Source organism: Xaviernesmea rhizosphaerae, from assembly GCF_001938945.1.
GTDB lineage: Bacteria > Pseudomonadota > Alphaproteobacteria > Rhizobiales > Rhizobiaceae > Xaviernesmea > Xaviernesmea rhizosphaerae.
This window is the reverse complement of sequence record NZ_MKIO01000026.1, coordinates 1-56495: the sequence shown is the minus strand read 5'-3', so window position 1 is coordinate 56495 and position 56495 is coordinate 1. Positions and strand designations below refer to the sequence as shown.

General features: G+C 61.8%; 53 protein-coding genes and 5 pseudogenes (1 of these 58 running past the window's edge). 26 read left to right on the top strand and 32 right to left on the bottom strand.

The window, feature by feature from the left end:
• The 3 genes from BJF92_RS09610 to BJF92_RS09600 form a co-directional block, all read left to right on the top strand.
• Positions 1–649 carry the 3' portion of an ABC transporter permease gene (locus BJF92_RS09610; RefSeq protein WP_075634537.1) on the top strand. 527 nt of this gene lie to the left of the window's left edge, so the window shows 649 of its 1176 coding nt (coding positions 528–1176); its start codon lies beyond the left edge, outside the window; its stop codon occupies positions 647–649.
• Entirely contained in the window at positions 646–1461 is an 816-nt protein-coding gene (locus tag BJF92_RS09605) for an ABC transporter permease (protein WP_075634536.1), read from the top strand. Before BJF92_RS09610 ends, BJF92_RS09605 begins: the two co-directional genes overlap by 4 nt.
• A 139-nt stretch (positions 1462–1600) precedes the next feature.
• A complete protein-coding gene (locus BJF92_RS09600) occupies positions 1601–3049 on the top strand; it encodes an amidase (RefSeq protein ID WP_075634535.1) in 1449 nt (482 codons plus the stop codon).
• 297 nt (positions 3050–3346) lie between these two features.
• Here BJF92_RS09600 and BJF92_RS09595 read toward each other — a convergent pair.
• The 14 genes and pseudogenes from BJF92_RS09595 to BJF92_RS09525 all read right to left on the bottom strand — a co-directional run.
• Positions 3347–3781: pseudogene (locus BJF92_RS09595) on the bottom strand (IS630 family transposase); the annotation flags it as partial.
• Between the two features lie 146 nt (positions 3782–3927).
• Positions 3928–4668: a GntR family transcriptional regulator gene (locus tag BJF92_RS09590; protein WP_075634534.1), complete on the bottom strand. Its 741-nt coding sequence runs from the start codon at positions 4666–4668 to the stop codon at positions 3928–3930.
• Position 4669: 1 nt separating this feature from the next.
• Positions 4670–7093, bottom strand: coding sequence for a type IV secretory system conjugative DNA transfer family protein (locus BJF92_RS09585; RefSeq protein WP_075634533.1), 2424 nt, complete (start codon positions 7091–7093; stop codon positions 4670–4672).
• Positions 7090–8163, bottom strand: coding sequence for a P-type DNA transfer ATPase VirB11 (virB11, locus tag BJF92_RS09580; protein ID WP_245294709.1), 1074 nt, complete (start codon positions 8161–8163; stop codon positions 7090–7092). Before virB11 ends, BJF92_RS09585 begins: the two co-directional genes overlap by 4 nt.
• Positions 8126–9370 (bottom strand): type IV secretion system protein VirB10, encoded by a 1245-nt coding sequence (gene virB10 / locus BJF92_RS09575; RefSeq protein ID WP_075634531.1) that lies wholly within the window; start codon positions 9368–9370, stop codon positions 8126–8128. The genes virB11 and virB10 overlap by 38 nt, the downstream gene beginning before the upstream one ends.
• Positions 9360–10169, bottom strand: a complete 810-nt coding sequence (locus BJF92_RS09570) for a TrbG/VirB9 family P-type conjugative transfer protein (protein ID WP_075634530.1) — start codon at positions 10167–10169, stop codon at positions 9360–9362. The genes virB10 and BJF92_RS09570 overlap by 11 nt, the downstream gene beginning before the upstream one ends.
• Positions 10166–10909: a VirB8 family type IV secretion system protein gene (locus tag BJF92_RS09565; RefSeq protein WP_075634529.1), complete on the bottom strand. Its 744-nt coding sequence runs from the start codon at positions 10907–10909 to the stop codon at positions 10166–10168. The genes BJF92_RS09570 and BJF92_RS09565 overlap by 4 nt, the downstream gene beginning before the upstream one ends.
• Positions 10910–10928: 19 nt before the next feature.
• Positions 10929–11927 (bottom strand): TrbL/VirB6 family protein, encoded by a 999-nt coding sequence (locus BJF92_RS09560; protein WP_245294708.1) that lies wholly within the window; start codon positions 11925–11927, stop codon positions 10929–10931.
• 206 nt (positions 11928–12133) lie between these two features.
• Entirely contained in the window at positions 12134–12877 is a 744-nt protein-coding gene (locus BJF92_RS09550; RefSeq protein ID WP_245294707.1) for a type IV secretion system protein, read from the bottom strand.
• Between the two features lies 1 nt (position 12878).
• Entirely contained in the window at positions 12879–13607 is a 729-nt protein-coding gene (locus BJF92_RS09545; protein ID WP_245294706.1) for a hypothetical protein, read from the bottom strand.
• Positions 13529–15937 carry a VirB4 family type IV secretion/conjugal transfer ATPase gene (locus BJF92_RS09540; RefSeq protein WP_075634526.1) on the bottom strand — a complete coding sequence of 803 codons (2409 nt, stop codon included), beginning with the start codon at positions 15935–15937 and terminating at the stop codon, positions 13529–13531. The genes BJF92_RS09545 and BJF92_RS09540 overlap by 79 nt, the downstream gene beginning before the upstream one ends.
• A gap of 11 nt (positions 15938–15948) precedes the next feature.
• Positions 15949–16242: a VirB3 family type IV secretion system protein gene (locus BJF92_RS09535; protein ID WP_075634525.1), complete on the bottom strand. Its 294-nt coding sequence runs from the start codon at positions 16240–16242 to the stop codon at positions 15949–15951.
• Complete coding sequence (locus BJF92_RS09530; RefSeq protein ID WP_075634524.1) at positions 16242–16586, bottom strand: TrbC/VirB2 family protein; 345 nt, start codon at positions 16584–16586, stop codon at positions 16242–16244. The genes BJF92_RS09535 and BJF92_RS09530 overlap by 1 nt, the downstream gene beginning before the upstream one ends.
• 14 nt (positions 16587–16600) lie before the next feature.
• Positions 16601–17239 (bottom strand): lytic transglycosylase domain-containing protein, encoded by a 639-nt coding sequence (locus BJF92_RS09525; RefSeq protein ID WP_245294705.1) that lies wholly within the window; start codon positions 17237–17239, stop codon positions 16601–16603.
• 124 nt (positions 17240–17363) lie between these two features.
• Here BJF92_RS09525 and BJF92_RS09520 point away from each other — a divergent pair, with 124 nt between their 5' ends.
• The 6 genes from BJF92_RS09520 to BJF92_RS09495 all read left to right on the top strand — a co-directional run bounded on the left by BJF92_RS09520 (position 17364) and on the right by BJF92_RS09495 (position 20781).
• Entirely contained in the window at positions 17364–17864 is a 501-nt protein-coding gene (locus BJF92_RS09520) for a hypothetical protein (RefSeq protein ID WP_342585784.1), read from the top strand.
• A 43-nt stretch (positions 17865–17907) separates the two neighbouring features.
• A complete protein-coding gene (locus tag BJF92_RS09515) occupies positions 17908–18276 on the top strand; it encodes a hypothetical protein (RefSeq protein ID WP_143523985.1) in 369 nt (122 codons plus the stop codon).
• Entirely contained in the window at positions 18273–18722 is a 450-nt protein-coding gene (locus tag BJF92_RS09510) for a hypothetical protein (RefSeq protein WP_075634521.1), read from the top strand. Before BJF92_RS09515 ends, BJF92_RS09510 begins: the two co-directional genes overlap by 4 nt.
• The gene (locus BJF92_RS09505) at positions 18719–19381 is read left to right on the top strand and encodes an acyltransferase (protein ID WP_075634520.1); all 663 of its coding nucleotides are present in this window, start codon (positions 18719–18721) and stop codon (positions 19379–19381) included. The genes BJF92_RS09510 and BJF92_RS09505 overlap by 4 nt, the downstream gene beginning before the upstream one ends.
• A 4-nt stretch (positions 19382–19385) precedes the next feature.
• On the top strand, positions 19386–19934 hold the full coding sequence (locus tag BJF92_RS09500) for a thermonuclease family protein (RefSeq protein ID WP_075634519.1): 549 nt from the start codon (positions 19386–19388) through the stop codon (positions 19932–19934).
• Between the two features lie 355 nt (positions 19935–20289).
• Complete coding sequence (locus BJF92_RS09495) at positions 20290–20781, top strand: hypothetical protein (RefSeq protein WP_143523984.1); 492 nt, start codon at positions 20290–20292, stop codon at positions 20779–20781.
• On the opposite strand, the gene BJF92_RS09490 is transcribed toward BJF92_RS09495, so the two are convergent.
• The 3 genes from BJF92_RS09490 to BJF92_RS09480 form a co-directional block, all read right to left on the bottom strand.
• A complete protein-coding gene (locus BJF92_RS09490; RefSeq protein ID WP_075634517.1) occupies positions 20778–21059 on the bottom strand; it encodes a hypothetical protein in 282 nt (93 codons plus the stop codon). The genes BJF92_RS09495 and BJF92_RS09490 overlap by 4 nt on opposite strands.
• A 109-nt stretch (positions 21060–21168) precedes the next feature.
• Positions 21169–21807 carry an acyl-homoserine-lactone synthase gene (locus tag BJF92_RS09485; protein WP_075634516.1) on the bottom strand — a complete coding sequence of 213 codons (639 nt, stop codon included), beginning with the start codon at positions 21805–21807 and terminating at the stop codon, positions 21169–21171.
• 88 nt (positions 21808–21895) lie between these two features.
• The gene (locus BJF92_RS09480; protein ID WP_075634515.1) at positions 21896–22633 is read right to left on the bottom strand and encodes a helix-turn-helix transcriptional regulator; all 738 of its coding nucleotides are present in this window, start codon (positions 22631–22633) and stop codon (positions 21896–21898) included.
• A gap of 248 nt (positions 22634–22881) precedes the next feature.
• Here BJF92_RS09480 and BJF92_RS26465 point away from each other — a divergent pair.
• A pseudogene (locus BJF92_RS26465) lies at positions 22882–23081 on the top strand (hypothetical protein); the annotation flags it as partial.
• 330 nt (positions 23082–23411) lie between these two features.
• Here the strand turns inward: BJF92_RS26465 and BJF92_RS09470 are convergent.
• From BJF92_RS09470 to BJF92_RS09425, 10 genes are all read right to left on the bottom strand, one after another.
• A complete protein-coding gene (locus tag BJF92_RS09470) occupies positions 23412–24167 on the bottom strand; it encodes an SDR family NAD(P)-dependent oxidoreductase (RefSeq protein WP_078057953.1) in 756 nt (251 codons plus the stop codon).
• 17 nt (positions 24168–24184) lie between these two features.
• Positions 24185–24952 (bottom strand): SDR family NAD(P)-dependent oxidoreductase, encoded by a 768-nt coding sequence (locus BJF92_RS09465; RefSeq protein WP_075634513.1) that lies wholly within the window; start codon positions 24950–24952, stop codon positions 24185–24187.
• A complete protein-coding gene (locus BJF92_RS09460; protein ID WP_075634512.1) occupies positions 24949–26457 on the bottom strand; it encodes an FGGY-family carbohydrate kinase in 1509 nt (502 codons plus the stop codon). The genes BJF92_RS09465 and BJF92_RS09460 overlap by 4 nt, the downstream gene beginning before the upstream one ends.
• A gap of 206 nt (positions 26458–26663) precedes the next feature.
• Entirely contained in the window at positions 26664–26999 is a 336-nt protein-coding gene (locus BJF92_RS09455; protein ID WP_075634511.1) for a carboxymuconolactone decarboxylase family protein, read from the bottom strand.
• Positions 26996–28627, bottom strand: a complete 1632-nt coding sequence (locus BJF92_RS09450) for an acetoin dehydrogenase dihydrolipoyllysine-residue acetyltransferase subunit (protein WP_143523983.1) — start codon at positions 28625–28627, stop codon at positions 26996–26998. Before BJF92_RS09450 ends, BJF92_RS09455 begins: the two co-directional genes overlap by 4 nt.
• Entirely contained in the window at positions 28624–29598 is a 975-nt protein-coding gene (locus tag BJF92_RS09445) for an alpha-ketoacid dehydrogenase subunit beta (RefSeq protein ID WP_075634510.1), read from the bottom strand. Before BJF92_RS09445 ends, BJF92_RS09450 begins: the two co-directional genes overlap by 4 nt.
• Complete coding sequence (locus BJF92_RS09440; RefSeq protein WP_075634509.1) at positions 29598–30626, bottom strand: thiamine pyrophosphate-dependent dehydrogenase E1 component subunit alpha; 1029 nt, start codon at positions 30624–30626, stop codon at positions 29598–29600. Before BJF92_RS09440 ends, BJF92_RS09445 begins: the two co-directional genes overlap by 1 nt.
• A 31-nt stretch (positions 30627–30657) precedes the next feature.
• Positions 30658–31650, bottom strand: coding sequence for an ABC transporter permease (locus tag BJF92_RS09435; protein WP_075634508.1), 993 nt, complete (start codon positions 31648–31650; stop codon positions 30658–30660).
• The gene (locus tag BJF92_RS09430; RefSeq protein ID WP_075634507.1) at positions 31647–33158 is read right to left on the bottom strand and encodes a sugar ABC transporter ATP-binding protein; all 1512 of its coding nucleotides are present in this window, start codon (positions 33156–33158) and stop codon (positions 31647–31649) included. Before BJF92_RS09430 ends, BJF92_RS09435 begins: the two co-directional genes overlap by 4 nt.
• Before the next feature lie 93 nt (positions 33159–33251).
• A complete protein-coding gene (locus tag BJF92_RS09425) occupies positions 33252–34199 on the bottom strand; it encodes a sugar ABC transporter substrate-binding protein (RefSeq protein WP_075634506.1) in 948 nt (315 codons plus the stop codon).
• 132 nt (positions 34200–34331) lie between these two features.
• Here BJF92_RS09425 and BJF92_RS09420 point away from each other — a divergent pair, with 132 nt between their 5' ends.
• From BJF92_RS09420 to BJF92_RS09405, 3 genes are all read left to right on the top strand, one after another.
• Positions 34332–35306 (top strand): sugar-binding transcriptional regulator, encoded by a 975-nt coding sequence (locus BJF92_RS09420; RefSeq protein WP_075634505.1) that lies wholly within the window; start codon positions 34332–34334, stop codon positions 35304–35306.
• 463 nt (positions 35307–35769) lie between these two features.
• Complete coding sequence (locus BJF92_RS09410) at positions 35770–37764, top strand: putative bifunctional diguanylate cyclase/phosphodiesterase (RefSeq protein ID WP_158032216.1); 1995 nt, start codon at positions 35770–35772, stop codon at positions 37762–37764.
• Between the two features lie 566 nt (positions 37765–38330).
• Positions 38331–39443 carry a Fic family protein gene (locus tag BJF92_RS09405; protein WP_075634503.1) on the top strand — a complete coding sequence of 371 codons (1113 nt, stop codon included), beginning with the start codon at positions 38331–38333 and terminating at the stop codon, positions 39441–39443.
• A gap of 166 nt (positions 39444–39609) precedes the next feature.
• Here BJF92_RS09405 and BJF92_RS09400 read toward each other — a convergent pair.
• A pseudogene (locus BJF92_RS09400) lies at positions 39610–40401 on the bottom strand (IS6 family transposase).
• 358 nt (positions 40402–40759) lie between these two features.
• Between BJF92_RS09400 and BJF92_RS09390 the strand changes: the two are divergent.
• The 3 genes from BJF92_RS09390 (at position 40760) to BJF92_RS09380 (ending at position 47959) form a co-directional block, all read left to right on the top strand.
• Entirely contained in the window at positions 40760–41800 is a 1041-nt protein-coding gene (locus BJF92_RS09390) for a DUF3991 and toprim domain-containing protein (protein ID WP_342585782.1), read from the top strand.
• Positions 41801–41941: 141 nt separating this feature from the next.
• Positions 41942–42544 carry a DUF1419 domain-containing protein gene (locus BJF92_RS09385; RefSeq protein WP_075634501.1) on the top strand — a complete coding sequence of 201 codons (603 nt, stop codon included), beginning with the start codon at positions 41942–41944 and terminating at the stop codon, positions 42542–42544.
• 318 nt (positions 42545–42862) lie between these two features.
• Positions 42863–47959, top strand: coding sequence for a DEAD/DEAH box helicase family protein (locus BJF92_RS09380; RefSeq protein ID WP_075634500.1), 5097 nt, complete (start codon positions 42863–42865; stop codon positions 47957–47959).
• 70 nt (positions 47960–48029) lie between these two features.
• Here BJF92_RS09380 and BJF92_RS09375 read toward each other — a convergent pair.
• From BJF92_RS09375 to BJF92_RS09360, 4 genes and pseudogenes are all read right to left on the bottom strand, one after another.
• Positions 48030–48529, bottom strand: a pseudogene (locus BJF92_RS09375) (RES family NAD+ phosphorylase).
• A gap of 4 nt (positions 48530–48533) precedes the next feature.
• A complete protein-coding gene (locus BJF92_RS09370; RefSeq protein WP_075634499.1) occupies positions 48534–48884 on the bottom strand; it encodes an antitoxin Xre/MbcA/ParS toxin-binding domain-containing protein in 351 nt (116 codons plus the stop codon).
• 253 nt (positions 48885–49137) lie between these two features.
• On the bottom strand, positions 49138–49581 hold the full coding sequence (locus BJF92_RS09365) for a type II toxin-antitoxin system VapC family toxin (RefSeq protein ID WP_075634498.1): 444 nt from the start codon (positions 49579–49581) through the stop codon (positions 49138–49140).
• Positions 49578–49817: a FitA-like ribbon-helix-helix domain-containing protein gene (locus tag BJF92_RS09360; RefSeq protein WP_075634545.1), complete on the bottom strand. Its 240-nt coding sequence runs from the start codon at positions 49815–49817 to the stop codon at positions 49578–49580. The genes BJF92_RS09365 and BJF92_RS09360 overlap by 4 nt, the downstream gene beginning before the upstream one ends.
• A gap of 356 nt (positions 49818–50173) precedes the next feature.
• Here BJF92_RS09360 and BJF92_RS09355 point away from each other — a divergent pair, with 356 nt between their 5' ends.
• From BJF92_RS09355 to BJF92_RS26455, 10 genes and pseudogenes are all read left to right on the top strand, one after another.
• Positions 50174–51946 (top strand): ParB N-terminal domain-containing protein, encoded by a 1773-nt coding sequence (locus tag BJF92_RS09355; protein WP_075634497.1) that lies wholly within the window; start codon positions 50174–50176, stop codon positions 51944–51946.
• 97 nt (positions 51947–52043) lie between these two features.
• Positions 52044–52513, top strand: a pseudogene (locus BJF92_RS26460) (hypothetical protein).
• 92 nt (positions 52514–52605) lie between these two features.
• Positions 52606–53019 (top strand): hypothetical protein, encoded by a 414-nt coding sequence (locus tag BJF92_RS09345; protein ID WP_078057951.1) that lies wholly within the window; start codon positions 52606–52608, stop codon positions 53017–53019.
• Between the two features lie 92 nt (positions 53020–53111).
• Complete coding sequence (locus BJF92_RS26305; protein WP_075634496.1) at positions 53112–53294, top strand: hypothetical protein; 183 nt, start codon at positions 53112–53114, stop codon at positions 53292–53294.
• Complete coding sequence (locus tag BJF92_RS26300; protein ID WP_342585780.1) at positions 53291–53686, top strand: hypothetical protein; 396 nt, start codon at positions 53291–53293, stop codon at positions 53684–53686. The genes BJF92_RS26305 and BJF92_RS26300 overlap by 4 nt, the downstream gene beginning before the upstream one ends.
• 301 nt (positions 53687–53987) lie before the next feature.
• Complete coding sequence (locus BJF92_RS25540; RefSeq protein WP_158032215.1) at positions 53988–54155, top strand: hypothetical protein; 168 nt, start codon at positions 53988–53990, stop codon at positions 54153–54155.
• Positions 54156–54470: 315 nt separating this feature from the next.
• The gene (locus BJF92_RS09330; RefSeq protein WP_075634494.1) at positions 54471–55070 is read left to right on the top strand and encodes a hypothetical protein; all 600 of its coding nucleotides are present in this window, start codon (positions 54471–54473) and stop codon (positions 55068–55070) included.
• Between the two features lie 115 nt (positions 55071–55185).
• The gene (locus tag BJF92_RS09325) at positions 55186–55431 is read left to right on the top strand and encodes a type II toxin-antitoxin system VapB family antitoxin (RefSeq protein ID WP_075634493.1); all 246 of its coding nucleotides are present in this window, start codon (positions 55186–55188) and stop codon (positions 55429–55431) included.
• A complete protein-coding gene (locus BJF92_RS09320) occupies positions 55431–55835 on the top strand; it encodes a type II toxin-antitoxin system VapC family toxin (RefSeq protein WP_075634492.1) in 405 nt (134 codons plus the stop codon). Before BJF92_RS09325 ends, BJF92_RS09320 begins: the two co-directional genes overlap by 1 nt.
• 36 nt (positions 55836–55871) lie before the next feature.
• Positions 55872–56165 carry a RidA family protein gene (locus BJF92_RS26455; protein WP_158032214.1) on the top strand — a complete coding sequence of 98 codons (294 nt, stop codon included), beginning with the start codon at positions 55872–55874 and terminating at the stop codon, positions 56163–56165.
• Positions 56166–56495: the final 330 nt, after the last annotated feature.

Sequence of the window (56495 nt, the reverse complement as noted above, 5' to 3'; positions counted from 1 at the left end):
CCTGGTCGCCGCGATTGTCACCTGCATCTGCGTTGTGCTCGGTTATCCCTTCGCCCATATCCTCGCCGCCGCAAAAGGGAAACGTCGAACAGTCCTGCTCTTCGTCGTCCTATTGCCTTTCTGGACATCGCTTCTGGTTAGAACGACCGCCTGGATTGTCCTGTTGCAGAGGCAGGGCGTGATCAACGAACTGCTGGTGTCAGCGGGCATTATCGCAGACCGCCATCGCTTTGCCCTGATCTATAATTTCTCCGGGACGATCATCACCATGGTTTATGTCCTTCTGCCGTTCTTTGTGCTGCCACTTCAGGCGGTCATGCGCGGCATCCCTGGCCAGTACGTAAAGGCAGCTGCGAGTCTCGGCGGCAGCCCTATCCGTGTGTTTCAGCGGATCTACCTGCCGATGACCATGCCGGGCGTGGCCGCGGGTGCATCGCTCGTCTTCATTCTCTCACTTGGCTACTACGTGACCCCAGCACTGGTAGGCGGCAGAACCGGACAGCTCATCAGCAATCAGATCGCTTTCCACATCCAGAGCAGCCTCAACTGGGGTTTGGCGGCAGCGCTTGGTACCATTCTCCTGGCCCTTGTCGCCGCGATGTGTCTCCTTCTGTCGCGCTTCGCAGGACAAGGGAGGATTACGCCATGAGAAGCCACCCCGATCGCGTTTTCGGCCTCATCGCTGTCCTGGTTGCAGTCTTTCTTCTCCTCCCGATTTTCGTCATCATTCCCCTCTCCTTCAATCCCGAGCCATATTTTTCGTTTACCCGTAAGATGATCCTGCTTGATCCCCAAGGATGGTCTTTGCGCTGGTACAGGGAAGTCGCGGAGAGCGCGCAGTGGCGGATGGCTCTTCGCAACAGTGTGACCATCGCGGCAATCGTCACCCCTGCCGCGACGGTCTTAGGCACCTGCGCAGCAATGGGTCTGCGGCGTCTTTCGGGGCGTCAGCGCACTGCTGTTGCGTTGGTCATAAGCTCCCCTCTGATCATCCCAGTGATCATCGTTGCGACCGGCACCTATCTTTTCTTCGCTGAGCTCGGGCTTACACAATCGCTGGTCGGGATTGTGCTCGCGCATATCGTGCTCGCATCGCCCTTCGTCGTCGTCACGGTGAGCAGCACTCTGAAGGCCTTCGATGCGCGACTCCTTCAGGCCGCCGCGACACTCGGGGCATGTCCGATCCGCGCCTTCATTCGCGTGACGCTCCCCCTGATGTCACAGGGCATTCTCGCCGGCGCGCTCTTTGCTTTCGCGACATCCTTCGATGAGGCCGTCGTGACATTGTTCCTCGCGGGATACGACCAGCGCACGATTCCCCTGCAGATGTGGTCAGGGGTCCGTGACCAACTCAGCCCCGCCGTTCTGGTCGTGGCCAGCCTTCTCGTTCTCACAATGTCGGGCGTCGTCGCCCTGGCCAAAATTGTCGAACGCCTCCTGTTTCAACAAAGGAAAGCATGAATGACTAAGGGTCTGCATTGCGATTACCTGGCAGACATCGTTGCCGGTCTCGCCAGTTTTCCATGGTCGCTTCGCTATCTCGATACCGTCGGCTCATCGGATGGAAGTGGAGCCGTTACCGGAGCAGCGGAGCATTTCGATGCGTTACGAAAGCTCGGGCATCGTGACCTCGGCGACATTCCGCCCCCGCCCCGTTTCTGTATTCCGAGCGGACTCGATGACTAAGAGCGAGTTTGCCTCCATCCGCGCACTTCGTGCCACCTCCAGCACGGCGACAGCGAAAACCATCGGCCGGTGTCGCGCTCGGGCGCGCGACCTTAACGACACGACAAGGGCCTACATTACGATCCTAGAAAAGGAAGCGGACAGCATACCCGCAGATGAGAGCACGACCCGCAACCTGCCGCTTGCAGGTGTCCCCTATTCCTGCAAGGACGTGTTCAAGACCAAAGGCATTCTGACCACAGGAGGCTCACGGTCTCTCGCAGCTCACGTGCCCGATCAAGACGCGACAGTGGTCGCCATGCTTCGGAAAGCGGGCGCAATCCTGGTTGGCAAAACCAACCTGCACGAATTCTGCTATGGTATTACCGGCGTCAACGAGACCTACGGCACGCCACCCAACCCGTATGATGGGAGTCGGATTGCAGGCGGATCGAGCAGCGGATCGGCAGTCAGCGTCGCTACCGGTTCGGCCGCTTTCTCGATTGGCTCGGATACCGGCGGATCAATCCGGGTTCCAGCCGCGCTCTGCGGCCTCGTCGGCTTCAAACCAACCTACGAACTGATAAAGACAGAGGGAATGATCCCGTTTTGCTGGACCCTCGATCATATCGGCATCATCACGCGCAGCTGTGTTGATGCCGCGCCAATTCTTGAAGTTCTTGCAGCCTGGGTCGATACGGATCAGGGCTATCCGGTTTCGCCTCTCGAGGAAAGGCTTCTCAGAAGGCGTGAAGCTATATTGCTGGGCCTGAAAATCGGGGTCATGCGTCGGCACTTCTTCGAGGGGCTGGATCCGGAAATCCGCGCAGCGACCGAAGCGGTTATGACGCAATGCCAGCGGCTCGGCGCCGTTCTCGTTGAGCTGGATACACCCGATATGGGCGATGTACGTTCGGCGTCACTGGCCATTCAGCTCGCGGAAGCTTCGTCATGGCATGGACCTCGCATGGGCGCCGAAGCGCACCTTTATGGAGACGACATCCGGCGCGGCTTGATGCAAGGTCAGTTCATTCTGGCCGAACATTACGTGCAATCCCTACGGCTGATGGAGCTCAAAAGACGGGAGTTCGCTGCGAAAATGCGCCATGTTGACGTTCTTATCACCCCTACGACACCGATCGTCGCGCCTTGGCTGGGTCAGAAGGCGGTGGAGAACGAAACCGGCGAGGAACTGGTCGGCAATGCTCTTACCCGCCTGACCTGCATCTTCAATCTAACCGGAAACCCGGCGATTACGCTTCCATGCGGCCGGCACTCAAGCGGGCTGCCGATGGGCATCCAGCTCGTTGGCAAGCCCTATCAGGACGCCAAACTGCTTGAGATCGGCAACGCAATTGAGACGGTTCAAGAAGCCGGATGGTAAGCGGTGTTTTCCTCACACATTGACCAGGCTTGATTGGGCTTACCGAAAAACTCCGCTACAACATTGACGGCAAGAATACGCCAAAAGTGGCCATTCGCTTTTGGCAGCGCGCTGTCCCATGTGGGGCCGTGATCCGCCTGTCCGCTTTCGACGACTGATTGGACAAAACTGACATTCACGCAGAGTAAGTGTATTCGGCCCGCTCCTCGTTTCGTCAGCGTCCAACAGCTAGGTCGAGATACGCTACCGCATGGTCGCGTAGCTGCATGAGGACCAGCCGCCTAGAGTCTGTCAGTTTTAGTTTGAACCGTACCCCGCATGTCTGAGGTAGTTGGAGCACTCTTGGGGGCTGAAAGCCTTCAGGAGTTCTCCGATGCGTCTCCATGTTGTTTCGACGGTTCTTTCATCCGCCTTTCTGACGAGTGTCTTGAGTTTTGCGAACATCATCTCGATGGGATTGAGGTCGGGACTGTATGGCGGCAGGAAGAAGAGGTGCGCGCCGGCATCCCGGATCGCATCTCGGGCCGGTTTTCCTTTGTGGCTTCCCAGATTGTCGAGGATGACGATATCGCCGGCTTTCAGAGTTGGCACCAGGCATTGCCGGACCCATGCTTTAAAGGCGACGCCATTGATGGGGCCATCGAGGACGAAGGGGGCAACGATGCTGTCGCGGCGCAAACCGGCCAGAAAGGTCAGCGTCTTCCAGTGACCGTGAGGAACTTTCGCGATGAGAGGCTCTGAACCGAGCCGGGTTTGCCGGAGGCCATTTGGTTTGAGTTATGCGGCTATGGCTGTTTCGTCCAGTATGGCGTAATACCGCTCTTCAGCTTCGGCTGGCGGCATATTATCGATTGGCTCGAGAAGTCGTCGATGGCTGCCTATGGCTCATAATCCGAGCAAGTTGAATTACATTCGGCCAAGAAGATCGCCGCCAGCGCTTTCGGCAAAACCTCGGGAAGGCGATCAATCTGCATTTGCAAGAACCGGTCAATTCTGCTTGCAGCATCATCGTGATCACCACGACTAAGGGCTGCAACGATTTCGTGCAACTCATCCGCAAGCCATTTTCCCCGGCGTATCGCCTGGATATCGTGTGTGCGGACGAAATGCGTGCGATCGCAAATGTTCTCAACAATTGCAGCGATTTCTTCGTTGGCCGACATTTCCGCCACTCCCGAATAAATTCGCTCGATGAAGAAGGCGGTTTCGGCCGACTGCGCCTGCAGCACCCTTGATGCCCGATATCTCGATTTTTGCGCCAAGGCAGCAGGAGCACTGATACGATCAAACGGAAACCCGCGCCTGGTCCCGCTAAGACAGCGAGGAATGATTAAGCGCGCTAACATCAACAGGTCACGCATCTCGCCAAGATGAAGATCACGGACCCGGAAACCGCCCTCCGTGTCGACCGCAACCAGCCGCTCCGCGTGAAGTCGGATCAGCGCCTCGCGAACAGGTGTGTTGCTCGATCGAAAGGCCAGAGAAAGGCGAGCAATGGAGAGGTGTTGGCTTGGGCGCAGGCGGCAGCTGACAAGATCCGCCTTCAACTTTCCGTAAATCGCCCTATGACGAGACCGCCGCGTCATGCTGGTGTGCCGATGATGCGAATCCAGACTCATGCTACGTCGCGCACGCCTCCATCGTTTGCCTCTCCTGTTCGGGAGCCTGTCCCTCACGGGAAGCAAGGCGATTGTTCTCCGTGATGTCCGTCATCGACTGATGGAAGCCGACGCAAATATCATTAAGCGCACGGGCCAGCGCGGACGCATCGGTCACGCGGCCGTCTCTAATTTCTCCACTGACCAGATTGGAAATCGCGCCGAGGATGCGATTACCATCCTCAAACGATAGCTCGAGGCGATTGTCCTCATCCTCATCCGCATCCGCTTCGACAGCGTCCCCGGCGATGTCGGTGTCAATGGCCGGGCTAGACCCGCGCGAGAAATAGAGACCAGACGATGGCACCTCTGTGTCGAGCCGCTGGCGCACCATGTTCCAGCGGGCGGCGACCATCGCCTCGCGCAACGGCCAAACAGCGTCGAGGGCTGCTCTCCGCTCCCGTCGTCCCTTCCGACCGAACAGGCTTCGATCCCCGCGCAGGCGCCCGATCGTGTGGGGTGCCGTTCGCAGGCGCAGCAGGAGTTCGGTGATCGCTTCGTCCCCGATTGCCTCGAGTGTCCGGTGATATGCATGAATGAACGGAGCCGGATCGGCAAACACGTCCCGGGCGCGCGATGCGACCGCCGCATCGTGTTCATCGCCTTGATCCGATTGGAGGACCGTGATCTCACCAGCAGGTTCAAGCTCAGCTGGACGAGGTGTGAAGAGCGGCCGTTCCGATCGTGGCGTGAGATCAGGAATTCGGAGATCTTTACAAAACCGTGCGACCGCTTGCCGCCGGGACACAAAGCGGTCGTCGCTGTAAAAGTTCAGCTTGTTCAGGATCGCGCCATAGCCGCTGCGCACCTGCAGAATCGTCTTCGCGTCATCGAGGCGTTGAACCGCATCCGGATCCAACAGAGGAACCAGCTCGAACCGACCCTGCGATGGGGTCTTTGCGGTCAGGACGCCTCTGTTGCGGCCCCACCCCTCGCGTTCCTCATATTTCCTGCCCAAGCTGGCAGATACGAAGCGCGCCGTCGCTTCATCTCCGACGCCGATATAAAGCTTGACGTCCATATTGCCGATCAGGGCATCGCGCGCCTTCGTGCCATAGCGTTCATCGATCTGCGGCAGGTTCTGCGCGATCAAGGCAATGGTCAGCCCGTAGCCGGCAACCAGAGGTGCGCGTTTGACGACCTCTGGCAGGCGCTCGAACTGATAAAATTCGTCGAGCATCATCAGGACACGGTGCTGCTCATCCGGTCCTGGCAGTTGGCGCAGCATGATGTCGTGGATCTGCTGGATCAGCAGACGGATCAGCGGTTCGACCGTTCCGAAGTCGGATACGGGACTGGCGATGAACAAAGAGAAGGGCTTGCGGCGCAGCTCCCGGATATCGAAGTCGCTGGCCGCACAGGCTTGCGCCATCAGCAGATTGTTGAAGGGCGCAAGCGCCGTGATGACATGCCCCTCGAACGAGGGTCGTTGCTCCTCATCGCGACCGAGATGCTGCCGGAAGCCCGCGAGGATGAAGTCGTTCAAATCGGGTTCTTCGGCAAGGATGCGCTTGAGAAGGTCGGAGAATGGCAGGCCGGTCGATAGCATGCGGAGCACGCAGCGCAGGTTGCGCTGCCCCTCCATCGTCTCTGACTCCATAACGTACCCGATCAGGGCTGCCATCAAACCGCGCGCGGTCTGCTTCCAATAGGCATCCTCCTTCTCGCCAATCGGCAGCAAGCTTGTGGCGAGGTTGAGCAGGTCGGTCGCCCGCTCCGGCCACGCCCGTACAAAATCGAGCGGGTTCCAGCGATGCGATTTTGCGGAGCCGGGCGCGAACACGAAACATTTCTGGGCGAGGGCAAGGCGTGCAGGCCCCGTTAGCGTGTAATTTTCCAGCTTCACATCGAGAACGACCACTGAGCCCTGGAACTCCAGCAGATTGGTCATGACGAAGCCTCTGCCTTTGCCGGAGCGGGAGGGGCCGTTGACGTAGAAATGACTGTCGCCGCTGTAGCGCACATCGACCGCCGAGCGCCCCCGGCCAAAAGTGCCGAGCAGGATGGATCGGCCGGGTTCTCCGCCGAGCAGGCCAGCGACTTCGAGATCCTTGCGTGTGGCGAAACGCGATCCATCCTTCGGCGGTCGAACCTCCCAGGGACGAAAGGTAAGCAAGACGATACCAATTGTCGCGAGGATCGCATCGATGCCGGTCGCCATCGATGCGATCACGATCAGCCGTCTGACGTTCGAGTTGGCGAGATAGGTCCAGGCCTGCTTGACCGGCAGCAGCAGATCGTCGCCGGTGAAGGCGTTCCACATTGCCGTGGATTTCAGGAGGAAGAAGCTGGCAGCGGCGTAGTTCGCAGACCAGGCGCAGAAGAGTGCGGCGGCGGCGACAAAGGGTCCGAGGCCGATGAGAGCGATCTTTTCGAACCGCTTCATGCACCCGGCCATTTGTTGAGATAGATCTCACTGACGCTGCGCTTCATGGTGAGCGGATCGCGGCGAACCTGCACGATAACCGGGACCACGAACCGCACGAACTCCAGAAGCTCTGATTTCGACAGGCCGAGCCCTGCCTGCATTGTCGCCATGGCAAGCCGCTCGTAAGCGCCGTGCGGATTGTCGGCATGGAGCGTCGACATCGACCCCGGATGGCCGGTGTTGACGGCCTGCAGAAACGAAAAGGCTTCGGCCCCGCGGATCTCGCCCATGACGATGCGATCCGGCCGAAGGCGAAGTGCGGCTTCGAGGCAGTCCTGGATCGTCGTCTTCGCCCTCCCCTGCCCGCCTTTCGAGGCGACGAGCGCCAGATGGTTGGGCTGCGACGGCCTGAGCTCACGCGTGTCCTCGATCGAGATCAGCCGCTCCCACTCCGGAACATCCTGGAGAAGACCATTGAAAAACGTCGTCTTTCCAGACGATGTGCCGCCGGCGATCAGCATCGTCACCCGGTTCTCGACCGTAAAGCGGAACCAGTCACGACGGGCTTTGGGCGTCGGATCGCGCAGACGATCGATCAGCTCACAGTCGAGTTCCGACAGCACGTCATCGACCGCTCCTGGACCTATGACTTTGACGCAGTCGAGCCCGCCGAGTTCGACATAATCGTCGAGGCTCATGTCGCGAATGACCTGCTTGCGGATGGCGAAAGCCCCGCCTAAAGCGGCAACCGGCGCAAGCACCGCCTGGAACCGTTCTCCGTGCGGCATGGCCGCCGACAACAAGGGCGTCTCTTCATTGACGTTCTGCTGGGTCGAGCCGGCAATCATCTGGGCGAGCGAACGGATTGCCCGTTCATCGAGGGACGGCACGTCGTGGCGGACCATCCTTGCGCAGTCCATGCGTTCGACCCAGATTTCGCCTGGACGGTTGCACATGATTTCGACGACGGCGGGATCTTCCAGCAGAAAGCGCAGTGGCTGCGCCATCTGACGGAAGAAGATCGGTAGGTTATCCCAGAGCGAGACGACGTCAGCGCCGCGGTCTGCCTGGCGCATTGCGGAGTTCATGGATGGCCTCCTTGACGGGATCGGGGTAGAGCGCGGAAAAGTCGAGGTCGCGCCGGACGAACACCATGATCTGCCTGCCCTGGTTGACATGGATCGTCGGCGGAATGTTGATCGAGTCCTTCAGCGCCATGTTGGCCATTTCGGCCATGGTCTGTGAGACGGTCTGCTGAGCCTCAGTCTGGGCGTTCACCCCCATCTGCGACGACGACGAGGATCCCGGAGCGGAGCTGCCGTCGGTGTTGAGCCCTGCGATGAAGGAGGAAACACCACCGACGAGGCTCAGCATCGACGCCGCGCCGAAGCGCTCGATAAAGTGTTTGTCGACGGCACCGTTCAGCCCGGATCGGCCGAGGTCGTCGGTCCCGTAGGAGCCGAGGGCAACGGAGGTGCCGTCAGACCGCAAGGCTCTGGTCCAGATGATCAGGACACGCGTCTGGCCACGGGCGAGCCCGCTCTTGTATTCCCCCGTCAGCATCGTCCCCTTGGGCAGCAGGATCCGTCGACCGTCGAAGGAATAGACATCCGTGGAGATCACGGCGCGGACCATGCCAGGTAAATCCGACTGGATCGCGGTCTCCAGCACCCCTCGGATCATCGTGCCTTGCGGGATCAGTGCGTCGATTCGATCATTGCGATTTGCCCTGACGGTTTCGACATCCTGCGCCGATACGACGGCAGCAAATCTTCGGTTCGGATCGTCATCGGCCGACATTCCCGTCGCAGGCGGAGAGGAGGGATCGGAGAAGGCGCCCGGCAGGCCGCCCTGTTGCCCCTGATCGACGACGATCATGCTGGAGCGCAAGCGCGCCTGCCTGAGCTCCTCTGCCTTGCGAGCCCGCTCCGCCTCCTCGGCCGCCAGGCGTGCGGCGGTATCGTCCACGGGCGGCGCGGTGACGATGACCGGTTGGGCGGTCGGCTGCTCGACCGGGACAGGCGGCGGCGCGATCACCAGCTTGTTGTCCTGCTCGTCCGGTGGTTCAACCGGGTCGAGATGCAGATGGGTCGAACGGCTCGCAGTCTTGAATTCCTCGCGTTCCTTGTCAGCGCCCAGCGACTGTGGATGTCCAAAAGAGACATAGGCGGCGTATGCCAGCACGCAGAGCGCGGCGGAACCGAGAAGGATGGGCACGAGCCCGCTATTCCTTCCCCGGCGCGGCCGGGCGACCGTCTCGGTAATCCCAGCCTCTTCTTCGAAATCACCGCTCATGGGAGGCACCATGACCAGGGGCGCCGACTATGACGACAGGCTTCTGGACCATCTTCTTCATGTTGAAGACACAGGTCGTGATATCGCCGTTGCGCAATGTCCATTGCCGCGACACCTCGTCGACGACGATATACTCCCCCTCGCGCCGAAAATTGACGAGCGTCTCATTGCCATTGGATTTGACGGCAAAGATCGCCGGCAACTCGCCGCTGATTTGAAAAAAGGTCTTGTTTCCATCGTCGAAGACCGCCGTCGGACGATGATCGACGGCTCCCTTGAAACCGTAGTCGACGTTAAGCCCGGCCGGGCCTGCGAGCGCGGCCTTGATGTTCGGCGTCGCCGCCTGTTCCTTGGCCGCAGCCAGGAGTGCTGCATTGCCGGCATCCTCCGGATAGGAGAAGCGCAGCTTGATAACTGCAGTCCGGGTGTTGCCGGGCCGCGCGCCTGTCAGCATGAAGGTATAGACCCGCTTCGTGGTCACGACATTCATGTTGGTCACCGCGTTCGGCTCGAGCGGCTTGATGAACAGAAACCGCTTCGACTGGTCCGGTACAGCCTGCCAGCCGACCGTGTCGCCCATCGCCACAGTTGCGATGCGCTCGTCCTCATTGAAGACGATCATGGTCGATACGCCCAGCATCCCGGCGAGATAGACGATATTGTCGCGCTGGAACGGCACGGTACGGATGCGCTCGTCGGTCTTGACAGAGCGCGGCTGGATTTCCGAGTGGGCGCCGCCTGGCTGGAGGGCGGCCAGGGCAGCGAAGGTAAACGACAAGGCGCGTATCGAAGGGATCATCGGCCATCCTCCCCGATGGTGACGGTTTCCTGATCCCGGCGGTACTCGGTGACCTGGAAGCCAAGCGGATTGTCGAAGCGCCAGTCGTTACGCATCGGTTCGGAGGTGTATTTGAACCGAACGTTGGCCACCCAATGGTTGGTCTCGCTCGAAGCTCCTCGGCCCGTGCGCGTGGTGGAGAAGCGGACGGCGGCCGTCTGCTCGTTCAGGAAGATGATGCTCTTCACCGCAACAGAAACGGTCGTGTCGGCACCGTAGAGCTTGACGGGATTGTTCGGGTTGGCGCCCGAGAAGGTGTTGGCGAGATCGTCGGCCGTCTTGCCAGTGGAATAGAGCGAGGCGAGATCGAAATTGTCCCGCAGGCTCTTCGGATCATAGGTTTCGCGCGCACGCAGGAACCGCACGATGTTGGCGCGCGTCACCGCTTCGTTCTGCGTCAGGTCCCCACTGTCCCTCAGAGGCCGGCTCGCCTCGACATAACCGGTGGTCTTGTCGACCTCGAGCACGACGACATCGAAAGTCCGTAACGGAAGCGTCGCCCATAGGAGCCCGGTCATGGCGATCAGCGCAACAGCAAGCAGGGCGGCGATCGTCCGCCACACCGCGCGGGATGCGGCGACGGAACGATAGACCGATTTTTCCCAGCGCTCCCCTTCCTGATAATAGCGCGGATCTATTCTGGTGTCTGTTCTGGCGCGTTCCGCCGTCCCCACGGCGGCGATATCATTTCCTGCCTGCATTCACCCTGTTCCCCTGCAACTACCGTCGGCCGTTGAGTGCGGCTGATGTCACCAATGCCCGATCCGCCGCTCCGTCGGTAACGGTCCCTCCTGCCATCAATCTGGCGAGGGCATATCGACCGCCCTTGTAGGCACCGCGCGCACCCACGATTCCGAAACGCCGGGCATTGAATAGCGCGAGGCTCGTCGAGGACTCGATCCGCGGGCCACCGCCGGCAATCGCTGCTGCAAGTCCAACGACCTCCTTCAGGAGGAGCGTCGTTGCAGCACACATGAAGAGGAACGGCATGACGGTGCTGAGGGTCGGCTCTCCCGCCTGCAGCGCGGTCACAGTATTGCCGAGCAGGCTCGTCATGAGGCCAAGCACCGTGTAGACGAGCACCGGCAGCAGGGCGTAGGTGGCAAGGGAACGGATCCAGCCATCGACCACGCCGGACGTGACGTTGAACAGCGCGCAGCACATCACGATCGGTCCGATGCCCAACAGAACGAACATGGTCATCTTTCCCATGATCAGGATCACGGCAGCTGTCACGCATAGGATCAGGGTGAACAGCAGAACGCCGCCGGCCAGAAGGTAGAGAAACCAGCCGAAGACCCCGCCTTGCGCGACCATGGACGACGCCCCCTGCATGCCGGCATGCCAGATGTCGGAAAGCCCCTGCCCGACCGAGGCGCCGCCCGTGCCGCAGCCCTCGCCGCCGGCGGCTTCGCAGACCACGGTGGCGATCGCGTCCGGCGCCTGCACCAACGGTGTCACGATCAGCGGCTGGTAGGTCGCCCAGGAAACAATCATGCTGTAGCAGAGGAAGGCGCGCCCGAACTTCCAGACGAATGCGCCCGCTGTCATCGGCGCCCGGCCGAACAGCATTTCGTAGCCCCACCAGACGACATAGACGGCCAGACCGGCCAGAAACAGCGGCCCCAGATGGTTGGCGAGCGCCTGATACATATTCTGGACCGCCGACGTGCCCATGGCATCGACTTTTCCGAGCAGCACATTGAAGATGTCGTTCATGACCTTCTCCTCAGAAGACGCTGACGCCGTTTTGCCGGATGAGCGGACCGCAGGGCGTCGGGGCGGCATAGGCTGACGAGAACGACACGCGCGCCGCCTCTTCCGAAGCGCAAGGGGCTTTCAGCTCCTTGTGACCGGCGCACCCGGACGCGGTCAGCAGCAGAAGGCTGAGCAGGATGATCGAAAGGAAGCGCCGCATCCTGCACCTACTCCCCCGTCAGGCTGACCCTGCTGGGGTCGTAGGCCATGAACTCAGCCGTGGCGGCCTGGGCTGCCAGCTCCTGCATCTGCTGGGCGTTGAGTGCTGCATTGCCGGCATTGACCGCGCCGACCAGTTCGTTGACCGTCTGTGCGGTCTGCGTCTGGAGCTGCGAGTTCTGATCGATCGATCCCTTGATATCGGGCGCCGTGCCGATCTGTCCTTCCACAGTCTGAAACGCCTGCGAGCGCTGTTGTGTGCTCGCTTGCAGGCCGGAGATCGTCGCGGTCAGCGCCGTCGCCGTGTTGACCAGCGCCTGGTAGGACTTGTCGCCGCGGGTCAGTTTCGCTTTGTCCGTCTGGCCGGACAGGGTCTTGACCAGATTGAGCCCGTTCAGGATCTTTGTCGCGGCATTGCCGTAGGCGCCGAGCCGGCCCCAGGCCATCTGTCCAGCCATCAACGAGGAGAAGTCCGGCGCGGCGCCCATGGAGAAGCCACCGCCGAGTGCTGCGCCGGCGATCTCGGCCGTCGAGCGGCTTCCGGTGACGGCGGCGAGCGTCCTGTTGACCGTCTGCAGGATCTGACCGTTGCTGTTCATGATCTCGGCTGTGTGCTCGGCCGTCTGCTTCGCCTGCGACAGCGTCGCAGTGTCGATCACGGGAACCTGGGCGCGCGCCGATGCTGCACATAGAAAGACCGCCATGGGAAAGAAAATGATCGTGGCGGTTCGCACCTCTCGTGCTTCCATCATCTTATTGTCCCTTGTGTTTTCCTGGCCCTGTGAAAGTCGTCTGCGACGGATCATAGGCCCCTGTTTTTGCTGTCGCGCTCGCCGCTGCGGTAACGTCGAGAAGGCGCTGATTGCGCAGCTGGACAGTGGTCGAAACGGCCTGAATGGCCTGATTCCAGATCTGCGCCTCGCTCAGGCGCGCGATGCCGTTCTGTTCGAAAGCGCCCTTCAGCGTATTGGCCCCTCCGACGGTCTCCGTCTGGGTCGAGAGCGATGACGAATTGGCGGCGACCGCTGCGGCGACAGACGCAAGCGCGCTGATCGCCTGACCGGCATTTTTTGCCTTGATCGCCTGAACGGTGTTGGCGATTCCCATCAGCACGGCAAAATCATCTCCACCGATCGTCGAGCCGGACAGGGCCGCGCCGAAAACATTCTGGCCGGACACTCCCGGCATGCGCGCCGCGTCGTTGTTGCCGGTCATGCTGGCGCGGATGTCGCGTGTCGGTGCGACGGTCGACTGTTTGAAGGTTCTCGCGCGGCGCATGCAGATGGCGGTGTTCGTCTCGCTGACCGTCCTTTTCGCATCGTTGACGGGAACTTGCGCGGACCCTATCGCAGGGGCGAACGCGCAAAGCGTCGTTACGAGACCGACGGAAAGAAGGCGCCGGGTCATTCGTCCCTCCAACCGCAAAAGTGAGGGAGCCATGCTTCCGGCGCATCGCCGAACCTGGCGCGCAGCCGCTCGCATTCGGCGACGGTCTCGGTACGACCCGACAGGACCTTGATGAATTCCGGCAGGGCGGAAAGATCGAGCTTCGCGATCACGCTGTCATGATCGTGCTTGATGAGGAACTGGCGGCTGGTGGACGATGTCGACTTGACCCAGTCAAACTCGGTTTCCGACAGCCCGAACGCTCCGATATAGCTCTCGCGATCCGCCTTCGGGTTGGGAAAGAAGAGCGTGGTCGGGCTCTGCTCCAGCAGGGTGTGGGAGATTTTCGCCGTGGTGATATCACGTGGCGATTGCGTTCCGAGCCCGACGATCCCGTTTTTCTTGCGGATCGTCTTCAACTGGTCGTTCAGAAACGCGGCGGCCTTCTCGTCGCCTAGCAGTTTCCAGCCCTCATCGATGAAGAGCATCATCGGCCTGATACCGTCGAGCATGCCGCCGATCCGGTAGAAGATGTAGCCGAGCGCCGCGGTGCGGATATCGGAATCGTCAAGGATCGCGGTCAGATCGAAACCGAAGATGCCGCGTTCCCCATCCCACGCGTCGATCGGATTGTTGAACAGCCAGCCATGGGTGTCGCACCAGACCTCGAAACGCGAGGCGAGATCGTCCCGACCGGCAGCTTCCGCACCGCGCAGCAGATGGACCACATCGTGAAACCGTCGCTCGGCGCGGGGAACGCCGAAAATGTGCTCCACCGCCATGGTCAGGATTCTATCCTGCTCGGCCGAGTGCTTGTCGCCGTCGTTGCGCGGTCGCACAAGGAAGCTCAGGAGATCATAGAGGAACGTCCGGCTTTCCGGCGTATCCTCGATCTGCAGGGGATTGAAGCCGGTCGGTACGCCGGGCTTGAGGACCTCGTATTGCCCGCCGCAGGCCCGAATGAAGATCTCCCCGCCGCGGTCCTTGTCGAACAGCGCACATCGTGGCTGTGGGCTGGTGCGCATCGCCTGAGACAGCAGGAAGAGCAGTCCGACCGTCTTGCCCGACCCCGTCGGGCCGGTCACGATGAAATTGCCGACGTCCCCTTTGTGGAAGTTGAAGAAATAGGGTGTCATCGACGTGGTCTGGAGGAGCGCGATCGCCGGACCCCAGCGATTGCCCGTCGGGCGGCCAAGCGCAAAATTATGACCGGAGGCCATGCCGCAGAAGTTTCTGGAGGAAATCAGCGCGCGCCGGGCGATGTAGCTGAAATTTCCCGGAAGCTGGGCCCAGAAGACCGGTTCGGCATTGAGGTCCTCCCGCACCACGACGAGGCCCGCATTCTGGAGCTCCTTCGTGACCGCCTGGGAGCAGGCTTCGGTCTCGCGGATACTGTCGCCGAGCGCCATGACCGAGAGATGGTGGTAACCCATGACGGCGCGGCCACTCACCAACTCGTCCTTCGCGGTGGCGATCGCACTCTCCAGGCTGGTGCCGCGTTCGTCGGAAACGCTGATCTGGCGCTCGATCAGGTCCATCTCGGCAAGCACCGGGGCACGGTCCTGGAGCGCGAAACTCTGCGTGAGTACAAACTCCCCGGCAACCTTGAGGAGGCCATCGGCCATGCCTGCGGCTGTAAAAGAGGGGTATTCGCGGACGGACAGCATGGCGGCAAAGCGTGTGTCTGTCTTGCCGTTGCCGCGCATTTCCAGGAGGCGGCGGCCGAAGGTGATGCGCCGGGTGGGCAGATATTCGTTGAGCGGCATGCGCGGCAGCAACATCCTGACTGGCATGACGCCGTTCAAAAGCCGGGCCAGGAACTCGAGCGGTTCGGAGACGGCATGTCCGTCGCGCATCTCGGCCTTCAGCAAACGGGCGCCGTAGCCCTCCATCCCCTTGACGATGTTGGCGACATGATCGCGCAGCTCTTGGCGCGCTTCGAGATCGAGCGATCGGTCCGACACGCCGCTGGCCTTGCGAAACCGCGAGAGCACGCTATCCGCCAGCCCCACCTTCCCCTGAAACCCGCGCCGGATGACGGTCAGAAAGAGCTCGTTCGAATACATTCTGGTCTGCGAAAGGACTTCCATATAACGCTCGTCGAGCTTCTTACAGAAATCGAGAGAAAACGACCCATTGATCGCCGGCGGGATGCGCCGGCGTATGATGTGCGAATAGACGGCGAAGCGGCTGTCTGAGAGCGCCCGGAGCAAGGTGTTGCGGTTGGCGGCCTCAGCATCGATAACCGCCTGATCGGCAGTCTGATGGCAAAACCCATCGAGCTGCACGACCGAGACCAGCATGCCGTCACGGGTCCGAAGGGTCGCCTCATCGACATGGCGAAGATAAGGGACATGGTGGGAAACCGGCTTTTCCCGCCCGATTTCCGAGCCAAATTTGAGATCTTTGCGAACGACATGCTGCATTCTTTCAATCCTCAGGCGCGGTAGGAGTTGCCGCCCCAGAAATGCCGGTTCCTGACCCAGGGGCATTTGGCGAAACGCAGCCGCACCACGTCGGCCATGTGTGGATCGCGCACCGTCATGACGTAGGCCGCGGCATGCAGCGGCAGGAACAGGAGAAAGGTGGCGAGTTGCTTGGTGTTGAGGAAGGTCATGACGACGACCATCAACTCCCCGACAAACAGGCCGATCGGAATACCCCACATCATCCGCGGACGGGTGAGCGCCACGACAAGCGGCGCGACCTGCGGCTTGTCCTGTTCAGCCATCAGCCGCCGAGCCCCGACTGCATGGATGCGACCAGCTGAGATCCGCCGAAGATGAAAGCGATGCCGACGATGATCGAGAAGCACCAGGACCACGGGATGCGCGAGGTGAGCGCGAGATAGCCGACGGCAGCACAGGCGATCGTGGCGGCTGTGGTCGCGAACGTCCCCGTCATGAAATTGAGCAGCGTGGTGAAGACCGACTGGATCGGCTGGAACACATCGCCGGCAGCAAACGCCAGATCGGTCTGGCCGACCAGAATGACAGCGAGCGCCAAGCCATGAACGGCGACCTGGCGGCTGCGGCTGGAAACGGTGATCTTCTTGATGCAATGAGAGATTTTCATTCAGATACTCCTGTTTACTCAACATACAGAACCGATCCCCCGATCCAGGCGCGGTTGGAGGATCTCGGGGTTTTGGGATTGATCGGGAGAGGCCTGTGCCCGACGGAGCCGGTCACCAGAAGATCGACGCCTGTCGCCGCGGTCATTGGCGCAGTCACGGGTGTCGCCACCCGCTGCGACCGTTGAAGCGCGTTGTCGAAGCCGAAATAGGCATTCGCCACGAGCGCGACATAGTTCACGGTCTCGGCAATCGCCGGCACGCCACGAGCCCGAAGGACCCTGTCTTCGCCCGCATTGTAGGCCGCAACGATCAGGAAGATGTTGCCGCCGAAACGGACGCTCAGGTCCTTCAGATAGCTCACACCTGCGCGCACGCTCTGCTCCGCATCGCAGGTATCGGCAACGCCGTAATGCGCGGCAGTCCCCGGCATCAGTTGCATGACCCCGCGCGCACCGGCAGGCGAGTTGACCCGCTGGCCGAAACCGGATTCCTGCCCGGCCACCGCCAGCGCGAGCTTTACGTCGACGCCTTGTCGCTGACTTTCCTGGCGGACGAGGTCCTGCACCGCTTCCACAGTCATAGCCGCGTCCACGCAGGTCGATGGCTGACCCGCTTGTCCTGTTTCGGCCGCCCAGAGGGGAATCACATCCATCGATATTGCCATCCAAGCGAAGATAAGAGGCCGTGCAATCATGGTTCACCTGCACTTGAAAAACCTATATACGATATTAGGATGCGTGATCAATGGTTAAAGATGCTTTTCGGGAATCGCAATCGTGTTGAGGTTAAAGCTCCCCCTGCTCGCCGCCGCAGCGCTCCTTGCGGCATCATTCCCCATCGCCTCGGCAAAAGCCCAGGACGCGGACTGGGGATGTCAGGTGCTGCTTTGCGCAGCCTCCTCGGCTCCCTCCTGGCATCAGATCCCCTATTGTGTGCCGCCGATGACGAAGCTCATCGCAGCCATGGCGCGACCGCATTTTTCCTGGCCTATTTGCCCTGGCGCCGGGACGGGAGCCCCCGGATTTGAGCGCTATGAGGCTTGTCCGACAGGCTTCAAGGTCGACTACAGTTCAAAGGGAGGCGACAATAATTGGAACCGCGAGCCCGACCTTTGCATGAAGAAGGTCAATCGCTGCGGTCAGGGGTTCAATTATGACCACAACAGCTGCATGGAAACGATCACGCGGCCTCGGCCACTCAGGGCTCAGCCCTTTTATTTCGACATCCCCCAGCAGTCGGGCAAGCCTAAGAGATTTTGGTTCGACTTGAACGAGTAGACGGTCTATAATATCGTATATAAGATTTTATCGGGGCTTTTGCATGAAACATTCTCCGATCACTGTTTGCGAACCGCCCCGCCCGCGCGATCCCGTGGGAGAGGCCGTCTTCGCCTCGTTCCTGGGGATCACATTCGGCTGCTTCATTCTCTACCCCGGGCGGAGCTGGATGTGCCAGGCCGCTAGGGATGTGATCCAGAACCCGGTTGCGGCACCTCTCTATACCCTCCTCGCTTGCGCGATTTGGCTGTGCGCCGGCGGCGTCCTTCTTTGGGCGGTGCGGCGGTCGCTGCTGGTCGTGTGGAGAGTGGCAAGGGCAATTGCCTATTTTGTCGAAGATGTCGCTTATCTCATCGCTGCCCGCTTTGAGCGGGTGCGCGAGGCGATCGGCAGTATTGGAGGCCGCCGATGACCCTTCGCCGCAGCGCGATCGTGATGGCGGTCGTCTTGGCCGCCGCTCTCCCGCGCCTGTCGACTGGTCAGGACGGCTATCGTTTCGAGCTGAAGCTGACCACGCCGGATGCCCGCCACGATCCCGATGGCGTCTGGTCGGATGACGATCTCGCCTTCATTCGCCAGTTGGGGCAAAGCCCTTCGATCTATACGGCCCGCATGACCACGCCGGCAGGCGAATGGCTGCTGTCGCAAACCAATGGCGACTGCAATATGCAGGGGATGTGTACGACACTTCTTCTGCTGCGCAAAGCGGGAACCACGCCCGTCGAGATGGCCAATCCACAGCTCCCCCTCGGTGGTTCAGCAACGTTGTCGCTGAACTATAAGAAGCTCTTCACGCGCGAGCTCGACCAGAACGGAAACCTGTTCGACGGCGCCTATGATGTGGCGCCGATCCAATGACCGTGTTTAGTCTCGCACCCATCCTGTCCCATGTGCGACCCAACCGCCGGGATCTCGGCGCGAACGTCGGTCTTGCCTTGGGACTCGTGGCCTCTCTCGCCCTTGCGGGAGAGTCTGCCGTCAGCCTCATCGCAGCCGGCATGCCGGCGGACTGCGCGGAATATGCCGCGAACGTGACAAGCAGCGAAGGCTCGTTCAGAAGCGTCTCGCCAGTTGTGAACGGCGTTCGCTGCTATGGGGCATTCCAGTTTTGCGACAGCGGCACGCTGCAACACTACTGGTTGGGAACAAAAGAGGGATTTCTTGCCGATCCTTCCGCACAGGTTGCCGCCTGGCGCCAGTATCAGCAGGATGAATGGAGCAAGGTCAATCGACTTGGGATGACAAGCCTGATCGGACAGCAGGTCTGTTACAAGGGAACCTGTGCTGTCATATCCCAATCCAGCATTCTGAAAGCCTGTCAGTTCGGATGCGGAAAGGGTGGCAAGCTCTACAATCTCATGCAGTCGGCGCTTGATTGCAGCGCCGCCGGCACCCGCGACGGCGCGGGTACGAGCGTCTGCTCCTATCTGATCTCAGGCGCAGGATACAGCGTGGCCTGTATCACCGGCTCAAACGACGGGATCGACTGCCTGCCCGTCACACCGAGGGGCGGCTGACTCCGTGCGTGGCTATCAATCCAGGGCCAGTGCGGTCGTCGCGGCGATATGGCTCTTCAGTATGCCCGCAAGCATTGAGGCGCAGACACCCCCGGCTGCCGGGACCGCGCCGCAGACGGTCGTCTTGTCGGGCGACAGTTGGCAGCAGGGAGAAAAGGTCTTCAGGCTGTACGGTGTTCAATCCTGTCTTCGCGGCTCGGTCTACATGGACCAAACTGGCGAGCGGAAAGACTGCGGCGCGGTGGCCGCGGCCATGCTCGCAGCATTCCTGCGGGACACCCGACCGCGATGCAGATCGGTCGCACAGATCAGGACAGCATCGACATCGCCGACGGTGCTGGTTGCTTGCTCCGCATCCATCGCCACCCAAGAGCTCGATCTCGGATCGATGATGATTGGTCAAGGCTTCGCCTTCGCCGCACTGACCGACTTGGGACAGCCGGTCTACGCGTCCTATCTGGCACAGGAAATCCTCGCGCAGGAGGCTCAAAAAGGCCTTTGGGCGTTCGAGGGGTTTCAGCGTCCCGATTTCCGGAAGCTTGGACTGAAGTGAGATGGCTTACTTCAGCCGTGACGCCATATCTCGAGCGCTAATATCGAGAAACGACACGACCCTCGCCTCCAGGGGCGATAAAGTCTCCATTTATCAACGTTTAGACATAGCTTCGTGATCGTTTGACCATTAGAAGAATGATCGGAAACGGCCACGATATTGGAACGCTATGGCGCAAGGTACCCGATCCTCCGACCAACGCAGGAAATGGTGGAACGACAGTCTCGGTGAGAACCTGGTGGACTCGCGGACCATTCTACCCCGTGAGGGCCACAGTCGCATCAAGGTTCTGGCGGACCAACTTGGCGAACGGGTCCCTATTCTTCTCGGAAAGTTCGTCATGGCTAGCCTATCCATGTTCGATCTTGGCAGGAATGAGTTCCCTGCAATCGAAGGAGGAGACGGGGAAGCCCAGATGCCTGCAAGGGCCCAGCAGGTGATCCTTGACGAGGATGTCTTCCAGATTTGCGCCGCGATCACAGCGTCCCGTTTCCCTGAGGACACCGGATCCACGCGCATGCGCCAATGCGCGATGATGATACTGATCGCCAGTGAGACGGCTGCGGGCCGCAAGCCGACCATGGCCGGTCTTGCTCGGATGACGGGTAGTCCAACCTCTCCCATCATTGTACTCGCGACCTCACTCGAGGAGCGCGGCTTGTTGACCAGAATCCGGATGGCGGGTGTCAGCAATGGAAAATCCGGCAAGGTCCTCCAGATTCGACCCGATGCCCTACAGGCGATCAACGACGCGCATCTGGCCCAGACCGGCTCACCAATTGTCCGGATTGATGAGCAATCTACCACACCGACAGATGAGCCTTCTGCTCCGAAGACAGACGTCTAAAATTTGTCCGTCATCGCAACCGTGAAGATGGACACTTCATATCCAAATGTTGTAGCGCACATGCCCGGCTCTGGTGGGGCCCGAGGCTCAAGGTCGTCGACAGATTTGACGATCCCGGAAATCGAGTGGCCTTTCGCAAACTCTGAAGCCGCCCATTCCGCAAAACTATGAAATCCGTGGCTCAGCGCGAACTGATCCAGAGCAAAACCCCGCCCGGCAAAGGTCGTCAGGCCCCGATACGGGACGTCGGCCGCCAGGCTGGTAACATATTCAATCACTCGTCATCTCCTGTCAGGCCTTCGCTCTTCGAAGACACCGAGGGGATGCAGACCGCAAGTTCCATTGCGAATGCCTTGCGCTGCATGCCCCTCATTATGCCGGAAGGCGTTATGCGACGCGCAGCGCTGGCAAGTCATCACGCAGCTCGGCATTCTCGCGGGTAGGTTGCGTCGCTGCAATGTTTTGTAAGAGCGTTTCACTGATTTCGAACAGGCCAGCATAGGTCATGACCCGACCGATGCGCGTTGGCGTGCCAATGACTTCCGCCGGGCAGGCCGATGCCTTGAAAATCCGCGCCATGCGAGCGTCGTAGACGGAAACGATGTGGCTCAGACCAGCCCGCAGTCCGACCTCGACCAGCCCACACAGAAGCTCGGTCGTCACCCGGTGGATACGCCCCTCTCCCAGTCGGGCCGCATCCGGCTCGACGCAAAACCGCGAGCTTTCCCAGATGATGGGACTTTCCACCACCAGATCATCGGGCAGGAGGACTGGGAAAACGTCGCGCAGCATGTTGGGCCCTGTTGTCGGCAACAGCCTGACACTGCCCTCCAGGCGACCGGTCACGTCATTGACCGACAGAATATAGAGTGGGTCCGCGGCGTCAAACACGTCGATCTCCTTGCCATCTTCGACGTGAACGTCCCATTGAAGCCGGTCCTTGAACACGCGTGCCCTGAGCGCAAACATATCTTCGACGAGCAAGGAGAAGGAGAGTCTGTTATGAGTTTCAACGATATGCAGCATATCTGTTTACCCTTGGTTGTAGTAAATTGCTACAAAACAAGGAATATTAGCGTGATCGAACGCAGGAAACCCGGTCGATCTCCCGGGTTTAATGCGCAATCGTAAATAGGTTATAGGTGATGGCTTTTGCAACCGCATGCGTCGTATTCGACGCATCGAGCTTAACCCTTGCCGTTTCGAGGTAGCACGCGACGGTTTTGGCCGAGATTCCCATGATTTGTGCGGTCGACCAGTTGCACTTTCCAGCCGCTCGCCACTTGAGGCATTCCAACTCACGCGGCGCGAGCTTTGGCACAGGCCTTTCGACCCCGCGAGCCCTCAGAATGCGCTGATGCAGATGAAACGCGAGCATCTGAAAATCCCGTTCGAAGCGCCTTTGGGAGCCGCTCCAGTCGACAAGGTTCTGGTCACTGGTGATGGTGAACAAGGCACGATCACCGCTTCGTCCGCGGATCGGTATGGTCAGGCCGCGCTTGCCAACCCCAAATTCCGCCGCTTCCCCGAAGAAGCGCTTCAGCCTGGGGCTTCGCGCGTCGTAGGCGCTCCACACAATCGGCAGCATGCTCGAAAATCCCTCACGAATGACCGGATCGATATCGACAAACTTTTGGATTCTGTAGTGAGCGACCCATTCGGACGAATAGGTCACCGCGAGATACGGTTCGCCTTGTTCCTGTTCCGAAACGTTTACACCGAAATAGGCTGCCGAGTTCAGGCCATAGAGAGAGCAAACAGTCCGCAACAAGTCCGGCACGGATTCCGGCGATGCGGTTTCGTCATCGAGGATGTCAACGACACGGTAAAAGGCATCTTCCAAATCGGGCATTTAATCAATCCTGAATTCACCAATGCCGCAAACATACTACCACTGACTGAATTTGCATCCGTGCGAACGACAAAATCTATCTTTGCAGTTGTCGCACCAAGACGGGCGACGGTTATTTTCAGACGTCGTGAAATTAAGGGTCCTGAGGCGAGCTACCTTTTTCCAGAAGAGACAAGGCCGGTAAGTGTGGCAGCTTTTTCCGGATAACTCGAGCGACCGTGCTGCCTCGGCTTCTGCTCCCGAATCTGAGTCTGGATGCCCTGCTGGGCATTGATCCGGCGATCGGGCAAACACGCTTCCACTGGCTGCGTTCAGCACTCGACACACCGGGAACGGGAAACCTGTTTCAATTGACAGTGCGTATCACATTCCTACGTTCGCTCGGGATCAATCCGTGGTTGCAGGTTCACATTCCGTTAGACGCTGGAAGCAAATAGTCCGCAAGGGGTGCTGGCTTATTCGCGCAAGACCAGGTGTGACCCACTTACAGGTCTGAACCGCTGCAAGGTACAGATAGCAAGACAGCGCCACCAGATCATTCCGACGGTAGAGGTTGCGTGAACGCAAAATGTCTCGACCTGGTCTCGCAAACCGAAATTCTTGATTTCATGATCACGCTTTAACAATTCAAGCCAACCGCCAATACAACTTGGCCAGCGCCGAACCATCCAACATCCTGGAGGTCTGGAGCATTCGCGAGTTGCGACACCCAGGTCTCAGATCATCGGCATACTGGCAAAGGCCAACAAGGATGACACTGGCGGCTAGCGCTTTCACCTCAACTTAGCACGATACCGCCGTCGACATTGAGCGTCTGTCCGGTGATGAAAGCGGCATCATCGGACGCCAGGAAGGCGACGGCGCCGACCACGTCTTCGGGATCGCCGATGCGGCGCAGCGCGGTCTTTTCCTGCCAGGCCTTGCGGATTGCGGGATCGTCGAGATTGACCCGGCCCATATCCGTGAGGATGATACCGGGGCAGACACAATTGGCCGTGATGCCATCCACGCCTACCTCCTGCGCCAGCACGCGGGTAAAGCCCATGACCGCCGCTTTGGAGGCCGAGTAATGCGCCTGCTCCGGTGCGCCATGCTTGCCGCCGATGGAGGCGATGTTGACGATGCGGCCATATTTGCGCGCCTTCATGCCGGCAAGGGCCGCCTGCACGACGAGGAACGTCCCCTTGGCGTTCACGTCCATGACGCTGTCCCAGAAGTCTTCCTTCAGCCCTGCCACATTGCCCGAGATCAGAATGCCGGCATTGTTGACGATGACGTCGATATGGCCGAATGCGCTTTCGACCGTTTCCACCATGGCGACCACATCGCTCTTGCTGCTCACGTCGGCAAAGACCGGTAAAGCCCGCTGTCCTAGCGCCTCGATCTCGGCCGCGACCTCCTCAAGCGCCGCACGCTGGCGGACGATATCGTTGACGGCAACATCATAGCCGCGCCGCGCGAGGCCGACGGCGATGGCGCGACCGATACCGCGGCTGGCGCCGGTGACGAGTGCGGTTCGATGGATATTCGACATAGGGGAAACTCCTCAGATCAGAGAGCGGTATAGCCGCCATCGACAGACAACACGGCGCCCGTGACAAAGCTGGCGGCAGGCGAAGCAAGGAAGAGAACGGCATCGGCGATTTCGCGCGGCTCGCCGAGGCGGCGCATCGGCGTCGCAGCCATCCAGGCGGAAAACCATGCCGTGTTGCTGCGGCCGCTCAACGTCAGTTCGGTGGCGATATAGCCCGGCGCAACCGCGTTGACCCGTACGCCTGCCTCTGCCCATTCGACCGCCAGCGACTTGGTCAGCAGGTTGGCGCCCGCCTTGGCCGCATTATAGGCAGCCTGCGGCTGCGGCTGCACGACGATCTCCCCGCACATGGAGGAGATATTGACGATGGCGCCGCGCCCGGCCTGCACCATGGCGCGGCCAAAGATCTGCGCGCAGGTGAAGACGCCGGTGAGATCGATATCGATCACGGCCTGCCAATCCTCGAACGTCATCTCGGCAGCAGGCGCATTGCGCACGATACCGGCATTGTTGACCAGCACGTCAAGCGCGCCAAACCGGGCGTGGAGCTCTGCGGCTGCCGCTGTCACACCTGCCCGGTCGGTGACATCGAGCAACAGACCGGTGGCCCGCCCGCCCGTCTTGCGGATGGCCGCCGCGGCGCGTTCGGCCTCGTTTACGTCGCGGTCCGCCAGAATGACGGTGCTGCCTGCGTCGGCGAGCCGCTCCGCAATGGCGCGACCGATGCCGCGCGCCGCGCCGGTGACGAGCGCGATCTTGCCATCGAGACGAAATGAATCGCTCATGCCGGGCTCCGTCCTGCGCTCGCCACCGCCTTCAGCGCCGGGTAGAGCGCGAGATAGCGTTGATAGATTTCATCATAGAGCGCAACCTCTCGCTGGCGCGGCTCGATGCGGCGGCCAGGCTTGACCATGGCTGCGATGCCCTCATCGATCGATGGGAAATGGCCCGCGCCATGAGCGGCCAGAACGGCGGCGCCCACCGAGGGCGCATCGCGCGAGGCGGGAACCGAGACCGGCAGGCCGGCAGTGTCCGCATGGATCTGCAGCCAGAGTTCCGATGCGCCGGCGCCTCCGCCCACGGTGATCTCCGTGCCGCGATAGCCGGCCGACGCCATGGCATCGAGAATGGCGCGCGTGCCGAAGCCGATCCCCTCCATCACAGCGCGGAAAATATGATGCGGCTCATGCGCAAGCGTCAGCCCGACAATCGCACCGCGCGACAGCGGGTCGGTATAAGGTGTGCGGTTACCCTGGAAGTGATCCTGCACCAGAAGCCCGTCGCAGCCCGGATCGAGCGCGGCCGCCTTGCGGTTCATCTCCGCCAGATCCATCGTACCGTTCATCAGCCGGCCGAGCCAAGCGATGATCGAGCCGGTAGAGGTCTGCCCGCCCTCGACGATGTAGCGATCGGGATAGACGCAATCGCGATAGGTGCCCCAGATACCGGGAGCATGGACCGGCTGTTCCGTCACGCCGAACTGCAGATGCGACGATCCGGTGATGAGCGCGAGTTGCCCCGGCTTGGCAACGCCAAGCCCGATCATGCCGATCAGCGCATCGGCGCCGCCCTGTACCACCTTGACGGCCGAGGGAAGACCGAGTTCCTCAGCCGCTTTTGCCGAAAGCGTTCCAATGACACCGCCGGGCGGCACGATCCGCTCGGGCCACTTCCGCAAGAGCGCCGACAGGCCGAGCGCGTCGACCAAGCTCGTTGGCCAGCCGCCACGATCGGTCTGGTAGTGCCAGCGCAAGGTCACGTTGTTGAGGCTTGCCGCGCGCTCGCCGGTCAGCCGCAGTGTCATGAAATCCTGATACTCGCAGATGGTCGCTGCCTTCTCGAAGATCTCCGGTTCGTTGCGCGCGATCCATAGCGCCTTGGGGATCATCCATTCGGCCGAAACAGGACCCCGCCCCCCGCCATTGGCGATCAACGCGCCATCGCCGGTCGCCAGCACGGCGTCAGCCTCGCAGTTGGCCCGAACATCCATCCAGATGATCGCGGGTCGCAGCGCCCTGCCGTCGCCATCCAGCGCCACCACGGTGCAGCTGGTGGTTGCCAGGCAGATCGCGTCGACATTTTGCGGATCCACCCGCGCTTCGGCAATTGCCCCCCGGGCGGCAGAGACGAAGGCGCGCCACCAATCCTCGGGGTCCTGCTCGGCTCTGGCGCCAGCGGAAAACCTGGTCTCATAGGCCACGGCGACACTGCCGAGGCAATGTCCGTCCAGATCGTAGACGCGCGCGCGAAGGCTCTCCGTGCCGCCATCGGCCGTCAAAAAATAGCCCATCTCTCTCTCCTCCTGCACCCGTCTCTCCTCCCGGGCGCCCGCATGCCATGAGGCCAGAGCGTATCAAGCGATCAGGCACCCCTGACACGTTCTATGCCTTGGTTTTCATCCCATTGCCCGACACCGACGCGATCATGCTTCGGCTGGGAAATGCTCATGAGCATCGGATTGTCCGATGATCTGAAACCGTTATCCGGTTCGATGCTCTAACGGAGCGCCCGCAGGATCTCCAACGCTTTCGCGCCATACATCACCGAGGGACCGCCGCCCATCTCGACGGCCACATCCAGCACCTCGACCAGATCGGCCTCCTCGGCGCCATGCCTGATGGCGGCCTCGACATGGTAGAGAATGCAGTCCTCGCATCCCTTCGAGACGGCGAGCGCCACCGCAACGAGCTCCTTCTGCGCCGCCGTCATGCGGCCGGGCACCGTGGCGGCCTTGCTAACCCTGGAAAAGCCGGCGAAGAGATCGGGGCTGGCCTTCGCCAGCAGGCCGATGCGCGCCTGCGCTTCCTTCAGCCTTTCGCGTGCATCGCTCATTGGTCGGCTCCCTGCGACAGGAGGATCTCCAGAACCTCCCTGGTTTGATCCCAGTGCGGCATGTGCCCGGCGCGGGCGAGGAGATGGATGGCCACGCGCGGGGGCAGCGCCGCCACCTGGCTCCAGGGGATGATGCGATCCTCAAGCCCGAAGAGCACCCGGATCGCAAGCCGCGCCGGCAGCGCCTGCAACAGACCGATTATATCAATCCGCTGGCCAAGCGGGCCCGCCAGATTGCCGGCAAGCGACGTCAGCCGCCCGGCCGACAAAGTAGTGGTCAGCTTGGCCAGAGCGCTCTCCGACGGGCCGTTGCCCTGGACGGAGAGCCGCCGCAGGAGGTGCGCCACTTCGCCGGGATGTCGCGCGCCGGCCATCCCATCGACAAAACCGGTGTCGATCTCGCGTCCCAAACCTGCCGGGGCAATCAGGGTCAGCGCGCGCACGCGGTCGGGCGCGGCCTTTGCCAGAGTGACAGCCGCCACGGCGCCGAGGGAGTGTGCCAGAACCGAGACCTGATCCACGCCCAGGCGGGCCAGAAATTCCACGAGGTCGCTCCCCAGCCCAAAGGGATCGCTCTCCTTGATCTCGGTTAGCCCGTGGGCCGGCAGATCGGGGATGATCACCCTTCGACCGGCGCGCTTCAATCCCGCTGCGATGGTTGCCCAGGTCGTGTGATCGCCGGCAAAGCCATGCAGAAGCAGCAAGGGCACGCCCTGCCCTGCAGCGCTGTCAAGATAGGCCATGCGCCCGCGTGTCAGCGCCGCCATGGAGACTTCATCGGCCAGCGAACTCGCTGCCTGCAAGGTCGGCTCCGCCCGGCCCTGTGGAGCGAAGGCGAGAACATCGTCTCTTTCGATCCGGCCGCGCCGTCCCGTGCCCTTCAGCTGGGCGAGGTCGATTCCGCGCGCGCGGGCAAGCCGCCGGGCAAGCGGGGTGGCGCGCAGGCGGGTGGATTGCGCTGGCCCTTGCTGTGCCTGCCGCACCTGTCCCGCAGGCTCATCGCTTGTCATAGGCGCTAAAGCCTCCGCCGCCGCTGTCTCGGGCTGGCTTTCGGATGGAGCGAGGATGCGCGCAATCGGTGCGCCGACGGCCACGGTTTCGTCCTCGCCCTTGAGAAGGGTCAGGATCCTGCCGGCGAACAGGGCCGGAAATTCCGCAATGGTCTTGTCGGTCTCGATCTCGAGAATGGCTTCACCCCGCTCGAAGCTGTCGCCTTCGGCCTTCAGCCATTTGGCGATCCGACGCTCCTCCATGGTCTCGCCGAGGCGCGGCATTGTCAGATCGGTCTCGGCAAGGCCGGTCTCCTGAACGGCTGGCACGGAGGGCGTGCCGGCGTCCGACGCCGGTTCACTGTCCCCCTCATCCGCCGTCCAGTCCGGCCCCGTGCCGATCTCGATGCTAGCGATGGGGTGACCGACCTCGACGGTCTCGTCCAGTCCGACCAGAATTTCGTTGAGACGGCCATCGCCGAGGGCGGGAAATTCGGCAATGGTCTTATCGGTCTCGATTTCGAGAATCGGGTCGCCGCGGGAAAAGGCCTCGCCGGGCTTCACCAGCCAGCCGACGATCTTGCCCTCCTCCATCGTCTCACCGAGACGCGGCATCTTGAGAAAGCGCTGGTTGATCATGCCGTCAGCCTCTCCGCCACCTCGGCGATGATGCGGGCGGAGGGCACGCTGCCGGATTCCAGCTCCTGCGAGACGGAAATCGGAATATCCTCGCCGGCGACACGGATGACGGGCTGCTCGAGGAAATCGAAGCACTCCTCCGAGATGCGCGCGCAAAGCTCCGCCGCCACGCCTGAGGTCATCACGCCTTCGCTGACGACCATCGCTTTGCCGACGCGCTCGACATGGGTGCGGATCGTGTCGAAGTCGAGGGGGTTGAGCGTGCGCAGATCGATGACCGTGGCTTCGATCCCCTTCCTGGCCAGAGCCTCTGCGGCCTCCAGCGCATAGAGAACCTGACGGGAATAGGTGACGATCACCAGGTCGTCGCCCTGCCGGCGGACGGCGGCCTTGCCCCAGGGGAGCGGATCGGCCGACAAATCGACCTCTTCCTTGCGGGTATAAAGGGCCTTGTGCTCGATGAAGACCACCGGATCCGGCTTGGTCAGGCTCTGGCGCAGGAGGTGGTAGGCATCGGCGACCGTGGCAGGCATGGCGAGCCGCAAGCCCGGCGTGTGCATGATCCAGGCCTCCAGGCTCTGGCTGTGCTGTGCGCCGGCGGAGCGCCCGGTGCCTCCTTGCGTGCGCAGCACCATGGGCACGCCGATCTGCCCGCCGAACATGTAGCGGATCTTGGCCGCCTGGTTGGCGAGCTGGTCCATGGTCATGCCAAGGAAGTCGATATACATCAGCTCGGCCACGGGCCTGAGGCCCGTCATCGCCGCGCCGACGGCGGCGCCGATGATCGCCGGTTCGGAAATCGGCGTGTCGATCAGCCGCTCCGGGCCATGCACCTTGATCAGATCCTTGGTCACCCCGTAGGCGCCGCCATAGCGACCGACTTCCTCACCGATCACCACAATGGACTTGTCCTCGGTCATCGCGTCATCAAGCGCCTGGCGCAGCGCGTCTCGATAGGTCATGGCAGGCATTAGGCGTCTTCCCTGGCTAGAACACGGTCGATGCGGGCGCGCACGGGCTCGGGCTCCGGCTCGCCCACGGCATAGACATCGCGAAACATGGAGGAGAGGGCCGGCGCCCGGGATTCCACCGCGAAGTCGATGGTGGCGTCCATTTCCGCGGCGATCTCGCGGTCGAGCGCATCCAGCGCCGCAGCACTTTCCAGCCCGCTTTCGATCAGCTTGGCGCGGGCGAAGAGCACCGGATCCTTCTTGCGGCCTTCCAGCTCCTCCACCTCGGCCCTGTAGGGGCTCTTGTCCATGCGCGCATGGCCGAAGAAGCGGTAGACCTCGACCGAGAGGAAGCCCGGCTTGCCGGCGCGCGCATCGTCGATCAGCCAGCGGGCGGCGTCGCGCACCTCCTCGACATCGAGCCCGTTGACCACGGCGCCGTTCAGCCCGAAGGCGCGGGCGCGCTCGTCGAAGGCAGTGTTGCGCGTGGCCTGGTCGATGCGCGTGCCCATGCCATACTGGTTGTTGACGCAGACGAAGAGAACCGGAAGGCTCCAGAGGGCCGCCATGTTCATGCTCTCGTAAAGGATGCCCTGCTGCATGGCGCCATCGCCGAAAAAGGCGATCGAAACGGAGTCCTGCTTCAGATATTTGCTGGAGAGCCCGGCACCGACGACAGCGGGGATGCCGCCGCCGACAATGGCATTGGCGCCGAGATGGCCGAGCGCCATGTCGGCAATGTGCATGGAGCCGCCCTTGCCATGGCAATAGCCGGTTTCCTTGCCGCCGATCTCGGCCATCATCCGCCTGGGGTCGGCGCCGCGTGCCAGAAAGATGCCATGGCCGCGATGATGGGTGGTGAAGGTATCCTGCGGCTTCATCACGTCGCAGACGCCGGCAGCGCTGGACTCTTCGCCGATCGACAGATGCAGCATCGAGCCGGCGGACTGGCCGCGCACGAAAAGCTCGCCGACGCGTTCCTCGAAGGTGCGGATGCGCCGCATGGTGCGGTAAAGCTCCGCGAGATGGCTGTTGGCAGTGAGGGTCATGAGGGACTCCCGGATGGGTCTGGGGGATGCGTCACAGAAGCTTCAGCTTCGTCGTCCTGGAGACGATGGCGACGGCCACGAGGATGATCAGGCCCTTCACGATGCTCTGGACGTAAGTGTCCATGCCCACGAGGTTGAGCCCGTTGTTGATGACGCCGATGAAGAGCGCGCCGAAGAAGGTGCCGGTAACGGTGGCCGTGCCCGGGCGGATCATGGTCATGCCGATGAAGACGGTCGCCAGGCCATCGAGCAAATAGCGCTCGCCGGCATTGGGCTGGCCGGAGCCCAGCCGGGCGGCCAGAAGCGCGCCGGCCATGGCGGCAAAGAGGCTGCAGACGACGAGCGCGGCCGAGCGATAGAAGCGGCCGTTGACACCCGACAGCTCGGCGGCCTTCAGATTGCCGCCCACGGCATAGATGTAGCGGCCGAAGATGGTGCGCTCCATCAGGAACCAGGCAACCAGCACGAAGAGCAGCATGGCATAGGCCAGAACGGGAATGCCGAGGATCTGCCCCTGGCCGAGAAAGAGGAAACTATCGGGCAGGCCGCCATAGATCGCCCGGCCGCCGGTGCTCATGAAATTGATCCCGTAGAGGATCGAGCCCGTGGCCAGCGTGGCGATCAGCGAGGGAATGCCGACGAGCGTGACCAGCATCGAATTGATGGCTCCCACCGCAAAGCCCGCAGCCACCGCGCCCAGGAGCGCGAGCGGCAGAGGCACGCCGGAGATGAGCATCAGCGGCACCAGAATGCCGCTGAGCCCGACCGTGTAGCCGACCGAAAGATCCATCTCGCGTGCGGCGAAGCCAAAGGTCAGCCCTGCGCCGACGATCGTCAGCATCGAAATCTGCTGGACGATGTTCAGCAGGTTGGAGGCCGTCAGAAAGCGATCGACCGTCAGCGCGAAGCCTGCAAAGAGGAGGAAAAGCGCCAGCAGCGTGCTGTATTTGAGAAGCCACTGGTCGCGGCTCTTGCGGGATGAGGCCTCCTGGGCCTCGACGAGGGGACGCGCCTGCGCGGTCATTGGGGATCTCCTGCCATGGCTGCGATGAAACGCGATTCGGAAAATTCGGCTCGGCTCAGGGCGGGCGCCGCTTGGCCCTGGACGAAGGGCACGACACGGTCGGCGATGTCGGCCACCTCCATGAGGTCGCTGGAGGCCACGATGATGGCAGCGCCTTCGGCGGCCAGCCGCCGGATGTGGCGGTGGATCTCCCGCTTGGCGCCGATATCGACACCCTCCGTCGGCTCGACAAAGATCATCAGCCGGTAGCGCTCGGGCGCGCCATAGAGCCATTTGCCGATCGAGACCTTCTGCTTGTTGCCGCCGCTCAGATCCTGAATGCGCTGCTCCGGCGAATGCGCTTTGACATTGAAGAGCGCCATAGCCGTCCGCGCGGCCTTCTCCTCCAGACCCATGGAGAGCACGCCGGCACGGGCGCCGGCCTGCGGGTGGACCATGGCGAGGTTCTCGCGCACGCTCCATTCCCCGATCAGTGAATTCTCCATGCGATGATCGGGAATAAAGGCCACGCCGCGCGCCTTCATGCCGCGCGCATCGGGCCGGGCAAGCGGCTGGCCGGCAAAAACCGTCCTGCCGGAGAGGAAGCCTTCGCCCGTGTAAAGCGAGCGCGCGAAGCCGAAATGGCCGGCTCCGGTCAAGCCGATCAGGCCGACGATTTCCCCCGCGCGGATCGCGAAGCGCTCCACGCGCACGCCGCCGACATGCCAGTCGGCAATGTCCATCACCGTTTCGCCGGTTGCGCGGGCGCTCTCAGCATCTTCGGCAATGGCCGTCGTCGGCTTGCCGGCGCGCTGAAGCATGAAATCGACAAGCTGTGCTTCGCTCACCTCATCAGCCGGCAGCGTCGTCACATGCCGGCCGTCGCGCAGGACGGTGATGCGGTCGCTCAGCGCCTTGACCTCGGAGAGAAAGTGGCTGACGAGCACGACGCCGACGCCGCGCGGCGGCAGCGAGCGGATGATGCGCCAGAGGTTTTCCTTCTCGCGCGCCGGCAGTGTCGCCGTCGGTTCGTCGAGGATGAGCAGGCGGATTTCGCCGCGCAGCGCGCGCACGATTTCGATCACCTTCTGGTCGGCCACCGGCAGCGTAGCGACAGCGGCATCAAGGTCGATCGAGACCTGCGGAAACCAGCGCGCAAGAAGCTCCGTCGCCCGCCGCTTCAGCGCGCGCGTGTCGATGATGCCGAGGCCGAGGCGCGGCTCGTCGCCCAGCAGGATGTTCTGGGCGGCTGTGAGGCCGGGTACCAGGCTGCCTTCCTGCGAGACATGCGCAATGCCCTTGGCCAGCGCATCGCCGGCGCTGGCCAGCGCGGTTTCCACCCCGGCGATCGCGATGGTGCCCGAGGTCGGCTGCTTGCTGCCACCGAGAATGCTGACGAGGGTGGTCTTGCCGGCGCCGTTTTCGCCGATCAGCCCGTGCACCTCGGAAAAGAGAAAGTCGACATCGACATGGTCGAGCGCTCGCGTGCCCGGATATTGCATGACGATATCCGATAGTCTGACGGTCATGGCGTGCCTCCCCGCATGCTGTCCGGTCAAAGACCGCGCGTCACGTCGCGCGGCGGAACGGCCGGCCCGCATCAAGGGGCCGGCCGGCGGCGGTCACTTCGGGAGGAAGTCCTTGCAGTTCTGCTTGGTGACCAAAGGCGCATCGAGATAGACCGTCTTGGACGGAATGACCTTGGCGGGGTCCTCCTTCTTGACGACGATATCCTCGATCCATTCCCCGGCCTGCGCGCCCATCTTTTCGAAGGGCTGGGAGACCGTGGCGATCATCATGCCATCCGGCTTGCAGACTTCGGCCACCGCATTGGGATGGCCGTCGATGCCGATGACCTTGACGTTGTTGAGGCCGGCGGCCTTCAGCGCATTGATCGAGGCCTGCGCCGGCTCGTCCCAGGGCGCCCAGACGGCGTTGATCTGATCGCCGAAGCGGGAGGCATAATCCTGCATCGTCGAGGTCGTGTCCTCGAAGAACGCGGTATATTTGATGTTGTGCTCCGCCAGCACCTTGATGTCGGGATATTCCTTCAGGATGGTGGCCATGACATCGCCACGCTTGCGGGTGCCGTGATGCTCCGCCATGCGCAGAAAGATAATGTTGCCCTTGCCGCCGAGCTCGTTCAGCAGATAGGGCGAGACATCAGCGGACATGGCCCAGTTGTTCGTGGTGATGTCCGCGAGCACACCCGGCACATAGCCGCTGTCCACCGTGACGATCGGGATCTTGGCGGCAATGGCCGCATCGAGCGCGGCCCGCGAGGCGCGCAGATCCGCCATGGTGATGATGATCGCATCGACGCCACGCGAGGCGGCGTCCTGCAGGTTCGACGCGGTGCGCTCGCCCGACCCTCCACTGTCGAGCACGCTGACGTTCCAGTCCTTGCCCGACGACTTCAGCCACGCATCGAACCCGGCCTTGACGCGTTGCTCGGATTGCGCGGCGGCATTGGCATGCACCCAGGCGATGTTGGTGGCATGGGCACTGATGGCGCTCAGCAGCAGCTGAGCGGCGGCGACGATGGCCGCCTTCCTCCACATTCCAGACATTTTTTCCTCCTCCGTCACGGGTGCTGTCATTGACCCGCCTCCTCATCCGCGCTCCCTACGCGGATGGCCTATTGATAGGATCGCTGTTACAATTGTCAATCAGAATTACATTTGTCTGGAGAGGATGCTGAAATGAGCGATGGGGATGAGGAGCTGATGGTGCGGGCCGCCTGGTACTATTATGTCGGCGGACTCAACCAGGAGGCGACGGCCTCGCGCCTCGGACTGACACGGGCGCGGGTCAACAAGATGCTGGGCGAGGCCCGCGAAACCGGGCTCGTCAGCATCTCCATCGATCACCAGCGCGTCGGCGTCATGCCGGTGGAAACCGAGATCCAGCAGCGCTTCGGCCTGGACTTCTGCACCTCCACGCCCGCTTTTGGCTTCGATGCGATGAAGGCCGATGCCGATCTGCGCCAGCAGATTGCCTTGCGCGCCGTCGGCGTGGCGGCCGCCAACCATCTCAAGCGGCTCTTGGAGGAGAACGATCCGATCACCGTCGGCACCGGCTGGGGCCGCACCATCGAGCAGATGACGCTACAGCTGGCAGGTGTACGCGCGCCGCACGCCCGCTTCATCTCGATGATGGGCTCGCTCACGGCAAACAATGCCTATAACCCGTTCGAAGTGGTTCACACGCTCGCCCGGCGCACAGGCGGCGAAGGCTTTTTCCTGCCCGTGCCCTTCATTGCCGACTCGGTGGAGGACCGCAAAGTGCTCGTCTCGCAGCGCTCGGTGGTCAAGGCGATGGAGATTGCCCGGTCCGCTGCCGTCTGCTTCATCAGCGCAGGCGAATTGACCGAACAGTCCCTTCTGCGCCGCCAGGGCATGATCAGTCGCGCCGATCTCGAAAGCCTGCATGCGGCAGGCGCCGTCGGCGACACCAACGGCATCTTCTTCGATGACCGGGGGCGACAGGTGAAACACGACCTGAACGACCGGACGATCGCGCTTGGTCTCGAGGAGTTGAAGCGATTGAAGGTCATCCTGCTGATCGCGGGTGAGGAAAAGGCGCAGGCCGCACGCGCGCTTTTGCGCAGCGGCATGGTCAGCGGCCTCATTATCGATGGTGATGCCGCACTGAGGCTCGATGCGCTTGGCGGCTAGGCAGCCGGCCAACACAAGCTTTGGCGAGATTGTCGTCTTTGACATCATACCGGGCGTTGCGGCGGCGCAATCGTCTCGCATCCTTGTGTTTACTGGCCAACGCTCGGGTATGCGAGACGTCATAGGCCTCGCAGTCCCGAAACGGCAAGGCCCGGCGAGCGTGTCTTCGCCGGACCTTGGCCCATTGCACGGCACTGGTAAACTATTCGTCAAGATCCGCCTTTAAATTTCGGATGATCACTCAAACGAAACGGCAAGAGGTTCCTGATAGGACTATCCCGGTCGAAATTCGGCGTGCATCACGCACCAACTGATGCAACGACATAATGTCGCCCTTTACCCAAGCGGATATCAGGTGCCAGGTCGTCTTAAAATCAATCACGCGTCCTACAGGTTCGCCGTGTCGGCTGTGGTCGTCGTTGGCTTGCTTATCGCCATCGGCGCTCTGGCCCTGAGTACGGTCATGACCATGCGCGACGCGGCGAACGATCTTGACGAACGGCGCCTTGTGAATGCGGTTTCGGCCGCCGTCTCCTCCGTGAAGAAGCGGCTTGCCGGCACGGTGCGTGACAATGCCGTGTGGGACGACGCCTATGCCGCCGCGCGGTCCGGAAATGCCGACTGGATCAAGGACAACTGGGGTGCGGTCAGCACGGATTATCCGCTTTATGACGGCGTCGTGGTGCTTGCGCCGGACGGACGCCAGGTGGCGGCCTATTTGAAGGGAAAGCCGATCGACGCCGCGGCGCTCTTCGGCCCCGAACTCGTCAGGCGATCCCTCGTTGCATCGAAGCGGGAAAACGTGCGTACCCTGCTCGATCTCCATCAAATCAATCAGGGCATCGTCGTGATGGCGACGCTGGGCATTCGCCCCACCAACGACCCGGATATCGACAAGGCACACTATACGCTGACCTTCTTCAAGACCCTGACATCCACCTACATCGACGGGATTTCCGAGGAGTTCCAGATCCGGGCGCTGCGGATCCAGCCGGAGCCCGATCCCAAGCAATCCTGGCGGCTGATCACCAACTATCAGGGCGAGCCGCTCGGCTACTTCGTGTGGCCGAAATCCGATCCGGGAACGGCGGTCTACAACACCGCTCTTCCGAAGCTTCAAGCCCTCGGAAGCCTTCTCTTCGTCATTGTCGTCATCGTCGTCTTTTCCTTCCGCATTGCCTTGAAGAAGGAGAGCATGCTCGCGCGCCAGGCGATCCATGATGCGACGCACGACCATCTGACCGGCCTTCACAATCGCGCCGGCATGCTGGCGGCGATCAGCCGGGCGCCTACCGAAGCCATCCTCCATCTCATCGATCTCGACGGGTTCAAGGGCGTCAACGATGTCTGGGGCCACGCTGCCGGGGACAGGCTCTTGCGCGCGGTCGCCGATACGCTGCGCATGACGACACCTAAGGCCTTGGCCATCGGCCGTTTCGGCGGCGACGAATTCGCGCTGCTGCATGCCGGCGAGCACGATCCCTCCGGAATCGGCAATGCCATTGTGCGGGCGCTTGGACAGCCATTCCTCATCGATGCGCATCACGTGGAGATCGGGGCGAGCATCGGTTACGCCAGCGTGGTGAAGAGCAAGGACGCGCTTGAGACCGTGCACCGCGCCGATCTGGCTCTCTACTGCGCGAAGGACGCCGGGCGTGGCCAGGTTCAAAGCTATACTGCCGAGCTCGACGAGCAGCGCAAAAGCCTGTTCGTCCTCGAAGACAAGCTGCGCGCGGCGATCGACAGGGATGAGATCGGCGTCGTCTTCCAGCCCCTCGTCTGCACGCTCACCGGGCGCACCCGGGGCGTCGAGGCCCTGGCGCGGTGGTCTCCCCGGACAGGGCCGGTGAGCCCTGCCGTCTTCATTCCGCTTGCGGAAAAATCGGGCCTGATCGAGCGCCTGTCGATGAAGGTGCTGGAAGCGGCGCTGACGGCGCTCGCCAAGCTTCCGAAGCTCGACCTCTCAGTCAATATTTCGCCCATGCAGCTGGCCAATCCGCGCTTCGTCTTCGAGATCGAAACCGCACTTGAAAAGCACGGGGTTGCAGCCGGCAGGCTGATCCTCGAGGTGACAGAAGGCGCCCTCATCTCCCATCCCGAACGCGCCTGCCGGTCCATGACGGCGCTCAGGGCAAAGGGTGTGCGCTTTGCCATGGACGATTTCGGCTCGGGCCATGCCAGCATCGGCACGCTCCGTCAGTTCGCCTTCGACAAGGTCAAGATCGACCGCTCGCTGATCGCCAGCGACGAACACGCCGTGGTCCGGGCGACCATCGATCTTGCCAACGCGCTCGGCATCCCCGTCACCGCCGAGGGGATCGAGACGACGGAACAGGCCGCCTTCGCGCGGGAGGCCGGCTGCGAGCTGCTGCAGGGCTATCTGCTCGGCAGGCCCATGAGCTTCGACCAGCTCCTCGCCCATATGGCCGGGCCGGAGCAACAGGCGCTTTGGGCCTGACCGCCGCAAAAAAAGTCTCCCGGCCACTGTCGCGACGGGGAGGCCCTTGCCTTGATTTTAAAAGCGCCAAGTTTACGGTTTGGCGTGGCGTTGGCGTAGTGTCGGCTGAGTGGCTCGTGTTCATCGACGAGACTTGGGCAGCGACGAATAAGCAACCCAACCCTACCGGAAATCACCGATGGATATGAAATCAAGCTACACCACGCCATGGGACACGATCGGATTTGCTCCTTCCGGGTTCGGAACCGGCACCTAGCCGACTCTTGTCCGTCTCCATTTCTTTCCGAAGACACTTCCCGGACCGCAGGGCGGGCAGACCGGCGCAACTGCGCCTGAGCGGCCCTGCCGGTCAGGGCGAGCGGGGCAAAGCCTTACGAGAACGACAGGCAGGGGTGCGGAGGGGGCGGTTAAGCGCAAGCTGCGACGGAGAGGCCGGTCTGCGACGGGTTTCTTCCTTCTTCCTTTCTCTGCCTTTTGGACGGCCTTCGGTGCGATGAGCGAAAAAAATCGCTTTTATCGCTCATATTATTGCGTCATTATGGGCGATAAACATGGAGTTATCGCCCATGGCGTGGAATTGGGGATTGGCGGGGTGGCCCAACTTCGAGTTGAACCCTGAGCTCCTGCGGGTCAGAGAGCAGGCATTCATGGAGAATGCGGCTATCGCCGTCGGCACCATGCGCCATCTGGGAAAAGACGACCGCGAGGAGGTCGTGATCGAGCTGCTCAGCTCAGATGCTTTGAGCACATCGGCGATCGAAGGTGAAGTCCTTGATCGCGACAGCGTGCAATCGTCCCTTCGGCGCCAACTCGGAATGTCCGCGGCCGCGTTCCGCAGCAGGCCGGCCGAAGCTGGCATTGCCGAAATGATGGCGGACCTCTATCGCCACCCGCTTGATCCGATTACCGAAGAACGGCTGTTTGAATGGCACCGAATGGTTATGAACGGCCGCCGTGACATTGCCGATATCGGCAGCTACCGCAGCCATGACGAACCGATGCAGATAGTCTCAGGCGCTTTCGGTCGTCAGCGCGTGCACTTCGAAGCACCTCCATCCGATCGCTTGGCGGTCGAGATGGGCAGGCTTCTGGAATGGCTGGAACGGACCTCTCCCGAAGGACCGGAGCAGCTTGCTGCACTCACCCGTGCCGGCATCGCCCATTTGTGGTTCGAGAGCATCCACCCTTTCGAGGACGGCAATGGCCGTATTGGCCGGGCGATCGCCGAGAGCGCGCTTGCACGGGCAATCTCGACGCCAACCTTCAGCGCATTGTCGAAATCGCTGTTGAAACACCGCAAAGATTATTACGCGATGCTCGAGGCGGCGAGCACCACGCTCGCCATAGATGACTGGCTCTCATGGTTCGCCGACCGCGCGCTCGAGGCCCAGAAATCAGCGGACGAGTTGGTCAGCTTTCTGATCGAGAAGACACGCTTCATGGACAGGTTGCGTGGCGCGCTGAACGAACGGCAGGAGAAAGTGCTGCTGCGTATGCTGGTCGAGGGGCCGGAAGGATTCACTGGGGGTCTTAGCGCCGGCAACTACGCGACAATCACCGGCGCTCCGCCCTCAACCATTACACGCGACCTCTCCGATCTGGTCGACAAGGGCGCGTTGCTGCGCACCGGCGAGCGCAAGGCGACGCGCTACCGACTGAACATAGCAAGCGGTGGATAGGAGGCTTGGTGAGGCCGTTACATGAGCGAACGCGTCAAGCGGCGACTCCCTGCGCTTCGGCATCACCACGCGCAGACTTCGCCAGCGCTTCCTCGACCTCGCGCAGTCGCCGCCGCTTTTCCGCCAACTCGTCGGAGAACGCGAAGGCTCCACCTTGGCGCGACTGTTAGGAGACAAGCCGCCGCTGATGCTCCGCCAACCGGCACCGTAAACTTAACGTCGGCCAGACGACGGGATATCTGCCTGCTCGACCTGCCGATTGTAAGCGGGCGATTGCTGCCCACATGTTCATGGCAGCGGTGCGCAATTCGCGATAGTGGCTGATGGAAATGTCGTGTCGTGGAATGTGGAAGAGGTTGGCGATTGGATCGTGAATGGAGACGAAGCGCTGCAACTGTCGCCGTGATTTGAAGCGCTTCATGGTCCGCTCTCGCCGTCGGATCGGCTGATGGGAGTTCTCCGCCCGATTGTTGAGGCCCTTGTGGGAGCGGTGCTCGACGCAGGGCATGATCTCCCGTTTTGCGGCGTCATACGATCGCAGCTTGTCGGTCACCATCACGCGTGGCGCTTGGCCCTGGCGCCTAAGCAACTTGCGCATCAGGCGTTTGGCTGCCTTGGCATTTCGGCGGCTTTGCACCAGAACCTCAAGGACAAATCCGTCCTGATCAACCGCTCGCCACATCCAATGCTTCTCGCCTCGGATAGAAATAACGGCCTCGTCGAGGTGCCATTTATCGCCGAGCCGACCGCACGAACGTTGCCTGATCCGGTTGGCGAAGGTTCGTCCGAATTTCTCTGCCCATAGCCGGATTGTTTGATGCGAAACAATGATCCCTCATACCGCTAGCATGTCTTCGACCATACGCAGGCTCAGAGGGAACCGGAAATAAAGCCACACGGCATGGGCAATGACTTCGGCGGTAAAACGATGGCGATAAAAAGGATCTCGATCAATCATGGGCGAACATCCAACGTTTAAGGCCATAATCCGTTAAGTTGACTGTGCCCACAGGATGTTGCACACGCTTAACGTCACGCTTTCGCAATTTCCCGCACCCTGATAGTTCCGGTTACTTTGTTCAGGTCGGGCAACGAGTTCAGCATTCTACCTAGCGACGAACTCGATGACGAAGACGATCTGGAGATCGTTCATGAATATGTTCGGGCGGGTCTCATGGATACCTTCTCATCCCCTTGATGCCGCTTGCGAGCCTCAGGCGGCAAGGGAGGCTGCGCCGCGGCTGGTCTGAACCCGCAAACGAGACAGGTAACTCTTTATTGCCAGCCGCGCCCTTGCCCCCTTTGCTCTTCGCGGAATGCCGGAAACGGTGCCGCAAGTTGCGGGAAAAGCCAATCTGGAGAGAAGGGCGGACGCGAAAGCGCTGGGAAAAATGGAAAAACAGAAACTGGAAGACCTCCGGGACTGCGTGCCATGCGCTGCCTTGCTGGAGCAGGCCGGGTTTCGGATCGACCTGAAGGAGAGCACCCGTAAGGCGTTCAAGTATCGCCGCAGGAGCGAGATCGTCATCGTCATCCATGGTGGGCGGGGGTGGTTTGATCCGCTATCCGATGCCAAGGGCGATGTGTTCAGCCTGGTCGAACATCTTGACCGTGTGCCTTTCGTTGAGGCGATGGAGCGCGTCGCATCGCTCGTCGGCTTTGTTCCACAGGAACCCCTCTGGAAACGCGCTGCCCGAGAAACGAAGCCGGAAACGTCTATCCCCGAACGATGGACGAAGCGGCTCAGGCCGTGGCCGGGCTCGATGACCTGGCGCTATCTCAGTCGCGAGCGTTCCCTTCCGGATACCATCATTCGCGCCACCATCCGTCAGGATGGTCTGCGGGAAGGTCCGCAAGGGAGCATGTGGGCGGCTCATGTCGGTGACGCCGGCGTCGTCACTGGTTGGGAAGAGCGAGGCCCCCATTGGCGGGGATTTTCGACCAGAGGATCGAAGGTGCTGTTTCGCTTGGGCGAGGCGGATGGCTCGCGCTTCTGCGTCACTGAGGCGGCAATCGACGCCATGAGCCTTGCTGCCTTCGAGGGGCTTCGTGAGGGCAGCGTCTACTTGAGCACCGGCGGTGGATGGTCTCCGGCAACAGAAGCCGCGGTCCGCAAGCTGGCCGCCTGTCCTGGCGCTGTTCTTATCGCGGCGACCGACGCCAATTGTCAGGGCGAGACCTTTGCCAGCCGACTCCGGGACATTGCCGATGAGACAGGGTGCGAATGGCTGCGACTGAAGCCGCCAGCCGAGGATTGGAATGATGCACTGAAAGCCAGGGAAAAAGAGAGGAAGGAATGGAAGATGAGGGCAGGACGAGGAGGCCTGCCGCGTGTCCGTCGTCCGCATCAAGGGTGACGCTTCGCCCGGCCTTGCCGGCCCTTGACCCGGACGGACGGCGACGCGGCGGTGCGGGAGGGGTCAGGAAGGGCTGAAGAGACGATGGCGACCATGAGGATACGCCGCGCTCCGGCCCAACGAGGCCGAAGGAGCCCGCTCATGACCCGTTCATCCATCCGCAAAGTCTATCAAGGCGTTGCCGACCGCGGGCAGATGTTCCGCATGTTCGACCGCCATGCGCAGCGACCGGACCGTTTCGATGGCGACGCAAGCGCGCTTTACGCTGGCGAATGGTTCGAAATCACCGAGCGTGAGCACGATTACATGTTCGAGATCCTCACGCCCTTGTGGATCCGCGGATCGATGTTTGCAATGCGCGAGTTCCTGACGGGATCCGTCACATCTGTGTTCTTCGCCCTGCGGATCGATGGCCAGGTCCGGTATTTCCACGGCTATTGCGATCTCTCGGACAGCGCCTCCCTAGAGCAGTTGCGGATGGCCATCATCACGCGGGAAAGCCGTCCCGTTCGGGCAATGACGCGCGAAGAGCGCCTCGAGCATATCTGGAGTTCCACGGCGGATGACTATGGCGGCTATGCCGGTGAATCGTGGCCGGAAGAGGATCGGGGCAAGCGCATCATCATGCTCTATATCCAAGGCCGCGGCACGACCCTGAAGCGGCTCGATCATCTGAGCGATGACGAAATTGCCGCCAAGTTGCCGGTCCATCTGCGCCATCTCCCGTCTACCGCGGCCGCTTGAGAGAGGGCGACATGAACACCAGGACGCCCTATCCACTCCAGCGTCAGAGCCGTCCGGCGATTCCGGCTGCCGCCAACGACAATGGTCCCGATGCAACCCCACCGACGGTCCCTCCGACCTCCGGACCAGTCCCAGCGACGCCTGTCATGCGCAGTCATCACGGCCCGGCTGTGATCGCAGCGTGACACGAGGCCGGCGTTCTCCCACCGACCATAACGAACGGACGGCCACCAATCCCCGACATTCCGCGCATTTCCAGCCGGCTGGTGCCTCCAGCAGGACGATGACCTGCGTTTTCGATCAGAGAAGGAAATTTCCGTGAGCAACGACCCGTTCACCCTCGACATGTTTGGCAGCAGCGCCCTGTCATCCGTTCTCGGCGTCACCGCATGCGGTGGACTTGCGACAAATGACGACACCTCTTATGCCACGCCGCCTGCGCGTGCGCCCTCCGTGCCGATCAAGACCTCTCGACCGCTAAAACCGCGTCGGCAGGGCGATTGCGCAAACTTTCACTTCTCCGACAGCGAAGATCGCGGCCTTCCTCCGTCATGGAAAGAGCGAGCGCGTCTGAATCTCGCGGCAATCCTGACCGCCAACGAGATCGAAAAGCAGGACCGCCCGGCCACGAGAGAGGAGCAGGCGAAGCTGATCTGTTTCACCGGTTTCGGCGCATCCGAACTGGCGACCGGCATGTTCCGCCGTCCAGGCGAGGTGGATTTCCGCGATGGCTGGGATGATCTCGGCTCGGCGCTGGAGAACGCCGTGTCGGATGGCGATTATGCCAGCCTGTCGCGCTGCACGCAGTATGCGCATTTCACGCCGGAATTCATCATCCGGGCGATCTGGGCCGGGTTGCAGCGGATGGGCTGGCGCGGCGGCCGCGTGCTGGAGCCGGGTATCGGCACCGGGCTGTTTCCGGCGCTGATGCCGGAAGCCTTCCGGGGTGTCTCCTACGTCACGGGTGTGGAACTCGATCCCGTGACGGCGCGGATTGCGCGGCTGTTGCAGCCGAGGGCCCGGATTATCGAAGGCGATTTTGTGCACACCGATCTCGCAGCAATCTACGATCTCGCCATCGGCAACCCGCCCTTCTCCGACCGGACCGTGCGCTCCGACCGGCAATACCGGTCGCTTGGGCTGCACCTGCACGACTACTTCATCGCCCGCTCGATCAATCTGCTAAGGCCCGGCGCGCTTGCCGCCTTCGTCACCAGTGCTGGGACAATGGACAAGGCCGATGTTACCGCACGCGAACATATCGCCAAATCCGCAGATCTGATCGCAGCCATTCGGTTGCCCGAGGGTAGTTTCCGCCGTGACGCCGGCACGGATGTCGTGGTGGACGTCCTGTTCTTCCGCAAGCGTAAGGTGGGCGAGCCGGAGGGCGATCAGATGTGGCTTGATGTCAATGAGATCCGTCCGGCGACGGATGACGTGGGCACCGTCCGCGTTAATCGCTGGTTTGCCCGCCATCCGGACTTTGTACTCGGCGACCACGCGTTGACATCCGGGCCGTTCGGCGAGACCTATACCTGCCGTTCTCGCTCCGGCGTCGATCTGGAAGCCGCGCTGAACGCCGCCATCTCCCGGCTTCCGGAACGTTGCTATGACGGCGAGCCGGACGCAATCGACGTCAATCTGGAAGAGGAGCTCGGCGAGATCGTCGACCTTCGCCCGGACGTCTCGATCCGCGAAGGCAGCTTCTTCATCGATCATGCCCGAGGCCTCATGCAGATGGTCGATGGCGCGCCGGTTGAGATCAAGCTGCGCAAGGGCCGTTCTGCCGATGGCGTATCTGAGAAACAGCTCCGTATCATCAGCAAGCTGATCCCTGTCCGCGATGCCGTGCGCGCCGTGCTGAAGGCACAGGAGCAGGATCGCCCGTGGAAGGAGTTGCAGGTCAGGCTGCGCATTGCCTGGTCGAACTTTGTGCGCGCCTTCGGCCCGATCAATCACACCACGGTCTCGATAATGCAAGACACTCAGACCGGGGAGGTGAAGGAAACCCATCACCAGCCGAACCTCCAGCCCTTCCGGGACGATCCCGACTGCTGGCTGGTCGCCTCCGTCGAGGATTACGATCTGGAGACGGATACGGCGAGGCCGGGTCCGATCTTCACCACCCGGGTTATTGCGCCGCCCGCGCCGCCGGTGATCACAAGCGCTGCCGATGCGCTGGCTGTCGTGCTGAACGAGCGCGGCAATGTTGATCTCGAGCATATCGCCGAACTGCTGCATCGCGATCCCGGCGATGTCGTAGGGGAGCTCGGCGACACGGTGTTCCAGAACCCTGTCGATGGCGTCTGGCTGACCTCAGATGCTTATCTGTCCGGTCCTGTGCGTGACAAGCTGAAGGCGGCGGAGGCGATCGCCGCGCTCGATCCGGCCTATGAGCGCAATGTCCGGGCGCTGCAGGCGGTGCAACCTGCCGACCTTCGCCCCTCCGATATCACCGCGCGTCTCGGCAGCCCCTGGATACCGGCATCCGACGTGGTGGCCTTCGTCAAGGAAACCATGGGCGTCGAGATCAGGATACACCACATGCCGGATATCGGCTCGTGGACGGTCGATGCGCGTCAGCTCGGCTACAGCGCCGCCGGCACGTCCGAATGGGGGACCAGCCGCCGCCACGCCGGGGAACTGCTTGCCGACGCGCTGAACAGCCGGGTGCCGCAGATCTTCGACATCATCAAGGACGAGGATGGCAGCGAGCGACGTGTGCTGAATGTCATCGACACCGAAGCCGTGCGCGACAAGCTGCAGAAGATCAAGCAGGCGTTCCAGAACTGGGTCTGGACCGATCCCGATCGAACCGACCGCCTGGCCCGGGTTTATAATGACCGCTTCAACAATATCGCACCGCGCAAATTTGACGGCACGCACCTGAAGCTGCCGGGCGCCTCGAGCGCCTTTACGCTTTACGGCCATCAGAAGCGCGGCATCTGGCGGATCGTCTGCTCCGGTTCCACCTATCTTGCTCATGCCGTCGGCGCGGGGAAGACCATGACCATGGCAGCGGCGATCATGGAACAGAAGCGTCTCGGCCTGATCGCGAAAGCCATGCTGGTGGTTCCCGGCCATTGCCTGGCGCAGGCGGCCCGCGAGTTCCTGGCGCTTTATCCGAACGCGAGAATCCTTGTTGCCGACGAGACCAACTTTACCAGGGACAAGCGCGCCCGCTTCCTGTCGCGCGCCGCCACGGCAACATGGGACGCGATCATCATTACCCACTCTGCCTTCCGTTTCATCGCCGTGCCTTCGGCCTTCGAGCAACAGATGATCCAGGGCGAGCTGCAACTCTACGAGGATCTGCTGACCAAGGTCGACAGTGAGGATCGCGTTTCGCGCAAGCGGCTCGAACGTCTGAAGGAGGGTTTGGCCGAGCGCCTGCTGGCACTCTCCACCCGCAAGGATGACCTCCTGACCATCGCCGAAATCGGTGTTGACCAGATCGTCGTCGACGAGGCGCAGGAGTTTCGGAAGCTCTGCTTTGCCACCAACATGTCGACCCTGAAAGGCATCGATGCGAACGGCTCGCAGCGTGCCTGGGACCTCTTTGTCAAATCACGCTTCATCGAGACGAAAAATCCGGGCCGGTCGCTGGTGCTGGCCTCGGGCACGCCGATCACCAATACGCTCGGGGAGATGTTCTCGATCCAGCGTCTGCTTGGCTATCAGGCGCTGCAAGAACGCGGTCTTCACGAATTCGACGCCTGGGCCTCGACCTTTGGCGACACGACGACGGAGCTGGAGCTTCAGCCCTCCGGCAAATACAAGCCGGTTAGCCGCTTCGCCAGCTTCGTCAATGTCCCCGAGTTGATTTCGATGTTCCGCAGCTTTGCCGACGTCGTGATGCCGGAAGACCTTCGCGCCTATGTCAAGGTTCCGGCGATCTCGACCGGCAAGCGCCAGATCGTGACGGCAAAGCCGACATCGGCGTTCAAGGCGTATCAGCAGGTCCTCGAAACCCGCATCAAGGCGATCGAGGAGCGCCACGGCCCGGCAAAGCGGGGCGACGATATCCTGCTTTCCGTGATCACCGACGGCCGGCACGCGGCGATCGATTTGCGCTTGGTGATGCCGGCGATGGCGGATGAGCCGGACAACAAGCTCAACCTGCTCGTCCGCAATGCGCATCGCATCTGGCAGGAGACATCAGGGCGCACCTATCTTCGCCCCGATGGCAAGTCTTACGATCTCCCCGGTGCGGCCCAGATGATCTTTTCCGATCTCGGAACGATCAGTGTCGAGAAGTCCCGCGGTTTTTCGGCCTATCGCTGGATCCGCGACGAACTGATCCGGCTAGGCGTGCCGGCGTCGCAGATCGCCTTCATGCAGGACTACAAGAAAACCGAAACCAAGCAGCGGCTGTTCGCAGACGTACGCGCCGGCAGGGTCCGCTTCCTGATAGGCTCTTCGGAAACTATGGGGACCGGTGTCAACGCGCAATTGAGGTTGAAGGCGCTCCACCATCTCGATGTCCCCTGGCTGCCCTCGCAGATTGAGCAGCGCGAAGGCCGTATCGTGCGCCAGGGCAACCAGCACGAAGAGGTCGATATCTTCGCCTATGCCACGCAGGGCTCCCTTGACGCGACCATGTGGCAGAACAACGAACGCAAGGCCAAGTTCATTGCAGCCGCTCTGTCGGGGGACACTTCCATTCGACGCCTGGAAGATCTGAACGAGGGCCAGGCCAACCAGTTCGCCATGGCGAAGGCCATCGCCAGCGGCGATGAGCGACTGATGCGCAAGGCCGGACTGGAAGCCGAGATCGCCCGGCTGGAACGGCTGCGCGCGGCCCATGAGGACGATCTCTTCGCGGTCCGCCGGCAGATCAGGGACGCCGAGCGGGACATCGAAGTATCGACCAGGCGGATCGCCGAGATCGGCCAGGACATCGAGGGTCTGGTCCCGACGTCAGGGAAGGACTTCGCCATGACGGTGAGCGGCAAGCCATGTCGGGAGCGCAAGGACGCCGGGCGGGCGCTGATGAAGGAAATCCTCACCCTTGTCCAGCTTCAACAGCAGGGCGAGGTCCACCTCGCCAGCATTGGCGGTTTCAATCTCGTCTATGAGGGCGAGAGGTTCGGTCGTGGCGACGCCTATCATTATCAGACGCTGCTTCGGCGCACCGGCGCTGACTACGAAATCGATCTTCCCGTAACCGTGACCCCGCTTGGCGCCGTCTCCCGCCTGGAGCATGCGCTGGATGACTTCGACGGGGAGCGTGAGCGTCATCGCCAGAAGCTCCTAGACGCGAAACAGCGTCTGGGATCCTACAGGTCGCGGCTCGACGGCACGTTCGCCTTTGGCGATGAACTGGCCGAGAAGCGCCGCCAGCTCGCACAGGTCGAGGAAAGCCTGGCAGCCTCGGTGCGGGAAGATGTCGAGGCTAGGAAAGCCGCGGCTTGATGCAACCTTCGCCGCTCACAGGGCTATCGCGGCAGGCGTGTCGCGCCAACACAGATGGGTCATGCGCGCATTATCGTGACAGTCGGCCTTCGTCATCGATGAGGATAAGACGGCTTGGAGCCGCGCTGTCCCAAGTCCAAAGGACAAAATTGATATCGTCATCCATGGCGCCGGGTGCGAAGCTCTTGACGATCAGCCCGCTGTAGCCGTTGGTGACGAGTTGACGCGCGAAAGTTCGCGTTCTCGCCTCCCCGAAACCTTCATCTGATCACGCCAGGTCGGATCGGCGAGTGCCGCCATATCCATCCCTTGCGCCCGAAGGGCCGTGTCGTCCCAGCAGTCGAAGACATGCTCGATATGGGCATCATAGGAAACCAGCGTGGTCGGTTGCAGATTGCCGACCTGGTTGGCTTCTCTCAGCGCAGTCATGATCGTCAGCGATGTGTAAAGGGCCGGCACGCCTTTCGGGTTGAACCGGCCTCCATAGATTTCCGCGCCACGTCCGGATAGAGGCTCACGGGCGTAGATCGGACGGAGCGCCCGGTAGAGCTTCCCTGGTAGTTCATCGATCGGGCTATGCGTAGACGCCAGCGTCAACGGCCTCGATATAGTCCAGCACCTCGTCCGCGCGACCGTTACGGATGAGTTGCATCGCGGTCTGCCCGGAAAATCCGGACAGTGGCTCGGAGCGATACCAGGCATAAGCTATCGACGCTGAGCCGAAGCGCGGTTCAACCTTGTTGACGATCTCGATCATTTCCCGCAGCCGCCGCTGCGTTCTGTCGGAGCGAAGCCGATCCTTGCGCTGGATCGCATCCTTTCCGAAGCCGGCGGTGCGGCCGATCTCCTTGCTTGTCGTGCAAAGTGCATCCACGATCTTACGCGGTGCGAACAGTGCATCGTCTGCGTATTGGGCGAGGCTCATGATCTACCTCCCTCCGTGGTGTGCAATTGATGCTGACGTTATATCGCGTCAAATCCACTGGCATTCAATCTCTTGCAGGAAAGGAAGAGGAAGGGGGAAGAAACACTCCCGCAGATCGGCCCTTCCGGCGGCGCTATCGCTCAACCTTCCTGCTCTTGCGCTGGTAGGTCACAATGAACGGGCGGATATCGCGGCGCAGGACCCACCGCTATCCGGAAGGACCACCGATCATGGCCATTATGGCTTTCTCCCGTCAATGCGAGCCGGATGAAATCTGCTCCAGCGTCACGCAGAGATCGGCGATGTTTCGCGGGGCCTTCTGTGCGAGGATGCGAAGCAGACGTTCATCCGCCGTCACGAAGCGACAGTTGCGGCTGATCGCGAGGCTGACATACATGCAATCATAGGCCGGGTGACCGATCTCCATTGCCAGTTCGGTCGCTTTCACCAGCAATCCCCGCATGCCAAACAGCTCTATATCGCCGCGCGCCAGCAGGCTGGCGGCGAGCTGTGCCTCTTCGCGGCTGAGTTCACCTCGCTGCACTTTCTTCCAGAGAATGTTGGCGCACTCCACGGTCAGCAACTCGGGTGCTATAAAGCGAAAGCTCTGCCGTAGCCCGAGCGCCTCGGGCGTGCCCTCTTCCTCGACCACCCATTTTACGGCGATGCTGGCATCAATGACGAGCGTTTCTGTCACCGCTCGTCGCGCCCTTCGCGCAGCAGAACCTCGGAGGGTGTCTGCTTGCGCTGGGCCGTGAGCCGCCGCAACTGAGCCGCCAGGTCATCGAATGAAGGCTCGACTTCCGTTTCCAGAGCCTGCCGCAGGATTTCACGGTGCTCGGCCTCGGCCGAACGCCCGTGTCGGGCCGCTCGTGTCTTGAGCTTGGCAATCAACTCGTCGTCCAGATTGCGAACGTGCAGATTTCCGGCCACCTCGTTCTCCTTTGCAGACATTGAGCACAAAGATAGCAATAACCTTTCCGTTAGGCAAGGTTATGCTCCGCTCGTGCAGCGAGCCAGATCCGCATTCGCCGGGTCGGAAAGAACAAAGAAAGACAACCCTCTCGCAGATCGGCCTTCCCGCCGCCGCTATCGCTCAATAGCGCCCTCCTCACCCCTGCCCGTCGTTCTCGCAAAGCTTCGCCCCTCTCGCCCTGACGGCCAGGGCCGCTCGCGCGCAGTTGCGCCGGTCCGTCCGCCCTGCGGTCCGGGAGGTGTCTTCGGAAAGAACTGAAGACAGAAAGGACCGGCAAAGTGCCGGTTCCCAGAACCCGGAAGGAGCAGATCCCATGCAGATCCTCAAACTCGATCCCCGCGCACTGAAGGACAATCCTGATGACACGCGGCGTTCCAAATCCTCTCCCCAGTCGGATGCCCTGTTGCTGGCCACCATCAAGGCCGTTGGCATTATCCAGCCACCGGTGGCGTCACCGGAGACGGGCGGAGGCAACGGCTACGTGATTCAAGCGGGCCATCGACGCGTGAGGCAGGCGATCGCCGCGGGCTTCGACGAGATCGAGGTCATCGTCGTCGAGGCCGCCAACGACAACGGCGCCATGCGCTCGATGATCGAGAACATCGCGCGCGAACCGCTCAATCCCGTCGACCAGTGGCGCGGCATCGAACGGCTCGTAGCGCTCGGCTGGACCGAGGAGGCGATCGGCGTCGCGCTGACATTGCCGGTGCGCCAGATCCGCAAGCTCAGGCTGCTGGCCAATGTCCTTCCTGCGATGCTCGACCAGATGGCGCTGGGAGACATGCCGCGGGAGCAGGAGTTGCGCACCATCGCCTCTGCATCACTCGATGAACAGAGAGAGGTCTGGAAGGCGCGCAAGCCGAAAAAGGGGCAGACGGCAAGCTGGTGGGAGATCGCCAAGGCGCTGTCGAAGGAGCGGATGTTCGCAAAGGACGCCAGCTTCGGCGACGATCTTGCCGCGGCTTACGGCATCGAGTGGGTGGAGGATCTGTTTGCGCCGGCTGACGAAGACGGTCGCTATACCACCAATATCGAAGGCTTCCTTGGTGCGCAGCAGGAGTGGATGACGAGCAATCTGCCGAAGAACGGCAAGATCGTCGAAGTCAACAATTGGGGTCAGCCGGAACTGCCGAAAAAGGCGGAACGGGTCTACGGCAAGCCGTCGAAGTCGGATCATGTCGCCATCTATGTCGACCGTGCCGGCAAGGTGCAGTCGGTGGCGTTCCGGATGCCGGAGGAAAGGAAGGCGAGCAGGAACGGCGTGTCCGGCGCGGTTGGTGACGGCTCGGCTCATGACGGCCGCATTGTCGATCCGCCGAAGTCGCGTCCCGACGTGACCCAGAAGGGCCATGACATTATCGGGGACTTCCGCACCGACGCGCTGCATGAGGCGCTTGGCCGTGCGCCGGTCGAGGACGACATGCTGATGGCGCTCCTGGTTCTGGCCTTCGCCGGGCTGAACGTCAGGGTTGACTCCGGTGCGAACGACACTGCGTTCGAGCAGAAACGGTTCAAGCGCCACGCCGCCCGCCTGATCGGCGACGACGGCAAGATCGCCTACGACATGGAGACGCTGCGTGTCGCGGCCCGCTCGATGCTGATCTCGGTTCTGTCTTGCCGGCGCGGCATGTCGAATAGCGGGGTTGTCTCCCGTATCGCAGGCAACGCCATTGGTGCCGACAGCTTCCTGCCCAACATGGGCACGGAAGACTTCCTTAATTGCCTGTCGCGGCAGGCCCTGGAGGCGGCGGCGAAAGAGGCAAAGGTGCTTCCACGTCAAAAGGTCCGCGAAACGCGATCCGCGCTGATCGACCACTTCAGGGACGGCCACTTCGTCCATCCAGCCGCATTGTTCGCGCCGACGCCCGATGACGTCGCCGAACTCGTGAAGCATGCAGAACTCCAAGACCGGGAGGATGAGGACGCGACCGCCGATGGCGAGCGCACTGACGTCATCGGCGACGCCGAGGCAGGTGCAGGCGAGACAGACTGCGAAGCCGACGATCTCCATGAAATCCCGAAGCAGGATCGCGATGAACACGGCGCGCCAGAGCAACAGCACGCTTACGGGATAGCCGCTGAGTAGCCAGGCTCCCCTCCCCTTTCGAACGATAGGCGTCGTCGGCTGCAAGGTCGGCGACGGAATTCATCTCAAAACCACTCAAAATTCCGGGAGAAGATAAATTCAAGCATCTCTTATCTACGATCGCGCGCCCATCGGCTCGATCGTCTCATGGTCTCGCGGCACGCCGCAGCCCCCCGGCGTATCACCGCAAAAAGCTGCGTGCCTTGAAGGCCAATAACGGCTTTGGCCGGCTGATCCGCAAGCAGGCTCCACGCCTGAACGGCACATACAGTTCCCGGCGAGCTTTACGATCCATGAGGCGATTATGGCAGCGAGGGAACCATCGTGCTTCGTGTCCACCGCAGTTTCGATGTCGGCAGCGGCCAGCTGATGTTCGGCGTCGTCGAACCCCCCGCCGTAGGATCGATTCGCGTCTTCGACCGACCCGATGATGCCGAACTCGTTCACCTCGCCGCCGATCATACTGCCGCAGAGGAACGGCTGTCCCGGCACGGCTATCCGCACGCCGTAGTCGAGGAGGTCACGGATGCGCAGGAGAGTTCCTGCTCGCCGAACGCAGCGGCATAGCGCGCCGCATCCCTCTTCCGAACGCCATCGCGCGGCCGGCCGCAAGGTCGGCGGCGCTTTCATTTCTCCACCCGCGCAACAAGGAGAGACACATGTCCGCGCATCTGATTTTCGAGCACGCGCCGCTCGGCGCCATCATTGCCTGGTCGGATGGGCGACCCTGCCCGTCGGAACACCTCGACCATCATACCGCATGGAAGAGGAACAATGCCTCCGGCCGTCTGGTTCGCAAGACCGATCGATCGGTCATGGGCCAGGCCAGCATGCCGGTAAGCTTCAAGGTCCGGATCGGCGGGAATGGTTCGAACGGGGACACCAATTCCATCACCCTTCCGATCCACTCCGGTCTCCGCTTCAGGATCGTCGAACGCCTGCCGGTCGGCTTCGTCCGCATCCTTGAGCAAGTGGGCGACGCGCTGGAACTGTTGATCTCGCCTCCACCCGCGACCACGCGGAAATCCGGCTCCGCAACCTCGGAACAGGGACGATGGTTCTCGCAGAGGTGACGACCGACGAGGTTGGCGCCGATATCGACGAAGGGAGGGCGGCATGAGCGCTTCCCCCCTCCCCTATCGCCCTGCCTGCCGGCCTGCCTGAGGTGGAATTCGGCCAGTCGGCCGAGGATCTCCCGGTCGCCCGCGTCGGCGATCTGGTGTTCGCCATTCTGCCGAGGCAGGGCGGGCATGTCCTTGCCAGTGCGTGGCGGATTGCGCGACCGCTCGACGCGTTGAAGCGAAGCGATTTCTATTCGCATTCCGCTCGGATCGTCATTCCGGGATGACTGAAGTCATCGCGACGCACTGCGGCACACGCGCATTCGGCATCAAGGAGTGTCGCTTTCTCGTTCCTTCGCATGAATATGCGGTCGGCTGCTTCGGCTTCGTTATCGATCCTGATCGCCATGCTCTCTATGATGGGCCATCTGGTTTCGTTGGTGTGCAAGGGAGGGACCACATGATCGAGCCGCCCAGACGCCAGGCGCTTCTTCTTCGAATGGGGGCCGCGCATCGGGAAACCCGCCGCCACCTCGATCTCATCCACCGCCAGAAGGCCTGCCGCGCCGAGAGGATGACGGCCACCGAGAAGGCCAAAGGGCGGTCACACAAGCGATCCGCTTCGCTATGGACCCGCTGCGATGACGTGCTCTGTTCCAGGCGCATGTCAACCGGCTGACCATCGAGCGTCGAAACGAGCTTGACGTCCTGTCGCGCAAACTGGTTCGGCACGACCGGGCGACTGCCGATCTACGCGAGCGCCGCCGATCGTCATCGGGAAGTCCCCCACGGCGCCGGGAAACAGTGAGCGTGGCCGCGGGATGATCTTCCGGCGCGACCGCTGCTGCGAGACCTGGCCGGATCATCCGGTCACGCCGGTTTCCTATCCGACAGGTCATGCCGCGCCTGGGACATGGTGCCGAAGGCCGTCCGTCGACCGCGCCGCCGATCTGCACCTGGACCAATGATCGGGTCGGATCGTGGCGGCAATCATCTCGTCGGAATTGACGGTCAGCCATATCGAGCGGATCAAGGCGTTGGGCGTCTCGGGTTCGGCCGGCGGATTGTTGTCGCAACGGGGCGAGAGGATGCAGATCGGCGCTGATGAGGTAGGGTTGAGACAGAGTCTGCGCGGGCACCTTGCATGATGTTCCTCCCGGTTCTGATCCCTGGTTCCGGCCCCCTGGCCGGCCTGTCCTTCGGTTTTGCTGCGGTTTGAACCAGCGCCCGTGTGGTTCAAGGCCGCGTTCCGCGCCGCGAAGCGGCCGGTCATACCGATCTCGACAAAACAACCATGCGGGCTTCGCAGGTCTCGAGGACCCGCTTGTCCGCATGGTTGTCTCGCTCGATCCGGTCCGCCCGGACCCTGAACCGCCCGGTTCGCGCCGGTTCTGTTCGACCGCACCGAAGGACGGACCGGCCAGGGGGCCGGAACCGCTTCGGCGAACGAGAAGGAAATCACCATGGCAAAGCCCGCAACCTCTTCCCACCAGCCTAACCGTCCCACTGCCCGCGTCGTGCAACTCCGCAAGGGCGCCACCATCGAAATGGTCCGCCTGACGTGCCCCGATGAAACGCAAGCCCTGCGCATCGCCGAAAGCTTCGGCACCGCCATCCTCGACAGCGACGGTATCCGCGACATGCATGAGCGCCTCATTGTCGAGACCGCTACCGGCCTCTCCGATGGCCTTGGCGAACGGGCGATGGAGATCCATTTGCAGCGGATCGTCGGAGCCTATGTCGGCTCGGCTCACGGCGCCGGCCAGTTCTACAGCAAGGCCGTGATCGAAGCACGCGACGCCACTGCGAAGAGTGCCGCCGACGCCCGCGACGAGGATCTTGACGGCCCCGTCGGCTACGACAGCGCCGCCCAGCGCAAGCGCGAATTCGCAGCCGATATGGGCATCCAGGCCCATGCGCTCAGGATGGCCGCTGAAGGTGCGGTTTCTGCTTACGAACAGATCGTCGGCGAAGTGTGGAAGCCCTTCGATCGTCCGGTCGACAATCCCGGCCAGGCTCTCGACCGCAAGGCCGCTGAGGCACAACTGGCGGCCCTCGGCTGAACCGGCGGCAGGGCGGGGCTGCGGCCCCGCCCCGCCCTCGCTCCCCGCTCGACTTGCAGATGTAGATCAGTTGATCTACATCATAGTTCCCACTCATCTACATATGAGGTCGCCTATGGCCATCAATGTCAACAATGCGGAAGCGGACGCGCTGACCCGCAAATTCGCGACCATCGCCGGCGTCAGCATCACCGACGCCATCATCATCGCCATGAGAGAGGCGATCGAACGGCGGCGCAACGGCGAAACGCCCCGCGAGACGGCGAGACGGCTGAGGGCGAAGCATGGCGTCACGCTCGGCGACGAGGCGAGCAAGCCCCTGCCCCGCGACGCCTTCGACGCAATGTGGGACGAAGGCTGATGTTCGTCGATGCCTGCGCGATCATCGCCCTTCTTTCCGACGAGCCCGAGGCCGATCGTGTTTCCGACGCGCTCATGACGGCGCAGACGCGGATGACCTCGCCCGTTGCGGTGCTGGAGGCGGTTCTCGGACTGTCCCGGCCCGACAAGTTCGCCCTTCCTGTCGATACGGTCGAACCGATCGTGATGGAATTCCTTGAAGCCCGCGGCATCGAGATCTGCGACCTGCCGCCGGCGAAGCACGCGACCAGTCTCGCGCTTTCGGCCGCGCGCCGGTTTCGGTCGAGCCGTCATGGCCTCAATCTCGGCGATTGTCTGCACTACGCCTGTGCCAAATATTATCGCGTGCCAATTCTCGCGACCGCTGACGAATTCCGTCAGACAGACCTTGAGACTGTACCGTAGGATGACATCCAAAGGTGACCGTCAGGCATTGTCATCGTGCATCGGACCAGACTGATTTGTGGAACCGAACAGGAATTGCGAATAAATCCTAATGTTGAGCTGCTATCCCCGCAGAGCCTTCCGCCGACCGCAAATTGCTCTCATATCGCGATTGTCCGAGCGGCAGCGAGGACAATTTACACTTCCGGGCAAGTTCCGATGAGTGCGGAGGGCTCATTAATCGGCAACGGTGACTTAGAGGCGCAAGCGGTGAAGGTCTTCGAAAACGTAGGTGTTGCGTTGAGAGAAGCTGGCACAGACTTCAATGCACTCGTCAAGATCGGGCTCTAGGTGAAGGATATGCATGACCTTCCCGCACTTCGTTGAGTCAGAGATCAGTTCATTTCGTCGAGACGCGCGCCTACCAGCATCCTCGTACAGGTGTCGGCATTTTTCCATCCTGAAATTCTTTTTGAAATGGATGCTGTCGCCGTCGCTTAAGATGCTCCTGCTTCGAAACGATCCGGGCTCTCTATCATGCTTTAATGGGAATAATACCAACCCTCAATGATGCCGACTCTCGGGATTCTTAAAAGGCGACGAATCTGAATCGATGGCGCAAACAGGAGGTTTGCGATGGGTTCGGGGATTTCGTTGCGGTCAGACTATGACGGGCATGGG

What these genes read in the sequence shown, in the direction of transcription:
- BJF92_RS09590 (WP_075634534.1), bottom strand. Translation starts at nt 4,668, where the DNA reads ATGAGTCTGGATTCGCATCATCGGCACACCAGCATGACGCGGCGGTCT.
- BJF92_RS09480 (WP_075634515.1), bottom strand. Translation starts at nt 22,633, where the DNA reads ATGCCCGATTTGGAAGATGCCTTTTACCGTGTCGTTGACATCCTCGAT.
- BJF92_RS09515 (WP_143523985.1), top strand. Translation starts at nt 17,908, where the DNA reads ATGAAACATTCTCCGATCACTGTTTGCGAACCGCCCCGCCCGCGCGAT.
- BJF92_RS09440 (WP_075634509.1), bottom strand. Translation starts at nt 30,626, where the DNA reads ATGACCCTCACTGCCAACAGCCATCTCGCGGAGCTTTACCGCACCATG.
- BJF92_RS09540 (WP_075634526.1), bottom strand. Translation starts at nt 15,937, where the DNA reads ATGCAGCATGTCGTTCGCAAAGATCTCAAATTTGGCTCGGAAATCGGG.
- BJF92_RS09530 (WP_075634524.1), bottom strand. Translation starts at nt 16,586, where the DNA reads ATGAAAATCTCTCATTGCATCAAGAAGATCACCGTTTCCAGCCGCAGC.
- BJF92_RS09600 (WP_075634535.1), top strand. Translation starts at nt 1,601, where the DNA reads ATGCGTTACGAAAGCTCGGGCATCGTGACCTCGGCGACATTCCGCCCC.
- BJF92_RS09470 (WP_078057953.1), bottom strand. Translation starts at nt 24,167, where the DNA reads ATGTCGAATATCCATCGAACCGCACTCGTCACCGGCGCCAGCCGCGGT.
- BJF92_RS09505 (WP_075634520.1), top strand. Translation starts at nt 18,719, where the DNA reads ATGACCGTGTTTAGTCTCGCACCCATCCTGTCCCATGTGCGACCCAAC.
- BJF92_RS09570 (WP_075634530.1), bottom strand. Translation starts at nt 10,169, where the DNA reads ATGATCCCTTCGATACGCGCCTTGTCGTTTACCTTCGCTGCCCTGGCC.
- BJF92_RS09355 (WP_075634497.1), top strand. Translation starts at nt 50,174, where the DNA reads ATGCAGATCCTCAAACTCGATCCCCGCGCACTGAAGGACAATCCTGAT.
- BJF92_RS09605 (WP_075634536.1), top strand. Translation starts at nt 646, where the DNA reads ATGAGAAGCCACCCCGATCGCGTTTTCGGCCTCATCGCTGTCCTGGTT.
- virB10 (WP_075634531.1), bottom strand. Translation starts at nt 9,370, where the DNA reads ATGAGCGGTGATTTCGAAGAAGAGGCTGGGATTACCGAGACGGTCGCC.
- BJF92_RS09425 (WP_075634506.1), bottom strand. Translation starts at nt 34,199, where the DNA reads ATGTCTGGAATGTGGAGGAAGGCGGCCATCGTCGCCGCCGCTCAGCTG.
- BJF92_RS09420 (WP_075634505.1), top strand. Translation starts at nt 34,332, where the DNA reads ATGAGCGATGGGGATGAGGAGCTGATGGTGCGGGCCGCCTGGTACTAT.
- BJF92_RS09460 (WP_075634512.1), bottom strand. Translation starts at nt 26,457, where the DNA reads ATGGGCTATTTTTTGACGGCCGATGGCGGCACGGAGAGCCTTCGCGCG.
- BJF92_RS09545 (WP_245294706.1), bottom strand. Translation starts at nt 13,607, where the DNA reads ATGCGAGCGGCTGCGCGCCAGGTTCGGCGATGCGCCGGAAGCATGGCT.
- BJF92_RS09535 (WP_075634525.1), bottom strand. Translation starts at nt 16,242, where the DNA reads ATGGCTGAACAGGACAAGCCGCAGGTCGCGCCGCTTGTCGTGGCGCTC.
- BJF92_RS09390 (WP_342585782.1), top strand. Translation starts at nt 40,760, where the DNA reads ATGCCGGAAACGGTGCCGCAAGTTGCGGGAAAAGCCAATCTGGAGAGA.
- BJF92_RS09450 (WP_143523983.1), bottom strand. Translation starts at nt 28,627, where the DNA reads ATGATCAACCAGCGCTTTCTCAAGATGCCGCGTCTCGGTGAGACGATG.
- BJF92_RS09435 (WP_075634508.1), bottom strand. Translation starts at nt 31,650, where the DNA reads ATGACCGCGCAGGCGCGTCCCCTCGTCGAGGCCCAGGAGGCCTCATCC.
- BJF92_RS09405 (WP_075634503.1), top strand. Translation starts at nt 38,331, where the DNA reads ATGGCGTGGAATTGGGGATTGGCGGGGTGGCCCAACTTCGAGTTGAAC.
- BJF92_RS09550 (WP_245294707.1), bottom strand. Translation starts at nt 12,877, where the DNA reads ATGATGGAAGCACGAGAGGTGCGAACCGCCACGATCATTTTCTTTCCC.
- BJF92_RS09330 (WP_075634494.1), top strand. Translation starts at nt 54,471, where the DNA reads ATGGCAAAGCCCGCAACCTCTTCCCACCAGCCTAACCGTCCCACTGCC.
- BJF92_RS09370 (WP_075634499.1), bottom strand. Translation starts at nt 48,884, where the DNA reads ATGAGCCTCGCCCAATACGCAGACGATGCACTGTTCGCACCGCGTAAG.
- BJF92_RS26300 (WP_342585780.1), top strand. Translation starts at nt 53,291, where the DNA reads ATGACTGAAGTCATCGCGACGCACTGCGGCACACGCGCATTCGGCATC.
- BJF92_RS09325 (WP_075634493.1), top strand. Translation starts at nt 55,186, where the DNA reads ATGGCCATCAATGTCAACAATGCGGAAGCGGACGCGCTGACCCGCAAA.
- BJF92_RS09560 (WP_245294708.1), bottom strand. Translation starts at nt 11,927, where the DNA reads ATGAACGACATCTTCAATGTGCTGCTCGGAAAAGTCGATGCCATGGGC.
- BJF92_RS09320 (WP_075634492.1), top strand. Translation starts at nt 55,431, where the DNA reads ATGTTCGTCGATGCCTGCGCGATCATCGCCCTTCTTTCCGACGAGCCC.
- BJF92_RS09465 (WP_075634513.1), bottom strand. Translation starts at nt 24,952, where the DNA reads ATGAGCGATTCATTTCGTCTCGATGGCAAGATCGCGCTCGTCACCGGC.
- BJF92_RS09385 (WP_075634501.1), top strand. Translation starts at nt 41,942, where the DNA reads ATGACCCGTTCATCCATCCGCAAAGTCTATCAAGGCGTTGCCGACCGC.
- BJF92_RS09525 (WP_245294705.1), bottom strand. Translation starts at nt 17,239, where the DNA reads ATGGATGTGATTCCCCTCTGGGCGGCCGAAACAGGACAAGCGGGTCAG.
- BJF92_RS09565 (WP_075634529.1), bottom strand. Translation starts at nt 10,909, where the DNA reads ATGCAGGCAGGAAATGATATCGCCGCCGTGGGGACGGCGGAACGCGCC.
- BJF92_RS09345 (WP_078057951.1), top strand. Translation starts at nt 52,606, where the DNA reads ATGTCCGCGCATCTGATTTTCGAGCACGCGCCGCTCGGCGCCATCATT.
- BJF92_RS09485 (WP_075634516.1), bottom strand. Translation starts at nt 21,807, where the DNA reads ATGCTGCATATCGTTGAAACTCATAACAGACTCTCCTTCTCCTTGCTC.
- BJF92_RS09445 (WP_075634510.1), bottom strand. Translation starts at nt 29,598, where the DNA reads ATGCCTGCCATGACCTATCGAGACGCGCTGCGCCAGGCGCTTGATGAC.
- BJF92_RS09455 (WP_075634511.1), bottom strand. Translation starts at nt 26,999, where the DNA reads ATGAGCGATGCACGCGAAAGGCTGAAGGAAGCGCAGGCGCGCATCGGC.
- BJF92_RS09430 (WP_075634507.1), bottom strand. Translation starts at nt 33,158, where the DNA reads ATGACCGTCAGACTATCGGATATCGTCATGCAATATCCGGGCACGCGA.
- virB11 (WP_245294709.1), bottom strand. Translation starts at nt 8,163, where the DNA reads ATGAACTCCGCAATGCGCCAGGCAGACCGCGGCGCTGACGTCGTCTCG.
- BJF92_RS09410 (WP_158032216.1), top strand. Translation starts at nt 35,770, where the DNA reads ATGACCATGCGCGACGCGGCGAACGATCTTGACGAACGGCGCCTTGTG.
- BJF92_RS09495 (WP_143523984.1), top strand. Translation starts at nt 20,290, where the DNA reads ATGTTCGATCTTGGCAGGAATGAGTTCCCTGCAATCGAAGGAGGAGAC.
- BJF92_RS09585 (WP_075634533.1), bottom strand. Translation starts at nt 7,093, where the DNA reads ATGAAGCGGTTCGAAAAGATCGCTCTCATCGGCCTCGGACCCTTTGTC.
- BJF92_RS09510 (WP_075634521.1), top strand. Translation starts at nt 18,273, where the DNA reads ATGACCCTTCGCCGCAGCGCGATCGTGATGGCGGTCGTCTTGGCCGCC.